Origin of the sequence: Vibrio alginolyticus NBRC 15630 = ATCC 17749 (genome assembly GCF_000354175.2) — a bacterium.
Taxonomy (GTDB): domain Bacteria; phylum Pseudomonadota; class Gammaproteobacteria; order Enterobacterales; family Vibrionaceae; genus Vibrio; species Vibrio alginolyticus.
Map to the genome: position 1 here is coordinate 1,557,132 of NC_022349.1, position 57,671 is coordinate 1,614,802.

A 57,671-nucleotide genomic window follows, 5' to 3' on the forward strand; every position below is an offset into this window, starting at 1 on the left:
TGGTACTTGCGGCTTCGGTTGCGTTGCTTGCTGCGTGTTCAGCCCCTCAACAACCTCAGCTGAACCTGATGCCAGAAAGCACATTGAGCACCAATCCAATTGTTCAAGGCAAGACTTACAGTTTGACCAGCAAAGATGTACGTGCAGCGCAGTACGTGGCGTTGGTGGATAACGGCCGTTCGAACATTCTTCCTCTTCATGCTAAACAGAATTTACGTATTGCGTTAGAAGAAGCATTAGAGAAGCAATTCTCATCTCAAGGTTTCCATGCGGATCTAAACAGCAACAACGCGATTGAATTGAGCGTTCAAGAAGCGTTGGTCAACGTGAAGCATTCGGTGATGGAAAATGAGATGGATGCTAAAGTTGTGCTGGAAATCACAGCAGAGACACCTGAGGGCAAGCTAGTCAAAACTTATACAGGTACAGCAAAGCGATCTGGCACATTGAGTGCTTCTGATGCCGATATTGAAGAGACATTGAATGATGTGGTGACATTGACGCTTAAAGAGATTGCCAATGACCCTGAGCTTCGTCAATACATGCAGGAGCGTTTCTAATGTTACGCAAAGCGATTCTGTCCTTAGCACTACTCAGCTGCAGCGTTTGGGCTGGACCAAAAGTAGCGTTTGAAACGACACTTGGTTCATTTACGGTTGAGTTAAACGAAGAGAAAGCACCTATCACTGTCGCTAATTTTCTAAAATATGTAGAAGATGGGAGCTACGAGGGTACTATATTTCATCGTATTATCCCAGGCTTCATGGCACAAGGTGGCGGCTTTAACCAAGATATGCAGATGGTGAAAACATACGCGCCAATCAAAAACGAAGGAAATAATGGTCTAAACAATGACCGTGCTACCATCGCCATGGCACGAACCAATGCACCAAACTCTGCAACTCGTCAGTTTTTCGTCAACTTAGTCGACAATGACTTTCTCAACTATGGCGCTCGACCACCAGGTTATGCTGTATTTGGTGAGGTTACTGAGGGGTTCGACGTTATCCAGAAAATGGCTCAGCAGCCGACCACGACGGTAGGCCGAATGCGTGATGTACCAGAGACGCAAATCGTCATCACCAAAGCTACACTACTTAAATAGCCAAAACGATAAGCCCTTTGAATAATCGAAGGGCTTTCTCTTTCAACGGCTTCATTTTATTGGATTGATTTATGTCTTCATTACCTTCCATCACTTGGTTGGAAACGGTAAAAAGTTACCTCGATAAACGACTCATGTGGGTTTTCATGCTGGGCTGCTCTAGCGGCTTTCCGTGGGTTCTTATCGGTTCAAACATGTCAGGTTGGCTAAAAGATGCCGGCTTGACCCTCTCCGCAATTGGCTATTTTGGTAGCGTTTTTGCGGTCTATGCGATCAACTTTCTGTGGGCACCTCTGGTTGACCGCGTGAAGCTGCCAGTCCTCTTTAGACTGCTGGGGCAAAGACGTAGCTGGATTTTCTTTTGTCAAAGTATCGTACTCGTCGCTACCCTATTTATTGCCGGTGTTAATCCAGCGGAAAACTTGGTGTTTGCGTCACTACTCGCCTTGTGTATTGCAACGGCTTCAGCGACACAAGACATCGCAATTGATGCTTTTCGTATTGATACTTTCCCAAAGTCAGAAGAGTCTAAACTGCCTCAAGCTTCTGCAATGGCGGTCATTGGCTGGTGGACAGGTTATTCACTACCGGGTTATTTAGCGTTTGTTAATGCTGACAGTGTCGGTTGGAATGGTGTGTATTACGGGATGGCGGTGATAGTCGGCATTCTAATGGTCTTTACGATTTTAGTCGGTGAACCTAAGACTCAACGCGAACAACTTCAGTCTGCCGCTGAACAACGCCACAAAGAAGTGGTTGGTTCGAAAGTCGTAGCTTGGTTTACCGTGACTGTTGTGGAACCTTTCCTTGATTTCTTTAATCGCAATGGTGTCCGTGTCGCGATTACTCTGTTGCTGTTCGTTTTCCTATTTAAAATTGGCGAAGCGTTTTTGGGCAGGATGTCGATCGCGTTCTACAAAGATATTGGTTTTAGCAATGAACAAATTGGCTATTACTCCAAACTGATTGGTTGGGGAGCCACCATCTTCTTTACTTTTGTCGGAAGCATGTTCAACGTTAGGTTTGGTATTGTACGTGGATTAATGATCGGTGGTATTGCTATGTCTGCCAGTAACTTGATGTTTGCTTGGATTGCTTCGGTAGGCCCAAACGAGCACTTGTACTTAGCCACGATTATTGTCGATAACTTTACGACTGCTTTCTCAACTGTCGCTTTTGTTTCATTTTTGACGATTCTAACCGGACAAGCATTTTCGGCAACTCAGTATGCGTTGCTTGCTTCTCTAGGAAACTTCGGACGGACGACTCTTGCTTCTTTCAGTGGCGAGCTAGTGGATTATCTTAATGATTGGAGCACATTCTTCGTGCTTACCGCTGTCATGGTCGTGCCAAGCTTGATTATGTTGTACTCGCTACGACATTACTTTGATGCTCTATTGGAAAAAGCACGTCACAAGCATTAACGAAACATATAAAAAACCACCGAATTCGGTGGTTTTTGTTTTGCGAGATATAAGATAAGAGGTCTATGGGTATAACCCTTTACCAAACATATTAAATATACGTGCCACGCCTTGAGTAAAGATCATCGGCTCAGTCAATACGGTTAAACACAAGCAGTCTTCTCCGGCCTTAGTGTAAGGGCTGTGCTTCACTGATGCGTCTCTAATCATCAAATCGCCCTGTTCATATTGGCCATCCTCGTCACTAAATCCGCCATGCAGGATCAATGTAGACTCCAGGCCTTTGTGCGTATGTTGAGGAATTTGCACATCTTCCCCGATGTACATTAAGCTGACACGAGCGTCTTCCCCTAGGTCAATCTGAGCACTAAAAACCTTGCCTCCGTAACTTCTCCATGACCCTACGAGGTCAGAGAAACGCGCTAGAGTTTTAGGAAGAGCGAAACTTTTTCCTGCGACATTAACAGCAGCAGAGTCGCGGATCACGATATTATCAGTCGCTGGCTCCGCATTGATGATGTCATTAAACATGTCGTCAAATTCAGAAACATACTCAGAAGGTATGTCACTTACGATGTTCGCTTGACTTGCTTCGACTTGGTTCACATAAGCTCGGCACTTGGTGCATGTTTCTAAATGGGTTGCGACCACAAGACCAGAAACCGCATCAATGCTTCCCGAAGCGTATGCTTCTAACAAGCTGTTATCTGGGTGTTTGTTCATAGTTGCTCCGTATGCATTGAATGCCTTAGCTTTTCTACTGCAAGCCTCAGCCTGGATTTTACAGTACCGAGGGGTATATCAAATAATTCCGCGACCTGTTGATGAGGTAGCTCTTCAAGATATACCGCTTGTAAAACATCTCTCTGGTTTTTCGGTAATATATCTAAAAACTTAACCACCTGTTCTTTCAACATATCTTGTTCTGGTGAATAGTGATCAACAAGATCAGGTGGATAATACTCTGACGGCCAAATGTCATCAGAATGAATGTGTAATTCCTTACCTTTCTGTTTTCTCAGCAAATCAAAACAAAGGTTTCGGATTATGGTATATATCCAAGTCGATAACGCGCTCTTTTCACCATCATAGAGGTGCGCTTTCTGCCAAACTGTCGCCATGGTCTCTTGCACCATCTCCATAGCAACTTGCTCATTACCAACATGTTTGTAAGCGAATTGCTTCAGCTTGGGTGCGTAAAAACGGAATACAAAAGCGAACGCATCTTTGTCTCGAGCCTTCACTTTATCCATGTAATCGTTCCAATCACTGCGCCCCAGTTTTTTCGGGCTATCACTCATCATAATCGGCCTTAATTTGTGGGAGGAGTCTCCTCCTCCCATTCGTCCTAATCGGTCACGTCATCGACCAACAAGTTGAAACCACCGTTGTTCCCATCATCAATGGCAACGACTTGGTACACAACACCGTTCATTACATTGACTGGTGCTGAGTCAACCGCAACAATACTTGGGTTACCAGCCACTGTTACCGTTACATAATATGTACCTTCAGCGACATATAATCCTTGTACGCTATTTTTATACGCAAAATTAGCAATAGTTGGATCACTTCCATCTATTCCTGCACTCGTAGTGAGGTAAATATCCACCATTTCCGCTATAGGATTAGCCGCAGCGTGTGTCACATTCAATGTCGCGCTAGTCGCCACAGCGCGTCTCATATCTTCAACAACCAGAGCTTCGATATCAATCGCTGGGCTAACAACACCGACTGCATAAACACTGTAATCCATTCCACCTGCAACCATTAACCCGTCAACATCTATGATCGGATTGGTTGTTGTGCCATCCACGTAAAAGTCAATATCGTAAGCGCCAGCAGCAAGATCCAAATAACCACGAATCTCTTTGAACGCTAAGTCGGCAAGAGGAGCGAAGGCCGCCCCGTTAACGTTAACATCGACGACTGGCGCTCCATCGACAAGGTGTCCGACTCTTACTTCAGCTTGGCTGCCCATATCTTCAATTATAGAAGAGCCCGAACCGTCCAACACCAAGAGTTTGACAGGTGACGTGCTATTCGAATCTCCTGTGCCGATAGCGGCAATCGTCAAGTTGGAATTAGCCGCAAGAGGTACTGTGCCGGAGTCAAAAGCAACGCTGTCTCCTACGGCAAGTCGAACTTGATACTCACCAGCTGGGATGTTCAATACGTCGGTAGAAGCTTTGTAAGCAAGGTTAGTTATTGGAGTCGCGCTAGCAAGAGCAACACCTGGCTCAGTGACATAAAGATCAACAGCAGGAACGCCTGAAGCTGCATGAACAACTTGAACATCTAGACTATTGGCATCAGCCATTGAATCGGCGCTGCGAGTCACAACTAAAGGCTCAACTGGGTTTGGCGAACCATCGGCATCGCCAACAACGAACACGTTATAATTGAGGTCGGAATCAAGATCTAGTTCTGTTTTGGGTATTACGGTCGCGGTTTCATTACCTGGGAGCTGAACATCGACCTGAATCGAATTCATCCCCTCTCGCAATTTAACGTAGCCAGATCCCACACCATAATCAACATTCGTTAATGATGGTTTATCGTTGATCCACACATTTGCAAGCGGCGCATCAGAAGACGCGTGCACTGCTTGTAAATTGGAATACTCGATAGTGTCACTGTCGGAGCCACACGCCGCCAGTCCTAATGCCGCCACCATAGTTAGCGCAGCTCTGCCAAATCCTTTCATATCCTTGCCTCTTTGTTAGTCGGGGCTTCTATGGCTTCTGTCAGAAATTGCAACGCAGGAATGCAGTTCTCTGCGCCAACGAGCTGTTCGAACAGATTGCAGTCTAAAGGAAGTAATTCAAGCCAGCGCTGGGTCACCCAAGCTGAGTCATCGTAAAAACGATGCTGGTAGAGGTTTCCAAGTTGAGGAAACTCTTCATAAACATGGGATAACTGCTGGCTTAAATAGAAGAAATCTGGTGAGTTGTCTGGATGTTGCCAATTGTCTAACCATTCGACCTCTGCATGGCGTAAGCCGTCCGCATCTGCACGAACTCGTTTGACAACAAAGCGTTTCTCACCAGCGACTGTAATACCAAGAAGACCATCACTGAGTGTTTCAAAATCAACAATCCTGACCAAAGTTCCGATAGATGAAACGTTACCCACGTCTTTAGGGTCACCTTCACTTCCTACTAGGCAAACTCCAAAACCCACATTTTGTAGGCTGCATTCCTTTACCATTCGCTTATATCGTGGCTCAAAAATGCGCAGATTCATTTTACCTTCAGGGAGTACAACTGAAGTGAGTGGGAATAACATGACTTCTTTCATTCAAACGTCCTCTTTGATTCACGGATACATACGAATCCCTTATCACTCCGATCACTAACGATTTATGTTGGTTAATCGACTGGCTTAAAAAGTCATAAAATCGCTCACGCAAACGATCCAAATCACACATTTATTGCAATAAAATGCAACAAACAAAAAGTTCCGTAAATAAAGATAATTTCGTGATGCAACTCACCAAAAACGTTTCATTTTGCACCCTTTATCACTTTCATTTGGGATTTTTATCGCTATTATTCCCGCCAATTGGAAAGCGCAGCACAGATTGCGTGTTCTGAATCATTACAAACATAGAGAGTCCCCTTATGCGTAAATCACTTTTAGCTCTTAGCCTTCTAGCGGCTACTTCAGCTCCAGTTATGGCGGCAGATTACTCTGACGGCGATATTCACAAAAACGATTACAAGTGGATGCAATTTAACCTAATGGGTGCATTTGACGAACTTCCAGGTGAGTCTTCACACGACTACCTAGAAATGGAATTCGGCGGCCGCTCTGGTATCTTCGACCTTTACGGCTACGTTGATGTATTCAACCTAACTTCTGATCCAGGTAGCGACAAAGCTGGCGCAGAGAAGATCTTTATGAAATTCGCTCCACGTATGTCTCTAGATGCGGTAACTGGTAAAGACCTATCTTTCGGTCCAGTTCAAGAGCTATACGTTGCAACTCTAATCGAGTGGGGTGGTAACTCTGGTGTTAACTCTCAAAAAATCGGTCTAGGTTCTGACGTAATGGTTCCTTGGTTTGGTAAAGTTGGTGTTAACCTATACGGCACTTACGACGGCAACAAAAAGGATTGGAACGGTTTCCAAATCTCGACTAACTGGTTCAAACCATTCTACTTCTTCGAGAACGGTTCATTCATTTCTTACCAAGGCTACATCGATTACCAATTCGGTATGGATGATGATGCTGGTAACAAGTTTGGTTCAACCGCGTCAAACGGTGGTGCAATGTTCAACGGTATCTACTGGCACTCAGACCGCTTCGCAGTGGGTTACGGTCTAAAAGGTTACAAAGACGTGTACGGTATCAAAGATACTGATGGGTTCAAGTCAACTGGCTTTGGCCACTACCTTGCTGTAACTTACAAGTTCTAATTGAACCACTAAGTTTGCTCAAAAATGGCGCCTTTCGGCGCCATTTTTATTTGCTTTCCTTTTTTCCCTCATTATCCTTGCAGCAAACCTTTTTAATGAGAGCGTTTGGTGAATATCCTTATCCTCGGTCCAGGTGCGGTGGGCTCACTCTGGGCAACAAAATTTAAGCTTGCCGGGCACAATGTTTCATTGTGGGGAAGAAGTTCTGAAAGCCAACAATCACTTCAGTTGGATGACACACCCGCAATCGTATTCAGTAATCAAGATATTTCCTCCGTAAATAAAGCAGATCTCATTTTGATCACGGTAAAAGCTTGGCAAGTGGAAGACGCCATTCAGCCTTTGCTCCCTCATATCAATACAGACACGATTATCATGCTGATGCACAATGGTATGGGTACTGCCTCTGCCTTGGAGAAGGTTGTGCCAAACAATCCGATAGTGCTCGCAACAACGACGCACGGCGCATACAAACCAGATAACCAACACGTATTGCATACCGGTCACGGAACAACGCAAGCGGGTGGTTATAATGACAAAGGAATGCAGTGCGCTTTTCTGCAAGATGTTATGCATCATGCTCTTCCAGAGGTCATTTGGAATCCACACATCCAATCTGCGTTATGGACTAAGTTAGCAATTAACTGCGCGATTAACCCACTGACTGCGATTCACCAGTGTAAGAATGGTGAGCTTGCGCAGCCCGAGTTTAAGATACAACTCGAAAGCATCACTCAAGAACTGGTTGAAGTAATGAGTAAAGAAGGTATTGCTATCGAGTTTCGCTCTCTTTTCGATACGGTAATGCAAGTGGTGAACGCCACAGCTGAGAACTATTCTTCAATGAGGCAAGACGTATTCCATCAACGTCGAACGGAAATTGATTTTATAACCGGATACTTGTTAAAGGCTGCCGAGAAACATCGTATCAATACGCCTGAGAATTTAAAACTTTACCAACGCATCAAACAAATAGAACAAAGCTGGACAGAACAATGAGTAAGAAAATCTTAGTGCCAATAGCTCCAGGCACCGAAGAAATGGAAGCCGTCACCGTTATCGACATGATGGTTCGCGCGGGTTATGACGTTACAGTAGCGAGTGCTGCTTTTGATGGCTCATTGACGATGAAAGCTTCTCGCGGAGTCACACTAACTGCCGATTGTAAGCTAGTCGATATCGCTGATGATGAGTTTGACGCCATAGCGCTTTCTGGTGGTGTTGGTGGTGCAGAAATTTTTCGTGATAGCACGGTGATGATAGAAATCCTTAAGCAGCACATCTACGAGGGAAAATTGGTCGCTGCTATCTGCGCAGCACCGGCGTTGGTATTGCAACACCATGATCTTTTCCCACAATCACTGATGACCTGTCACCCGAGCTTTCAGTCACATATCCCGGAAGAGAAGTGGCGCAGCAAACGCGTGACCTTTGATATCAACCACAACCTGATCACCAGTCAAGGTCCGGGTACAGCTTTAGAGTTCGCGATGGAAGTAATCATTCAACTCTCAGGTAAAAAACACGCATGGTCAGTTGCTGAACCAATGATCCCTCTGCCTACTCTGCACTACCACAAGCTTGGTGAAGAATAATGTTTGACGTAAATGCTGTACGCGAGCAATTTCCTGCTCTAAACCAATCCGTCAACGATACGCCCTTAGTGTATCTAGATAGCGCAGCGACAACGCAAAAACCGCAATGTGTGATTAATGTCATCAGTCATTACTACAGTGCGCAAAATGCCAATGTTCACCGTGGCAGCCATAGTTTAACGGCTAATGCCACCAGCCAATTTGAAGCGGCACGAGAACGAGTGGCAAGCTTTATTGGTGCAAACAGCTCTAAAGAGATCATTTGGACACGGGGCGCAACCGAAGCACTGAACTTAATTGCTCAAACCTACGCCCGTAGCACGTTACAACCAGGTGATGAGATCTTGATTAGCGAGATGGAGCACCACGCCAACATCGTGCCCTGGCAAATCGTGGCAGAGCAAACGGGTGCTAAAGTCATTAAAGTTCCGATGACATCAGATTGCCAGTTCGACATCAGTGCATTTGAGGCGCTTCTGTCTGACCGCTGTAAAATTGTTGCTTGCGCGCAAATAACCAACGTAACAGGCACACGCCAACCTATCGAAAAAATCACTGAACTGGCGCACAACGTTGGCGCGGTTATTGTAGTTGATGGCGCGCAAGGCATCGTACATGAGCAACTTGATTTATCGGCATCAGATATCGATTTCTACGTTTTCTCAGGTCACAAACTTTATGCACCAGCAGGCATTGGGGTTTTATACGGCAAGCTTAAACTTTTGGAAGCCATGCCACCATGGCACGGCGGCGGTAAAATGGTTGAACGTGTTTCTTTCGAGAAAACGACGTTTTCTGCACTTCCTGGTAAATTTGAAGCGGGCACACCAAACGTTGCGGGCGCGATTGCTCTAGCGAAAGCCATTGAGTGGTACCAAGGTTTTAACCATCACGAAGTAGAGGATCATCTCCATGTGCTTCAGGATAAGGCCTACCAAGCACTAAGCGCTTTGGATGACATCCATATTCTAGGCTATCAACCGAATGCCTCTGTACTGACGTTCGTCATGGACGGCGTTCATCACCAAGACATGGCGACGCTGCTCGATCAACAAGGCATTGCGGTACGAGCAGGACACCACTGCGCTCACCCATTGATGGATGCGCTAAACGTTAAAGGCACGGTACGCGTTTCTTTTGGTATTTATAACACGGCTGAAGATGTGGATAGACTCATCGCCGCCGTAGAAAAAGCCGTCGACATGCTATAACGCCAACGGTTTGATTTGGAGTAACCAACAAGGTTACTCCATCTGCCTATCCAGAGTCGCCACGCAATTTCTGCCATTTCTTTTCGCAGCATAAAGCGCTTTATCTGCATGCGCATACAAACGTTTGGTGGTTTCATTTCTGCCTATTTCCACCACGCCTACACTCACCGTGACCGGAATTTCAATCTTTTCAAATTCGAACTGACAATTTTGAATGTGGGAACGTACTTCCTCTCCTACCTCTTTCGCCGCCGACAGAGAAGTTTCTGGCAAAATAATCGCAAACTCCTCCCCTCCGACTCTTGCAAAAATTTCGTCTTTGACGAGTAAGTGAGAAACCAAATCAGCTAAGCTCTCTAAGACATAATCCCCCGCATCATGACCACGTTTATCATTGATGACTTTAAAAAAGTCCAAATCAAACAATAACAACGCGGAGTGATAATCTGGAGCTTGGGATTTAATAACTTCTTCTGTGAGCTTTTCGAAAAAAACACGTCGGTTGTAGATATTGGTGAGAGCATCTATTTGGCTTTGATGGCGAAGAAGGGTTTCAACTCGGTGGCGATTGGAGATGTTGCGTGTAAGAATAAGGACAACGCGACGACCTCGGTATTTTATAGCGAGTGGGCAGATCTTGCCTTCGTAGTATAGGTCGCCTCTTGGTCCACTGTTGGCATCTATTCCCTGAATGCTGTCGGCGCACATCTTGTACTCGATCGTCACAATACTGTCTTGTTTCAGTGATCGACTGATCTGCTCGATAAACCAGTCGGCTTTATCTTTTTCAAGTACGCTGTGAAGTGTCTTACCTATCAAATTGCTTCCATCGTGATAGGCTTTTTTATCTGTTCCTCCAAAAACATCAATATAGATACCATCTTCACTCAGAATAAAAGTGGGGTCTGGCATTCCGGATAATACGTCTTGCGCATGTTCCAAGGTGAATTGCATATAGGGAGGTTCCTAGCGTTTGTACCTAAATATCCCAATCGCCTCCAAATGCGTGTCAGCATTGGGGAACAGGAGCGAATGAGGCATATGTCTACTATCTAATATAGACAAATTTTAAATACAATTGAGTTTATAAAAACCAAGTGGGCAATATAATGAACCAGGATCAATAGAAAGGTTAATTAACACTAAAATAGTCGACTATTTGCATACTTTTTATCCATATGCAAAAAATGTCTCAACTCAGATACAAAAAAGCGCCAAACAGCTAGGTTATTCGGCGTTTTTAAGAATTGGGAAAATGACTCGTTACACGGCGGTTTGCTTAATCTGCTCTACAATAGCTTTCAAGCCATTACCACGTGACGGGCTTAAATGGGAGACAAGCCCCAGTTGATCAAAATAAGCATCAATATCAAATACTTGAATTTGATCGGCCGTTTTTCCGTCATAAGCCGCCATCACCAAGGCAATCAATCCACGGACGATACGCGCATCGGAGTCCGCACAAAAATGCCAAACGCCATCTTGCTCTTGGCTCACTAACCACACCAAGCTTTCACAACCCGAAACGGTAACTTGTTCTGATTTCAGCTCTTCTGGCATTTGTGGCAGCTTTTTACCCCACTGAATAACCTGACGGTAACGATCTTCCCAGCCTTGAAGTTGCTGCATAGTCGCTACAATGTCTTCGCTGGTGATATCTGTACCAAATGGAGAAACGGGAAAATCTGTCATGATGCGCTCTTCTTCTAGTTTACTTCTTATATTTTGAAATCAACTTCTCAACGATTCGCGATACCGCGACAAAGCCAAACGTTGCAGTTACAACAGTCGCCGCACCAAAACCGCTAGCACAATCCATACGTTTTGGGCCTTCCGCTGTCGACTTCACACCACACACTGAACCGTCTGCTTGAGGATACTTCAGCTGCTCGGTTGAAAACACGCAATCAATACCAAACTTACGAGCCGGATTCTTAGGGAAGTTATGATGACGACGCAAGGTGTCTTTGATTTTCTTCGCTAGAGGATCTTGGATCGTTTTCGTTAAATCAGCGACCATGATCTGCGTTGGGTCAACCTGACCACCAGCGCCCCCCGTAGTGATCACTTTGATCTTGTTGCTGCGGCAATACGCCAACAAAGACGCCTTCGCTTTTACGCTGTCAATCGCATCTAGCACGTAATCAAACTCTTTGCTTAAGTACTCATGTTGATTGTCTGGCGTGATGAAATCATCAATCAGGTTGACTTTACACTCTGGGTTGATCAATTTGACACGCTCGGCCATCACTTCAATTTTGCTTTGGCCAACGGTGCCCGTCATCGCATGAATTTGGCGGTTAATATTCGTGACACAAACATCGTCCATATCAATCAGAGTCAGCTCACCGATCCCGGTACGGGCCAGCGCTTCGACCGCCCATGAACCCACGCCACCAATACCAATAACACAAACGTGTGCAGCGCGAAGAATGTCCACTTCACTGTTGCCATAAAGACGACGAGTGCCGCCAAAGCGTTGATTGTAGCTGTCAGATGCTGGGGTATCGAGTTCACGCATATTGAAGTCCAGATGATCGATAGAAAAACAAAGAGTGCGATTTATACGCACTCTTTGATGAAATGTCTAGATAAGAGGCGGTTCCTCTTTCTTGGGTCGCTATTGTAGCTTTTCTGGCGGTAAAGCCCAAGGCGCTTGAGTTGGTGAGTTTTCCAGCCCAAGTTTCCACACTCGACCAAAATGCTTGTAGTGCCCTGCTTCCGTTCCCGCTCTCGCACCAATACCATGATACAGATCCAAATGGTTCTGTTTTACCGCACCACCAGTGTCTAAAACGATCAGCATTCGCAGTTGATGAGCACCGCTCCACGTACCATCCGCATTCAGCAATGGTACTTCCGCCAAGATTGGCGTACCCATTGGTAAGATAGAACGGTCACCCGCGACCGCGGCCATTGGCAACAAAGGAATACCAGCCGACCCCGTTACTGGCGCTTCCGCTTTTGGCGCAAAGAAGACGTAAGAAGGGTTTTGCTCCAACAACTCGCGTACTGTTGCGTCGTCGTTGTCCATTACCCACTCTTTAATCGCTTTGAGAGACATTTTTTCACGCGGCACTTCACCACGTTCAATCAAAATGCGGCCAATACTAACGTAAGCTTTATTATTTTTCCCTGCGTACGCGAAGTACTCCAACGTATCATCATCTTCAAAATGCACATAGCCACTGCCCTGCACTTCCATCATAAACGGGTCAATACGGTTAGGCGCATAACCTAGCACTAAACCTTGGCCATCTAATGCCCCGTTGTAGATCTCCGCACGAGTCGGACAATCTGATGAGCAGTTTGGCTTGCCATAAACTGGGTACTTAAAAATGTCGTTTGGTGTATGACGCAGCTCCATCACGGGAGAAAAGTATCCGGTAAACAGCACATTACCTTTTTTATCACCACCACCCAATTGCGCGGCTTGAATGCCAAACGCACTCAACGCACTGGTATCTCCGCTCTGTTGCGCCCACTCACTTAATCGTTGATATAGCGGTTGGTATATCTTCGCCATGGATGGTGACTTTATCACCACTTGCTCAGCTTGCTTGTTAAATTCAGTAAAATCGCGTGGTTTGTTAGACTCAACCACATCCACTTGATTGAGGATCTGAGGAAACTCACCATCAAGATATTGCTGAGCACGATCATTTTGTTGAGCACAGCCAAAGAGTAGGCTCAAAGAGATAATAGGAAGGAGTTTTTTTAACACGTGTCTTTTCCGTAAAAGAGAATAGCAAAAGGATGGCAAACAAACGCATACGGTGCAATTGAAAAGCAACGACAAAATGTTTCAACGCTAAGCCAATCCGTTTACTCGTTGTGAATTCATTCAGTTAATACAACATGATAGCAGCGGAAGAATTACGGAATTGTCCGGATTATGTTTGAAAGTAAGATTTACTGATTGAGAGATGAAATTGTGATCATCCATGTGACTCACAGACGCAAGAGATCTCTGCTTAACAGACAAAGATAAAAACGACTATCTTACCGCAATCCTTGCACGCCCCTCTAAACGGAATACAGGTAGATAATGTGCATTGGCATCCAGCTTCATTTCTGCATGCTGCTTACCCACAAAATTGAAGTGCCGCTCATTTGAACCCACTCGATACGAAAACGAATCCCCATCGAATTCAAAACTGGTCGCCACTGTAGAACCATTTACGGTAACACCGCGCTCACTCAACACAAATTCTTCACGAGCATAAGGCGCAACATCTTGCTCAACCCAGCGACCATAAATTGTCGATTTGGGAATGGGCGGATTAATGGTTCGAGTAATCAAATCACTATACAGCATGCACACGACAACGGTTCCAACTATCGCTATAAGCATGAGAGAACGCTCTAGCCACTTACGAAGCATTGATTTAGATGACGTTTTTGACAGATTTGAAGCAGTGATCGCAGCATTCTTATTAACAGCAGAAGACATGAGGTTCACGTATTGAGGAAAGACGCCACCATTGTAACCTTCCCTCTTAACGGGACCAAGAACCTACCTCAATATGTTTGTGCTTTATTCCAAAATTTCACCTTGCCACCAAGTGAATAAAAAGGCATTATTTTAACATAATTAAACAAAGGAATGGCTGTAGTGAAAATTCGTAGTACTGCTCTCGTAAAAGGATTCCGTCAATCAACACCTTATGTCAATGCTCACCGCGGAAAAACCATGGTGATCATGCTGGGCGGAGAAGCCGTCGCACACAAAAATTTTGGCAATATTATTAATGATATCGCCCTCATGCACAGCCTCGGAATCAAAGTCGTGGTGGTGTATGGTGCACGTCCTCAAATTAATCAGCAGCTAGAAAAACAAGACCTCACTACGCCTTACCACAAAAATATCCGCATTACGGATGAATCGGCTTTATCTGTTGTTATGCAAGCTGCCGGACAACTTCAACTTGCGATTACTGCGCGCCTATCAATGAGCCTCAACAACACTCCGATGGCAGGCACCCAGCTCAATGTCGTTAGCGGAAACTACATCATTGCTCAGCCACTCGGCGTTGATGATGGTGTGGACTATTGCCATAGTGGACGCATTCGCCGCATTGACACCGATGCTATCAACCGCACTCTTGATCAAGGTTCAATTGTTCTGCTAGGTCCCATTGCTAGCTCTGTGACTGGCGAGTGCTTTAACTTACTTTCTGAAGAAGTCGCCACCCAACTAGCGATAAAGCTGGGTGCGGATAAGCTGATTGGTTTTTGCTCCGAACAAGGTGTCATTGATGACAACGGCAATGCTGTCGCCGAGTTACTGCCAATTGAGGCGGAGCATGTCATCAAAACGCTCTCTGAAAATACGTCTCCTGATCTAGATTACAACACAGGAACACTGCGCTTTCTTAAAGGATCTATTGCAGCTTGCCGTGCCGGAGTACCTCGTAGCCACTTGATCAGTTATAAAGTAGATGGCGCCTTAATTCAGGAGTTGTTCTCTTTCGACGGTATCGGAACCCAAGTCGTTATGGCGAGCGCTGAACAAGTGAGGCAAGCTAATATTGACGATATTGGCGGTATCTTAGACCTCATTCGTCCTTTAGAAGAACAAGGTGTACTCGTTAGGCGCTCTCGAGAGCAGCTAGAGCAAGAGATTGGAAAATTTACCATCATCGAAAAAGACGGTTTGATTATTGGCTGTGCTGCCCTTTATCCATACCCAGAAGAGCGTAAAGCTGAGATGGCTTGCGTAGCGATTCACCCTGACTATCGTGATGGAAACCGAGGTTTGTTGCTGCTCAACTACATGAAACATCGTTCTAAATCCGAAACCATTGATCAAATTTTTGTCCTCACGACACACAGTTTGCATTGGTTTAGAGAGCAAGGATTCTACGAAGTTGGAGTCGATTACTTGCCAGGAGCCAAACAAGGGCTGTACAACTTTCAGCGTAAGTCCAAAATCTTAGCGTTAGACTTATAAACAAACTCAACATCATTAACAGATGCGTTCTGAATCCTCAATCCGAGGTTTGGAACGCCATGCTCCGACTCTCTCAATAATAAATCCATGAATCATAAGCAGTAATACCATTAATTTAGATATGCAAAGCATTACATTGATTTTAGTTCCATTTTTACCTTTTCAATATACACACTGTTGGCTATACTCTGCGCGCTAGTGATTGGTTTTTAACCAATGCAAATGGATCTAGGTGATGATACGTAGCCTTCACCCTAAAATGCTGGGCAGTCGATAACTAGTTAGCCCGCATTGCACACCAAGGACAGTTGTTAATCTGACTTTCAATAAGCCGAGACGAGCACTGTTATGAGAACAATCATTTGTAATTCGCTTCAAAGTTTCTGGGATATGGCTGACAATCAGTTTTTAGAAGGCCTAGATGTTCACTGTGTTTTTCCGGTGAATGACGCCATTCGAGACTTTATCCTTACTTACCAACAGCAATACAAAATACGCAGCGTGTCGTTTACCGATGCCTTTGCACAACGTACATAAAAGAAGACCGAGCCATAAGCTCGGTCTTCTTGTTTTAGTTAGTAAGCCGCTGTACTAGCCCACTCGCACGAGTCGTTTTCACCTTAATGCCTCGCTTCAGAACATTGAGCTCGGCATAAAGAGCTAAGCGCTTTTTCGCGCGGGTAATGCCTGTGTAAATCAACTCACGGGTTAATATCGGGCTAAAGTCTGGTGGCAAAATCATAAGGGTGTAATCAAATTCACTGCCTTGCGATTTATGGATGGTCATGGCGTAAGCCGTTTCATGTTCAGGTACTCGACTTGGCAAGACCGATTTCACACTGCCGTCAGGTAACTCGAAAAAGACTTTCAAACGAGGTTCTTCTTCAGTGTCATCTCGCATACAAATACCGATATCACCGTTATACAAACCTAAACCGTGATCATTACGCGTAACCATGACGGGTCTGCCGTGATACCAAATTTCATCCTGAACTTGAATGAACTTGCGCGCCGCGAGCGCTTTCTCGATGCGTTGGTTTAGCCCAGCCACACCAAAGTCACCTTCACGGATCGCGCACAGTAGCCGGCATTGGTTGAAAGTCTCTAACACTGCTTTGGCTTTGTGCGTTAGCGACTCTGGCTCTCCGGTTTTAGGATCAGTTTCCTGTTGTCCAATGCGTTTGAGGTAACGACCGTATTCCTGCACCAACGTCTGCATCATTTGGTTGTAATGTTGACTACTTAGGGCGAAATGTTCGATATCGGAAAAGTCACGCGCCCAGACGTTATCTACGCTCGCAGCAGAACCTGAGTTAACCGCTTTTGCCAACTGACCAATGCCTGAGCGAGCGTCAAATCGGTAGCTCTTTTGCAGCATACATAAACTATCAGCAATGCTAGATGCACTGTTACCTGTATGGGCTAAAGTATCGAAACCCGTCAGTTTTGCGATGGCTGACGCCTGCTCTTTGCCATAACCCAATGCATGGAACGAACAGATATCACCCAACACTGCCCCTGCTTCAACTGAGGCAAGTTGGTCTTTATCACCTAGCAAAATCAGCCGCGCATGTTTCGGTAAGGCATCGACCACTTTGTACATCATTGGCAAATCGACCATCGACGCTTCGTCGATAACCAAAATATCCAAATGCAGTGGATTTTGTTTGTTGTGACGAAATTCTGCGCTATTAGGAATCGCGCCCAGCAATCGATGCAAGGTGCTCGATTCAGTCGGAATTTTGGCTTTTAGCTCCGGAGAAACTGGCAGTTCTTGCACTGCTTTACCAATGGACTCGGTTAATCGCGCCGCCGCTTTCCCCGTCGGGGCCACCAGCTTGATGGTTAGATTTTTCTCGTGCGTCGCCTGTTCAATCAAAGCAGCAAGCAATTTGGTTACTGTCGTCGTTTTACCCGTACCAGGGCCACCAGAAATCACAGCAAATCGACGAGTTAACGCAACCGCCGCCGCGACTTTTTGCCAGTTCACACAAGCTGAAAGTGGCACCAGCTCATCCAGTTGCTGCAAATCCTGAACCTTGCGCGCATTGCTAAGCACGGAATCAATGGCGTGCCAATCCAACGATTCGCTTGCGACCACATCAAGGTGATCACACAACAATTGTTGACGCAACACTTGGTTGCTGCTTCCCGCTTCTACTGCTTTGCCCAACGCGTTAAACAGAAAATGGTATTGGCGTGCGAACAGATGGTTGAGCAACTCCGATAATCGCGCAAACTCTTGTGGTTGCAAGTTAACTGCGGCGCCCAACTGATTGAGCTTTTCCGCCAGTGTCACTTCATAATGCCAATAGCGGTGCAGATACAGACGCTCGCCATCGAACATCAGCGGCAAGGCTTCTCCTTGCGCGCCGACCACGGTGGAATTTTTTAATACTTGAATCCAGTCTATGCCTTGCAACTGTGTGTTGAGCGCCAATGCCGACTCACCAAACAGCCCTAGCTTACTGGCTAAATCCGTAGATTGCCCTTGTGCATCGAACAGAGACAGACAGATATGTCCTTTGCCAAGCTCACTACTGACAACACCCGCGATAAACGCCAATGCTTGACTGTCCGACTGTTCATCATGCGTTTGAGAATCAATAAAACAGGCGAATTGGTAGTCGAGCTGACGAATAGCACCTTTGTGCGCCAAGCGTTCCAGCACTACCAATAAACTATCTTGGCCAGAATGAAGATTGTGATTTGTCGTCATTAAAGTAGCTCCATCTGCCCGGCTTGAGTTGAGCGCGTTTCAAGTACTTGACCATCAATCAAACGATCCATCTCTTGTAAGAAGTCTAAGGTTGGTTTCGCAGCAAAAATGCCGTGGTCACTCTGCCCATCCATGCCGCGTAAGAACAAGTAATACACACCACCGAAGTGCTGCTCGTATTGATAATTCGCCAATCGGCTGCGTAGGAAACGATGCAGTGCTAACGCATAAATCTGGTACTGCAAATCGTAGCGGTGATCCGCCATGGCCGATTTCAGAGCCTCACCATGGTAGCTCGTTACATCGTCGCCAAGATGATTCGATTTCCAGTCAAGCACGTAGTATTTACCTTGATGTTCAAACACCAAGTCGATAAAACCTTTGAGCATGCCTTGCACGGTTTGGAAACCTAAATCCCCCGCTTTCGCCGACAACGGATCGTGACGTTGAATGACTCGGTTTAACGCCGGTGCAGACAAAACTTCAATCGGCAACAAAAATTCCATCTCCACCAAACGTTGCGACGGTGCTTTTTGATTCAGCAGCAAAGACTTACCATCCAACGGCGTTGCGAGTACGGTATCAATCAATTGCTGTAAAATGGGCAACCACTCTTCATCGAGCTGTTCGCTTTCCATCAAGCCAAGGATGATTTGTGTATTCTCTTCCGTCGTGGCTGGCTGAGTAAATTCAATTTCCTCAAACAGGCTGTGCAGGAACGTACCCGGACGCGCACCACGAGGGAAGGTAAAAATAGAGCGCTCTGGCTCCACCAAATCCGCTTCGTCTTGCTCTTCAGATGAGTCGATATCAAAACCCGTAATCTCAATCGTGGCATCATGCTCGGCGTGATGAGAGCCTTGCTTGACCAAGCCAGAATAACTGGTGATGCGCCAGTTTCTGTCGATAGGGTTTTGCAGCTCTTTCGCGCTAAGATCGTGTATTTCTTCTTGTGGTGCTACGTACTTCTCTTCGAGTTGCGGCGGCGGATCGGCCACAACGACACAATCAAGCTCGTCTTGTTGCTTTGTTAAACTTTGGTACAAATCGTTGATGCCACCTTCTTGACCATTTTGAATCAAATAGCCAATCGCACTGCGGTGTACGCCGGTTGGCTCTTTGGTCGAACGGCCATTGCGTAAAGGCGAGGCTCCAATAAAACACGCATACACAGCACGCGTTAGTGCCACGTATATCAAGCGTAAGTCTTCCGCCAAACGCTCTTTATCCGCTTGCTTCATGGACGCATCGTTGCCAGTGATATCCAGTACCGTGCGGTCATTGGCTGCATCGTAATATTTGGCTTCGCTGGCTTCTCGATAGCTGAACACAAACGGCAGAAATACGAGGTCATACTCCAAGCCTTTTGATTTGTGAATAGTTACGATCTGCACTAAGTTACGTTCCGATTCTAAACGTTGGATTTGGTCATCACTGCCACCCAAACCGTTTTCCGCATCACTGATGGACTGAGCGAGCCAACGCAGCAGACCGTGGTCGCTGTCCAGTTCATTACTGGCTTGTTGAAGCAGTTCACCGATGTGCATTAAATCGGTAAGTACTCGCTCACCATTTTCACCCTGTGAACTCGCACCTTCTTCTAGTAATCGCTCGGCAATATGGCGTTTGCTGATCACCGCGCGCAACATCGGCAGCACACCACGTTGAACCCAAAGTTTGCGATATTCTTTGAATTCGTTTACGGCGTTTTCCCACACAATTTCATCGTTATTAAGTGCATCCAAACTTGCTGCGTCGAGGGCAAACAGCTCAGAAGCAAGACTTGCACGCAGCGCACGGTCATTTTCTGGAGTCAGCACCGCTTGCAGCAAACGCTGTAAATCCTGCGCCACCGAACTGGTAAACACACTGTCTCGGTTAGACAGGTACACGCTGGCAATGCCTTTATCAGCCAACGCTTGTTTGATCATTCGACCTTCGCTACCTGTTCGAACCAATACCGCGATATCGCCCGCTTGAACCGCTTTCTGTTTTTCGCCATTCACCAGACACGCTTGCCCCTGTTGAGCCTGCGTCAAAATAGTTTGGATTTGGCTTGCGGTCGCCTCTGCCATTCGAGTCAAATACTCGCCTTTTGGTAGCGGTTTATCGTCCGCTTCTTGCAACCAATAAGTCAGCGCCGGTTGCTTTTGGCCACCCATAGTCCAAATGCGTTTTTCGGCATTGGGACTGTACTTAACGGGTAAGAACGGGATGTCCGAATCGTAGATAAATGGACTGTCTGGCAAAGCAAATACTTGGTTTACCGCCTGCACCATATCTGCGCTAGAACGCCAGTTGGTTCCCAACGTGTAGTGGGCACTTACTTGGTTACGCGCTTTGATATAGGTGAAAATGTCTGCGCCACGAAAGCCATAAATCGCCTGCTTGGGGTCACCGATCATAAACAAACCACATTCCGGGTTGTTCAGATAAATACGGCTGAAAATACTGTATTGAAGCGGGTCGGTATCTTGAAACTCGTCAATCATTGCGACAGGATACAAAGTACGAATACGCGCCGCTAAAAGCTCGCTTTCGTCCGTATCGATAGAAGCAGAAAGTTGCGTCAGCAAATCATCGAAAGAGAGCCACTGTTTTTGATTTTTCGCGTTGGCCAGCATCACACGACAATGCTCAATCGCATGAGCAAGCAGTGGCGCTTTTAAGCTGATTGGATTGGCAAGAAATGTTTCAATGGCTTCAAATACCGCATGCTGCGGCGCACTGCCTTTCGATGTTTTTTCCAACAAGACGTTTTGCGCGAATTTCTCCAGCTTGTCTGGATAATCGTAACCTGTGGTTTCCGTTGCTGCCCAAGCGTTTACCGCCTCCAACCACGTCGGCAGAGACTTTTTGGTGTAGCTGCGTTTGTTAATATCTGAATCTGAAATCAGCGTGAAGAAGTCATCTTGGCTTTCTCGCCACTGTGCTTTTAATTCATCAATTTTTTTCAGATTTTCAGTATGAAGATCTGCCAAACTGCCTTTCATTGCAGGAACAGAAAGGCTTAACGGCGCACCGGTTAAGTAATTGCTGATGTCAGACAACAACGCAGATGGAGAGCTCCATAGCTGGCGAATTTCCCCAGCCAAGGTAAATGGTAACGGGTAGAAATTGCGACGCCAGTAATCGGCTACAACTTGCGCTTTTAGGTGACTTTCATCGGTCACAAACTCGTTGTTAAATCGGCTGCCAGATTCAAACGCATTTTGCGTTAGCATACGTTGGCAAAAACCGTGAATGGTGTAGACCGCCGCCTCGTCCATCTGACGCTCTGCCTGCAATAAAATTTCTGCGGCTTGCTTGTGATCGTCAAACTCATTAAGCAAAGGTTGGATCACCGGATCGGAACTCTGTCCACGCGCAAACGCGATTCGCGCGTCATGGATCCTTGCCCTGATACGATCGCGTAATTCCGCAGTTGCCGCTTCGGTAAAGGTTACGACCAGAATTTGGTCGACTGTAAGCGGTACGCGATGTCGAGTTTCCTCGCAGCCGTGACCAAGCAAAAGGCGCAGATATAAACCTGCAATAGTGAAGGTTTTACCTGTACCTGCTGATGCCTCGATTAACCTCGCGCCATGCAGAGGAAACGTCATCGGTTCTAGTGGCGTTGGTTGAGGTTGCTCTGTGCGGTCTAACGTATGTAGAGGACACTCTGCACCTGACATTTGATCCATAACGCTGAATCTCTCCGGATTATTTACTAGGACGTATCACCTAATAAATGTGATCTATAGTTAAAAATTCTATTAATATGTTTAACAAGTTGGATCATTTAGAGCTTTGTGAGATCTTTCTCACGGTTATCCATAAGACGTACCGTTAGTATGCGCCCCACGAGATAAGCCAAACCTTTTTGGCGGCACAACTCAAATGAATTAAACAAAAGTATCATGGTCCCTCTGACCTTGTGGCCGTACAGCGAACGCCCTACAAAAAATAATGATTTTCTGGCGGCCACCCTACTCTTCCTTCTCTTTATCCAACTTTCTTTATCACGCTTTTACATCATCAGCGTCTTGAACCGCTAAGCGCGCACCTTGCAAAACTAATGCTGTCAGCAAACGAACTTCTGAGGCCAACTCATCATTCCAAGCAGGCCAAATTCGAGAGATGTACGCATTATTGCCTTCGCCCGGGCTCATGAAGCCATTATTGAATGCGTCAGCCATTTTCTTCAAAGATTTCTCTTCGTCATCGACCCACTGACCGCGGCTAAAGCCCGCTTCAACACAAGCCAACGCCGTTTTCGGGAAATAAGGCAAAGGCTTAGTCATGCCTTCGAAGAACAAGCGAACTAATTCAGTCAGTAGCTGTTTGGCATACTGCGCATCGGCAATTTCTGGGTAGATCAAATGCAGCGCGCCTTCTTTACGATCGTAACCAATGATGTGGGTTTTCTTAGCATGACCCGACGCCGACATGGCAAGGTGATCGATCCACGCAGCAAGGTAATCCTGAGCTCGAATCTTACCGCTTCGGTAGCGAATCAACCCAGATTGGTAACACTGGGTTAGCCAACCTGTCAGACGAACGTTTTTCTCTTCGCCTTCATTTCGCTCAAACAAGGAATCAAACGTCAGGTCGATTTCCAAATCGTCTTGAGGCGCACCAGATAAAAACGCCAGTTTATCCACCAGCTCTTCCGCCTGAACTCGGTTGGTTTCAAATTCGATATCACCAAACGCCCCCACCGGCAGTTTGCCTTGCGCGCGCTGTTGACTCATAAAGTGTTTAAGCACCTCTGCTTTTTTCTCTGGCTGCGTCAATGTCGTTTCAAGCAAGGTTTCTAACAGCTCATCACGCATTTGATAGCTTTCCAAACCACCTAAAACAAAGGGTTCGTCGTCTTCCATCACCGGCAGTGGCGGTTCAAAGATTACTTTTAAGCGACGATTGAAAAAATACTGCACCGGTAAGCGCCAGAAACGTTGCAACTCGACTAAGTCGAGCTCAAGTGGGAACGTCGCTCCTAACAGATAGTCGTCTAATGCCCGATTAAAATCACGACGAACATAGCCTTGCGATTGACTACTTTGAGTCAATGCCGCTGGAATCCACTCTTTCGCGTAGCTGGCGTGCATGCCTTGGAACGCACTTGGGCTAAACGGCACCATGGCGTGGGCATTCACCAACGCATTTAATAAGTTGTCGCCAGACTCATCAACGGGCAACGCTTCATCACCACTTAAACAATAGTTTTGGTGGCAGTATTCCATCAGCTCAGAAACCAGAACCGAAGGTACTCGCTCGGTGTTGTCTTGGATTGAACGGCCAACATAACTGATGTAGAGCGTTTGCTGTGCAGACAACATCGCTTCGAGGAATAGGTAACGGTCATCATCTCGGCGCGAACGGTCGCCCGGCTTGGTTCTTCCCGTCATCAAGTCAAAGCCTTCTGGCGGCATGGAGCGTGGGTACACGCCGTCATTCATCCCCAGTAGACAAACGGTTCTAAACGGAATAGAGCGCATCGGCATCAGGGTACAAAAGTTCACTTGACCAGCCAGGAAGCGCTGGCTGACTCGTGTGCCAGATAATTTGTTTTGAAGGTATTGGCTGATGATCGACGGCGACAACGCATCATCAAATGCGGCATCAGCTAATTGCTCTTTGAGTTGACTGAGCGTATCGCGAATGGATTTGAGCGCCATTTCGCCTTCTAACTCAACTGAGAAAAAGTCATCCAGCAGTGAAACCAAAGTCTCTCGCCAACCATCAATAGTCTGAACATGAGAAAGTTTGCTTCGATAAGTGCTAATTTGTTGGATAAAGTGTGCCAACTTGCCCGCAAGCTCTGCACCCATGCCTTGCACTTCGTTGTACGGAGATAAACTACCTTGCTCGGTTTCAAACAAGCCTGCGGATTCTGGCATCGCATAGCCGAGCAACATGCGTTGAATACCAAATTGCCACGTGTTTTGACGTGTTTCCGGCAGTTCAAATTCGCGTCCGGTATTGGCATCCAATCCCCAGCGAATCCCCGATTCCTCAACCCATTGTTTGGCTTGTAAGAAATCATCTTCGCTGAGTTCAAAACGCTTTAATATCGCCGGAGTTTCCAGAAGTTCGAGTAGTTCTGATGCCAAACAGCGCGTATTGGGTAAGTTCACCAACTGCATAAATGCGGCGAGAATTGGGCTCTCTTGATCGGCGGTTCGGTCAGAAATCGAATAGGGAATAAAACGCTCACCCGGTGCGTTACCAAAGACCGCCTGAATCGCAGGGCTGTAAGCGTTGATGTCCGCGACCATCACGATAATATCGCGCGGTTTTAACGTTGGGTCAGCATCGAACATCGCCAATAGTTGATCATGCAGCACTTCCACTTCACGCATCGGGCTGTGACAAGCGTGTAGGCTCAGTGATTTATCACCCAAGCTAACCACTTGTTTGTGACGACTGTTTTCAATCTGTTGGTCATCTTGATGTTCTTCAAGATTGAGAATATCCGCTTGCAATTGATGGAGCAGACTGTCGCGCTCAACATCAACAAACGCTTCAATTTCATGAGACTCCAGCTGAGACAACAGATACATATTGTCACGCCCGAGTTTACCCATGGACGCCAACAGGCTGTTGCCGACCACATCGGTGTGCAGCTCATCGATCACATTATCTTCCAATGAGCCTTTCAGTTGCTCAGTTTCACCTTGCACTTCCGAGTGATCGTCCTGCCACACAACGTGCTGACGATGTTTCGCCGCCAAACGAGCCAGATACTTGCGATCTCGAACTTCACCCCAGTAATAACGACACGGGTTGGTGAACATCAGATGCACATCGATATGCTCACCAATTGCTTTTAGCGCATCCATATAGCGAGGCGGTAACGAAGAAATGCCAAAAACAAACAAACGCTTGGGTAAATGGTCAAAATTGCCGTTAAAACTCGCTAACGTGTCGATAAAGTGCTCATAAAGGTTGGCACGGTGATAAGGAGACTGCCCTAATGACACTGTGTGATCGTACAACGCTTGCCATAAGATCGGCTGCCACGGATGCTCATCTTCCAGCTCTGGCACACTCTGCCCAGCTTCCCAACTTGCGATCCATTCCGGACGATACACCAAGTAACCATCGAAAATATCGGCAATTTTCTCAGCCAGTTGATACAGCTTAGAGTGGTCACTGTCATCTTTGAGGTACTGCGCTAACGGCGAAAACACCTCTTGGTTGAGAAGCCCCGGCAGCAGATGCATCAACTTCCACGTCATCGCTTCTTTGTTAAACGCACTGCGTTTTGGCACGTCTGGCAACACCTGCGTAAACATTTCCCAAATGAAGGTAGCAGGGAGCGGAAAATCAATGTTCGCGGCAACACCAAACTCTTTGGCCAATTCCATTTTTAGCCACTGGGACATGCCCGGACTTTGAACCAGAATTTGTTCTTTTTCGAACGGGTTTTCCAGCGGACTGATTCGAATCAGTTCGACAAGGAGTGATTTAAGAACGTCAACTTGGTTGGAGTGATAAACAGTAAACAAATTGGGAATACCGAGCGCCGATTGAAACTGTTAGCTAGCTTAGCACAGCCCTATTTAAACCCGCAGTGATCTCGTGTTCTGAAAAAAGTAAAAGGTTACATATCGCTCAAAATGGACAGAAAACATCACCTTTTCAAGGCGTAAGCAAAATCTTACACAGCCATACAAAATGTGACACTACTCGCAACTATTCCATAATAAAAACACTGTTTTATACTCCTCTACCCATAATTTATAAACAAACAAAAAGTATGTTTCGCAAACTGTCTTCCAACAGCGCTTGGCTGATTGCTTTTTTTGCTTGCTTTGCAGTGTACCTGTCGATCGCTTGTTATCCTTTTGTGTTGTCTAACAATCAAAATGAACCGCTAACCTTGTTGCAAGGTTACTATTTGGTTTCGACTCAATATGGCTGGCTGGGCTTGATCGCTCTTCCATTTATGTTGTTGAGTTTATTGCTCTCTTTTCTACCGACTCGAGCATTCAAAGGTATCGTGATCGCTATCGCGATCTGTCTATTGATCATGTTTAAAGTCGATATCCTCGTTTTTCAGCAATACAAACTTCACATCAACGCCCTATTAATCCGTATGTTTTTCGAAGGTGGCGGTGATGTCTTCGATATTTCGTGGATGAGTTGGCTAATCTTCATCAGTGAAATTGCCATTCTGGTGATCGGGCTCGCTTGTACCGTTTGGGTAAGTAATCAACTGTCAGAAAGCCGAGCTAAGTTCGTTTTGATCAGCGTTTGGTTTGCTGTATTGCTTAGCACGCAGATGATTCATGCGTACAAAAACGCCCTTTACGACGATGAAGTCAGTCAGTTTTCGAATAACTGGCCACTTTACTACCCGCTGACGGCTCGTAAATTTATTTACAAACACGACCTAGTGGATGAGAACATTGCATCTAAGAACCGCGTAGAGTTAACCAACATTGAACGTAGCTCACTCAACTACCCGCTTGCGCCGATTCAAGTGCAAAGCAAAGAGAAACAGCCCAATGTCTTGTTTATCTTGGTTGATGCGTGGCGCTACAGTGATGCGACGCCGGAAGTCATGCCAAATGTCATTAAGTTCGCTGAAAAGACAGTGAATTTCACACAACATATGAGCGGCGGCAACTCAACTCAAGCGGGTATTTTCAGCCTGTTTTACAGCTTGCCCGCAACCTACTGGGAAAGCTTTTACGCAAGCCAACGCTCTCCTGTGTTTATGGATACGCTGCAAGCAGAAGGCTACCGCATGGGCATTTTTGGCTCGGCACCGCTCACCAGCCCGCCACTTTCTCGCACGGTATTCAAAAAAGTGTCGGACTTGACCCTGAAACAAACTGGGGAAACAGCAGTCGAGCGCGATCAGCAGATAACAGACAAGTTCATCGAGTTCCAAAAGCAGGACAGCGACAAACCGTACTTTGGTTTTCTGTTCTACGATGCCGCCCACGGTACGGTGTTTCCCGAGCCTGAATTTGCGAAATTCAAACCATACTGGGAACGCGTTGACCACATTTTGCTCAACAACGATTTTGACGCTTCGCTTTACCACAATCGATACAAGAACTCGTTGTACTACATCGATAGCTTGATTGGTGATGTGCTGAAAAACGTCGACTTAGACAACACCATTGTGGTGATTTCATCTGATCATGGTGAAGAGTTTAACGACCATAAGATGAACTATTGGGGCCACACGGGTAACTACAGTGACGTTCAAGTACATGTGCCTCTTTACGTGTACATGCCAAATCGTCAGCCAGAGCAAGTTGATTACCGCACGACCCATTTTGACGTCGTGCCAACCATGATGAATACGCTGTTTGACGTTCAAGGCACAACGAGTTCATACAGCGTTGGTCATAACTTGTTTGATAGCTCTGCCTCTCGCGATTGGTATATTGCAGGCAGCTACTACAACTATGCATTGGTCGGCAAAGAACTGATGCTTGTGGTCAATCCTGGCGGGCACTCTCAGCAACTGAATCGCCAGTTAAAAGTCGAGAAAGAACAGAAAGTTCCTGTCGATATCATTCGTCATTCTCTGGATGAGATGTCGCGATTTTACAAAAAAGGCTAGTGTCCAACATCGACGCCGATTGAAATAAAAAAGCCTCTTGGTTGTAAGACCAAGAGGCTTTTTCCTATCTGCTATTTAAGCGTGATGAGCGTGCATCAAGCGTGGTTGAATCAACAAGTTGTTGATGTATTGTAAGGCCACATAAGAGACAACAAATGTTGCCACAATCAACTCAAGACCAGCTAAGCCGCGCACTTGTTGAACATAGTGCGCAGCCAATCCTTGCAACTCCATCCAATTCGCCATTTTAAACAGAGCCGTCGCACCGATCACCATCGGGAAGGTAAACGCTGCATAGCCAGGGCTGAATGGCAGTCTAAGCAATTTAAAGAACGCGAGATATATGATGGCTGTCATCAATACCGCGATACCAAATAGCATAGCGATGATCACTGGTGATGGTGTCGCAGTGACCGTTAAGTACCCTGCCAATGATAGACTTGCTGGCGCTGCCATGATTGCCATTGTTGGTTTCGCTGCATCCGGAATTTCATGGGTGAACATGAAACGGTAAATCATCATCGGCAACATGATCGCGTACGCCACCATACCAAACATCAATGCACCTTGTGCCACTGGTGCTAGCATCGGGTTGCCAGAGAAAGACACATCCGCAACGATGATACCCACAGGCGGTACAAACCAACTAGGAACCATGTGGTGCAATTCAAAATCTTTGGCGCGATGGTAAACAAAGCTCACCAAGAATACGATGTGCAAAACCACCGCAATCAGCCAAAGCGCATCGCCAGCTAATGGGTAAAAATGGCCGAGAGAGTTCGATACCACCATAGTGCCCATCGCAAATGTCGGAACCACGCTGCCCACAACCGGATGAGCAAGATCTTGTCTCAATAGATGATTATGTAGCAAAAACTTGGTTGCCAATATAGCCAACAATATGCTCGCGATACCCGCACTAATCCACTGTCCGTAGCCATGTAATTCGGCGAAGTTTTCCCAACTCCAGCCCAAGCTTGCAATACCAAGAGCCAAACCCGCCATTGGAGTTGGTGCTCCCATTACTTTTGCTTTTGTTCTTTGAATCATGATGACCTCAACCAGACTCACTCTTTATGGAGCGTATAATACGCTTGCACTTCGTTCCGATATATCTAATTATTTAAAACAAACGTTCAAAATTACTTAACGGTGGGGTATGGCAAGTCACATTTCTCTTAAACAACTGAAAGTGTTTACGACGATCACGCAGCACAAAACGCTCACAGCAGCTTCTGATAGTCTCTTTTTATCAAAAGCCGCTGTGAGCATGGCACTCTCAGAATTAGAAAAGCAGATCGGCCATCACTTGTTTGATCGTGTTAATAACCGACTGATTTTGAACCAAGAAGGTCAAAAGCTACTGCCACTGGCGGATGAATTACTCAACCGAGCCAAGGACATCGAGAGCATTTTCGATGGTGACCAAGCGCTATCGGGCCAACTTCGCATTGGTGCCAGCGACACCATTGGCAACCAAGTCGCGCCCTATTTGCTTAGCGAATTTCGTCAGCAAACGAACCATCGTTCTCAAAGCCTGTTCATTTCTAACTCCGCACAAATCTGCGACATGCTGACCGATTACGAGTTAGACATAGCCCTCATTGAAGGCAAAACACTTCACCCTGAATTGCAGTCTACCCAGTTTAGCGAAGATGAAATGTGCGTGATTTGCGCGACCAATTCCCCAGCCGCGCACGAAGGGCCAGTAAACTTAACCGAGCTAGAAAACAGTGAATGGATATTGCGAGAGGCAGGCTCTGGTTCACGCGAATTTTTTATGCGCGTTGTCGCGCCGCGCTTGGAACATTGGCATGAAGCTTTTCAGCTCAATACCACCGAAGCGCTGATCAACTCAGTATCGGCAGGGTTAGGCTTAGGTTGCTTGTCACGTTTGTCTGCAGAACCTGCTATTCGTGACGGCCGCGTAAAACTGCTCGACATGCCTTTAGATATGAAACGTCGCTTCTGGTTACTGGTTCATAAAGAGAAATATCAAAGCCCATTGCTCAAAACGTTTATCGAATTTTGCCAAGATTGGGAGCGACCAACAAACCTTCCTTTGGCGGACAAATCCGCAAAGTGAAACCAAGATAGTTTAAATGCTAGTCAGTTAGTTGTACGTGTCTCTCATTCTGAGGCTTGTCGCTAGACTTGATTGGTCAAAAACTGTATAAAAAGCCAGTATCAATACACCAAATTAGGGGACCAACCATGGCTGTAATCGTCAAGTACGTGGTAGAACGCAATGGAGAAGAGAAAATGACTTTTACCTCTAAAGCGGAAGCTGACGCATACGACAAAATGCTGGATATGGCAGACGAGTTATTCTCACTGCTGGGTAAAAGTGAACTTCTAGAAGACGAAGGTAAGCAAGAAGATCTTGCAATGTTCCTTGCGCAAAACAAAGAAGAAGTGCTTTACGCTCTTGGTGCAAAACGTAAACCTGCACCAAAAAAAGCAAAGAAGCTTGAAGCTGTTGAAGAAGATAGCGAGCAAGAAGACGCTGCATAAGCCTCTTATTTGTTTAGAAAAAACGTCGCATTATGCGGCGTTTTTTTATTCCTTCCGTTTATCTCCATATATCTCTGAGAATATAAAGAACCGATTTAATATCCCAAATTGCTCTAAATTTCATGTTGCGGATTAGTGTGACTTAGATCTAGTCTAAATGGGTCCGGTGATGGGGTGCCACCGGAATCGAAAGATTCGAACCGCTGTTAAAGCTAATGACTCCTACAGAAACGAAAACAGGTCAGCCCTGTTGGAAGTGCTTTCGCTTATGTTGTGAAAGCGAGAGTTCTGTAGTGAGCAATTCAACTCTTCTCCAACCCCGCTCCTGTTTTCTCAAAAATTAAAAAGATATCCAAAATAGTTGTTAACTCAACAAGGCGACAAACGCATGAACCTCCTGAACATAGTTTTCTATTTGATGGAGCGAATAAGAGCAGTCAACGCCGTTGAGACTGACAAATAGGCTGGATATCGTACACTGGGAAAACATTATGCAATATTCACACGAAATCCAATCAATGTGCCCGATTCAACGCGGCGAGCTTCATGCATCTGCACCGATCCCTGTTGAAGGCGCAATGATCAATCCAAAAGACGTTATCGCGATTTCTGGTCTTAGCCACGGAGTTGGCGCTTGTGCTCCTCAACAAGGCGCAGCAAAACTGACCCTTAACGTCAAAAACGGCATCATCGAAGAAGCTTTGATCGAAACGATCGGCTGTTCAGGCATGACTCAATCAGCAGCGATGGCCGCAGAAATCCTAACAGGCAAAACCATTCTTGAAGCACTGAATACCGACTTGGTATGTGATGCTATTAACGTCGCGATGCGCGAAATCTTCCTTCAATTTGTTTACGGTCGTACGCAATCTGCTTTCTCTGAAGGCGGCTTAGAAATTGGTGCGGCATTGGAAGATCTTGGTCAAACTCAACGCAGCCAAGTGGGTACTAGCTACTCAACCAAAGCAAAAGGCGTGCGTTACATGGAGTTGGCTGAAGGCTATGTAACAAAACTCGCGCTAGACGAAAACAAAGAAGTGATTGGTTACCAATATCTCAACCTCGGCAAGATGATGAAAGCCATCAACGAAGGCGTATCTGCTGCAGAAGCCGCAGACAAAGCGACGGGGACTTACGGTCGTTTTGACGAAGCCGTAACTACCATCAACCCACGCCAACAATAATTGCCACCAAGAGGAAAGAGATTATGAACACTCCAATTACTGAATCTGTACGTCGCACATTAGACGAAATGCAACTTTCTTCTCTGGAAGAGGCTTACCAATACTGTATGGATCGTGGTATCGACCCTAAAGCACTAGTGATGGACACTCAACCTATCGCGTTTGAAAGCGCTGCCGATGCCTACACGCTAGGCACTGCTTTGGCGATTTTCCGCGTAGCAAAAACAGCTGAAGAAGCTGCAAACATCATCGGTGAAGGCCTTCAAGCCTGCACAAAACCAGGCAGCGTCGCAGAACAACGCCGAGTGGGTATCGGTCACGGTGCATTGGCGGCTCGTCTATTGAATGAAGAAAGTGGCTGTTTCGCTTTCCTTGCGGGCCATGAGTCATTCGCAGCGGCAGAAGGCGCTATCAAAATCGCATTGAACGTGAACAAGTCACGAAAAAATCCGTTGAAAGTTATCCTAAATGGCTTGGGTAAAGACGCCGCTTACCTAATCTCACGCATCAATGGTTTCACTTACGTACGCACTCAGTACAACTACCAAACTGGTGAGTTAGTGGAAGTAGAACGTCGCCGTTTCTCCCAAGGTCCACGTGGTGAGATCCTTTGCTACGGTGCAGACGATGTACGTGAAGGCGTGGCTATTATGCATAAAGAACAAGTGGACGTGAGTATCACTGGTAACTCGACTAACCCGACTCGCTTCCAGCACCCAGTTGCCGGTATCTACAAAGCAGAGCGTAACCGTGAAGGCATGCCTTACTTCTCTGTGGCATCAGGCGGTGGTACTGGTCGTACTCTACACCCAGATAACGTGGCGGCAGGCCCTGCCTCTTACGGCATGACAGACACTATGGGTCGCATGCACGCCGATGCGCAATTCGCGGGTAGCTCTTCAGTACCAGCACACGTAGCGATGATGGGCTTTATCGGTATGGGCAACAATCCAATGGTAGGTGCAACTGTTGCACTTGCTGTGGAGGTCGGTGAGCTAAGCCTCTAAGTCGATTTATCGCTTTACTATCCAAAGCCAGTAAATCCAACAAACCCAGTGTAGGGGGAGTGACTTCGGTCCTCCCCTTATTTTTTGCTATGCCCCCTTCTCCAACTTCACTTTGTCTTTACCCCAAACCGGTCTGAGAAGGCTTTTGCGACACATTTCTCATCAGACAAACATATCTCTAAAAAGACAAAAGGTATCCATCTACGGACTTTCTCCATTTCCCCTCTTTAAACTCCCGAACACTCTCTTTATGATGACTGACAACTTAATTATTTCTTGTCAGTGAACAGACGAGACACAAGACTCAACACATGGAGATCAACTATGGCTTTCTTCTCTCTAGCCTTTGGTACGGCAACTAAAAACCGCGACGGCAAAATCATCGAAGCGTTTTTCCCAAACCCAGTTCTTAACCCAAGCGAAGCGCTTGTTAACGCACTAGCAGCAGTAGCAGGTTACGAGCAAGGCAACCAAGCTATCGAGATCTCTGCGGCACAAAGTGCAGAACTTGCGGCAGCATTCGAAGCAAACGGCGATGCAGCAAACGCATCTTTCGCAGCAAAAGCAGCAGAATCAGCACAACCACTTGTACTGGTTATCCTTGCAACTGACGAACAGCCACAAAGCGTTGCTGAAGGCTTCCTAAAGCTTCAACTTATCTCTAACCGACTAGTTCAACCACACGGCACGGTACTAGACGGTATCTTCGGTCTACTACACAACATCGCATGGACTAACGAAGGTCCAATCGACCTACCTGAACTAGCAGAGCGTCAAATCGAAGCTCGCCTAGCGGGTCGTGCACTAAGCGTTGATTGCGTAGACAAGTTCCCTAAAATGGTGGACTACGTGGTACCAACTGGCGTTCGTATCGCTGACACTTCTCGCGTACGTCTTGGCGCACACGTTGGCGAAGGCACAACGGTAATGCACGAAGGCTTCATCAACTTCAACGCGGGTACAACAGGCGTGAGCATGGTTGAAGGTCGTATCTCTGCTGGCGTAGTGGTTGGTAATGGCTCTGACATCGGCGGCGGCGCATCTATCATGGGCACACTATCTGGCGGCGGTAAAGTTGTGGTTTCTATCGGTGAAAACTCTCTACTAGGCGCGAACGCAGGTCTTGGCTTCCCAATGGGTGACCGTTGTACTATCGAATCAGGTCTGTACGTAACTGCTGGTTCTAAAGTACGCATGCTAGATTCTGACGGTCAAGAAGTCGAAGTGGTGAAAGCACGCGATCTTGCTGGTGTTTCTGACCTACTGTTCCGTCGTAACTCTATAACAGGTCAAATCGAGTGTCTTGCAAACAAGAGCGCGGTTGAACTGAACAGCGAACTGCATAAAAACAACTAATAAATAGTTAAGAAAAATCCCCCAGCAGGAAACTGTTGGGGGACTTTTTAGCTTAAAGCAAAATGCGTGAGTGCTGATTACTGATTTAAAAAGCTGACCGCTTTATCTGGGAAATCAGTAAACAAACCATCCACTTTTACTTGGTTGTAGTACACATCCATCATGCCTTCAAAGCTGTCAGTGTACGCTGGAATGCGTCCTGGATCGGCGCGGAACGTGTATGGATGCACTTGCAAGCCAGCGTCTTTTGCAGCCTTCATCAACGGCTTGATGATGATATTGTCTTTGGTTGACTTATCATCTACCAGCATCGGCTTCCAAGGTCCAATTCCTTCCGCGTAACTCGCTACTTTCTTCATTCCGTCGGCTTCGAACATCCAGTCATAACTGTATGGTGTTGCCTTGTCGCCTTTGTACACCATAGTTTCGTTCCAGTCCGTGTAAGCCATAAGCTGAACGAGCTTTAAGTCCATGTCCATTGTAGGCATGAGTTCACTGTTGATGCGTTGAAGTTCATTCGCATCAAAACACTGAAGGTAGACTTTGTCGTCTTGAGAGCCGTAACCGTACTGCTTCAAGACTTTAAGTACTGCTTTAGAAATGTCCTTACCTTCATGACGATGGAACCAAGGCGCTTTAATTTCTGGGTAAATACCGATGTCATAACCCAGCGTTTTGTTTAAGCCTTGGATCAGCTCAATCTCTTCAGCAAACGTCGGCACGGTGAAATCAGATTTCCACATAGGGAATCGGGTTGGATAGCCCGCTACTTTGTTGCCTTTCTCATCGATGTTGAACCCTTCGGTAACTCGCAAGGATTTGATTTCCGCCAGAGTGAAATCAATCGCGTAATAACGACCATCTTTACGTGCACGATCAGGAAAACGCTCCGCAACATCCGTTACGCGATCGAGATAATGGTCATGCAACACGACCAACTGGTCGTCTTTCGTCATTACCACATCTTGCTCTATGTAGTCAGGTTTCATTGCGTAAGCAAGTGCTTTGGCTTCTAGCGTGTGCTCAGGCAAGTAGCCCGATGCGCCACGGTGCGCAATGACAAGCGGCTTCGCAATCGCACCAGCAGAGAGGCTAAGTGCTAAAAAAGTAAGACATACTGACTTTGTTTTCATTGTTATTTCCTTGATAAAGCGAAGAGGCAGTATTCCACTGCCTCTTTAAATAAATATTACGCTAGCGCTTCCTTCTCGCGCTCTTTTTGCTCGTGGTGCGCACGTTCACCTAAGAAGGCGTACATCAAACACACGATAGAAGTAATACAAGAACCCACTAAGATGATAAAGCCACCATCCCAGCCAAAGTGGTCTACGGTGTAGCCCAAAATCGCGTTTGCGGCAACTGCCCCACCCAGGTATCCAAACAAACCAGTAAGACCAGCGGCAGTACCTGCGGCTTTCTTCGGAGCGAGTTCAAGTGCGTACAAACCGATCAGCATAACCGGACCATAGATTAGGAAGCCAATTGCAATAAGCGCCATCATATCTACTGTTGGGTTGCCTGCAGGGTTAAACCAATAAACCATCACTGCAACTGTCACTAACACCATAAATAAGATACCAGCAGGTGCACGACGACCTTTGAACAATTTGTCAGAGATCCAACCACACAATAGTGTTCCTGGAATGCCAGCCCATTCGTATAAGAAATAAGCCCATGACGATTTATCTACCGAGAAATCCTTCGCTTCTTTTAGGTAAACAGGTGCCCAGTCCAGTACGCCGTAACGAATTAGGTAAACAAATGCGTTTGCAATTGCAATCGACCAAAGAAGTTTGTTGTTGAAGACGTATTTGAAGAAGATTTCCTTCGCTGTCATTTCTTGTTCATGGGACTTGTCATAGTCATCTGGGTAATCGTCTTTGTATTCTTCAATAGGAGGCAGACCACAAGACTGAGGGGTATCGCGAACCGTCATCCAAACAAACACAGCAACTAACGTGGCGAAAAATGCAGGAACATAAAATGCAGTGCGCCAATCATCATTAAATGCCCACAGGCCAAGAATAAATAGTGGACCAATCAAACCGCCACCCACGTTGTGCGCCACGTTCCAAACCGAAACGATCTCACCACGCTCTTTACGTGACCACCAGTGCACCATGGTTCGGCCACAAGCAGGCCACCCCATCCCTTGGAACCAACCGTTTAAGAAAAGCAAAATGAACATCGCAGTGACGCTACCAGTCGCCCATGGCATAAAGCCAAAGCAAAACATCACTAATGCAGACATCAATAGGCCGCCACTAAGGAAATAGCGAGGGTTGGAGCGGTCTGAAACGCTGCCCATTAGAAACTTAGAGAGACCATATGCAATGGAAACAGCTGCCAAGGCGACACCTAAGTCTCCGCGGCTAAAGCCTTGCTCGATAAGATAAGGCATCGCCAAACTGAAGTTTTTACGAACTAGATAGTAACCGGCGTAGCCAACAAAGATACCGATAAAGAGTTGCCAACGGAGGCGAGAGTAGGTGCTATCGATGCTGCCAGGGGACAGACGATCAATGTGCGCCTTAGGTTTGAATATTCCAAACATAGGAACCTCATTATTTTGTATGCGATGGTAAAAACACAAAAGGAGCGAACGAAACAAAATAAATCTTCGTTCGAAAGTTCATGAATTGTATGGAGTTAGGATTTTATTTCTGTGACAAATGTTGCACATGGATTAAATATAAGTAAATACAGTAAATTATATGAGCATTAATTAGATCATCGTTCAACTTTACTCAAGATTCGTTAATATTAAACTGATGTTCAAACCTCTCACTTGAGCATTCCAATTCGAAACCTTTGAAACAAAGGCTCGAATTAGAACATAAACTAACCGTAAAAAGGGCGATTTACGCCTGCCCTACTCGCTCCGAACCAACTAATAACTAAAAAGCTGAAAAACGATCACGTTTAGCATCAAACGAAATAAAAAAAACAATTTTTATTTGAATACAAGCCGAAGCAATGATTCACAAACACAAGACATTAACAGCGTTTATTCTCTTATCAACTCATCCTATTGGTACCAATGGGATGACGATTTTTTCTAAAAGTCCAAACATGACAGCGTATTTTTTATATCACTGCTATCCCTTGATACATTTGACATTCCGCTACTCCTTTAGGGTTAATTGCTACACAAGTTCTGTGCAATAAGTCTCCAAGCACGTAGCAGCTTCACAAAACTCCTCTTACCAGTTGTGCATTCTTTTTCACATCGGTAATTTGAGCGCTCTCATCACTGGCCTCGTGACAAATAAATTATTTTCGTTGTGTTCTTTTCCGGTTAAAAGATGCGCCATTTAACAAAAACGAAGACTTTGATTAACAAATTTATGCTCAAACGCTCATTTTTAACGCTCGTTTGTTTTCGCAAACGTTTATATATGCACAATAGTATCGTGCTAGACAGGCAAAAATGATCAAAGGACTTTTAACATGACAACGAACAAACACCCCTCTCTGCTCGGAGAATGTTTGGCCGAGTTTATCGGTACAGGACTACTTATTTTCTTCGGCGTAGGCTGTGTTGCAGCCTTAGTTCTAACAGGCGCATCATTTGGACAATGGGAAATCAGTATTGTATGGGGCTTCGGTGTCGCCATCGCTATTTACTGTACGGCTGGCGTCTCTGGTGCACACATCAACCCTGCCGTTACCATCGCACTTGCTATGTTCCATGGTTTTGATAAGGCGAAAGTGGTGCCATACATTATCGCTCAAATGCTTGGGGCATTCTGTTCTGCTGCATTGGTATACAGCTTATACAGCAACCTTTTCACCGACTACGAAATCGCTCATAACTTCGTTCGCAGCAGCCAAGATGCACTAGCAACTGCTGGTATCTTCTCAACCTATCCGCATGCCTCCCTCTCTTTCTTTGGTGCTTTTGCTGTGGAATTCGTTATCACTGCTGTGCTGATGTTTGCGATTCTGGCTCTGGGCGATGAAAATAACGGCGCGGCACGTGGCGCAATGAACCCTCTATTAATCGGTATTTTGATTGCCGTCATCGGTGGTTCACTTGGTCCACTAACAGGCTTTGCGATGAACCCTGCTCGTGACTTTGGACCAAAGCTGTTCGCTTACTTCGCAGGTTGGGATTACGCTCTGACAGGTGCTAAAGACATTCCTTACTTTATCGTGCCTTTACTTGCTCCGATTGCAGGTGCGTGTTTTGGTGGTTGGTTGTATCCAAAAGCGATTGCCGCTTACCTTCCACAACAAGGCCACGGTTGTACGATTCCAAACCAATGTGAGACGGAAGAAGAAACAGAAGAAGCTAGAGCTTAAAACTGACGTAACTCGAACATTTACTAAAATATAAATAACGAAACAAAAGGATTCTTACCATGACTGAGCAAAAATACATTGTTGCCCTAGACCAAGGTACAACAAGCTCTCGCGCAGTGATTCTTGATCATGATGCGAACATCGTAAGCGTCGCGCAACGCGAATTTACTCAGATTTATCCAGAAGCTGGTTGGGTTGAACATGATCCAATGGAGATCTGGGCAACACAAAGCTCTACCTTAGTAGAAGCTCTAGCTAAGTCTGGCATCCGTAGCGACCAATTAGCGGCTATCGGTATTACTAACCAGCGTGAAACGACCATCGTCTGGAATAAAGAAACAGGTAAACCCGTTTACAATGCGATCGTATGGCAATGTCGCCGTACTGCTGATATCTGTGAAGATTTAAAAGCACGCGGTCTCGAAAACTATGTACGTGACAACACTGGTTTGGTGCTTGACCCTTACTTCTCCGGTACCAAAGTTAAATGGATTCTGGACAATGTTGAAGGCGCACGAGAAGACGCAGAAGCAGGCAAGCTTTTGTTTGGTACTGTCGATACTTGGTTAGTTTGGAAGATGACTCAAGGTCGCGTTCACGTAACCGACTACACTAACGCATCGCGTACCATGCTGTTTAACATCAACGATCTATGTTGGGATCAAAAAATGTTAGATGAGCTTGGCATCCCAGCATCTATGATGCCAGAAGTGAAGCGCTCATCGGAAATTTACGGTAAAACCAACATCGGTGGTAAAGGCGGTACTCGTATTCCTATTTCTGGAATCGCAGGTGACCAACAAGCGGCGCTTTACGGCCAAATGTGTGTTGAAGCGGGTCAAGCGAAAAACACTTACGGTACGGGTTGTTTCTTGCTAATGAATACTGGCCAAGAAAAAGTCACTTCGACACATGGCCTTCTAACTACTTTGGCTTGTGGTCCTGCAGGCGAACCAGCTTATGCACTTGAAGGCGCCGTATTCATGGGTGGAGCTTCTATCCAATGGCTACGCGATGAATTAAAAATCCTAAACGGTGCAGAAGACTCTGAATACTTCGCGACAAAAGTGGATACATCAAACGGCGTTTATGTCGTGCCTGCATTTACTGGTTTAGGCGCACCATACTGGGATGCCTACGCACGTGGCACGATTGTCGGCCTTACTCGCGGCGTGAATTCAAACCATATCATCCGTGCAACATTGGAAGGCATCGCTTATCAAACTCGTGACGTACTGGATGCGATGCAAGCTGACTCAGGCATTAAGCTTGCGAACCTTCGCGTCGATGGTGGTGCAGTAGCGAACAACTTCCTCATGCAATTCCAATCCGATGTATTGAACACAGAAGTACACCGCCCTCAAGTAACTGAGGTTACCGCTCTTGGTGCAGCCTACCTTGCCGGCCTTGCCGTTGGTTACTGGGATAGCATTGATGAGTTGCAGAATAAAGCGGTACTTGATCGCACCTTTGAGCCACACGATGATGAAGAAAAACGCAATCGTCGTTACAAGGGCTGGAAACGTGCAGTGAAATGTGCACAAACCTGGTCTGAACTTCACGACGAAGAAGATTAATCTCATCTCCATAAGAAAAAAAGAGCGCCATTTGTGCGCTCTTTTTGCGCTTTATCCCCGATTCCTGAACTCGCTTACTTCTCACAACGAGCAAATTCGAGCACAATAGAGCTTCGAATTTGAAGCATTGGCCGTTACCAATGCACAAGGGAGTGGTAAGTGAAGCAAATACCTCGACACCAGCAGATTGTTGAGCTGGTGAAAAAACAAGGCTATGTCAGCACGGATGAGTTGGTAGAAAGATTCAATGTCAGCCCACAAACCATCCGACGCGATCTCAATGAACTCGCCGATGACAACAAAATTCGTCGTTATCACGGTGGAGCCACTATTCCTCTCAGTTCTGAAAACACATCTTACAACACGCGTAAAGCGCTCAACTTCAATGAAAAAGATGTCATTGCAGACGAGGTAGTCAAACACATTCCAGATGGTGCCACACTATTCATCGATATTGGCACTACACCAGAAGCAGTTGCGCGAGCGCTCAATAAAAACCATAAACAGTTGCGTGTTGTCACCAACAACATCAATGTTGCGACCATTCTTTTCCCTAACCCTGAAATCAAAGTCATCTTAGCGGGTGGAGAAGTCCGCAGCAGAGACGGCGGTATTGTTGGCGAGGCTACCCTCGATTTCGTTAAACAGTTCCGTCTCGACTTTGGTATTCTCGGCATTAGCGGTATCGACTTCGATGGCTCGCTATTAGACTTTGATTACCACGAAGTCCGGGTCAAACAAGCGATCATTGACAATAGCCGTAGTGTATTTCTTGCCGTAGACCACACCAAGTTCGGGCGCAATGCTATGGTGAAACTAGGCAATATTGCACAGCTCAACATGATCTTTACCAATAAGCAGCCACCAGAAGAAATCTTGTCAATTTTGAAGGAAGCTTCTATCCCACTTGAAGTGGTTGAAGCTAACGAATCAAACTCCGAAAACGAGTAACGTCAATCGTATAACTCCCCCTCAAATGACCTCTGTCTTAATTAGACAGAGGTTTTTTTTGTGTCTAAATCACACAAAACGCTCACAAACGAAAATAATAGATGATCACAAACGAAACCTGAGCTAGGATTACATTATGTTCTAAAATGCTCGTTCGCTCACCAAGAGGTCAAATTTATGAGTATACAAAATAATGCTTCCACTACTAGCTCATCCACTACCTTAGACTTGATCGTAATCGGTGGCGGCATTAACGGAGCTGGTATTGCAGCAGACGCAGCTGGCCGAGGTTTGAGTGTTGGCTTATATGAAGCACATGACTTCGCATCTGCGACTTCTTCAGCAAGTTCTAAACTGATACACGGCGGTTTACGCTACCTTGAACACTACGAGTTTCGTTTAGTTTCGGAAGCGCTCGCAGAGCGTGAGGTTATTCTTCGTAAAGCACCACACGTCGCATTACCAATGCGTTTCCGTTTACCGCATCGCCCATTCCTACGCCCAGCTTGGATGATTCGTTGTGGCCTTTTCCTTTACGATAACTTGGGTAAACGTACGACGCTGCAAGGCAGTAAAACCGTCAACCTTGCGAAATCTGGCTTGCTAAAACCAGAGATGAAAACGGGTTTCGAATACTCTGACTGTTGGGTTGATGATGCACGTTTAGTATTACTGAACGTTCTTGCGGCTCGCGAAAACCATGCTGAAGTGCGTAACTACTGCCGCGTGGAAAAAGCACACCGTGAAGGTGGTATCTGGCATGTTACTATTCACGATGTGATGACAGACCAACGTTTCGAACGTAAAGCGAAAGCGTTAGTCAATGCTGCGGGGCCTTGGGTAAAACAGTTCTTTGATGATGGATTAGAGCAAGCCTCTCCTCGTAACATTCGCTTAATCAAAGGCTCGCACATCGTTGTTCCTCGTATCCACAACGAACCGCAAGCCTACATTCTTCAAAACAAAGACAATCGCATCGTATTTATGATTCCTTACTTAGATAAGTTCTCAATCATTGGTACAACAGATGTGGAATACAAAGGTGACCCACGTGAAGTGTCGATCTCAGATGACGAAGTCGATTACCTCATTGATATCGTAAACCAACACTTTGTCCACCAGTTGACTCGCGAAGATGTAGTTTGGACATACAGCGGTGTTCGTCCTTTATGTGACGATGAATCTGACTCTCCGCAAGCAATCACACGAGACTACACGCTAGAGCTCGATGCGGAATACGACCATGCACCTCTGCTTTCTGTTTTTGGTGGTAAGTTAACGACCTACCGTAAGTTAGGTGAAGCAGCAATGAAGAAACTTGCTCCGTTCCTACCTGAAATGGGTAAAGACTGGACGGCCAACCAAACCCTTCCTGGTGGTAACTTCAGCTGTAGTCGTGAACAATTAGCGAAACAAATTCATGCTAAATACACTTGGGCGCCAGAAGCATTGATTCTTCGTTATGTCACTCAGTTTGGTACCCAAACGTGGAACTTAATGGAAGGTACAACAAGTGAAGCTGACTTAGGACAAACGTTCTCGACACAAGCCGGTGGTGTTTACCAACGTGAGATCGATTACTTAATGAACCATGAAATGGCAATGACCGATGAAGACATTTTATGGCGCCGTACTAAGCTTGGTCTTTACATGAACGAGGAAGAAAAACAGGCCTTAACGGACTATTTAAAGAAAAAGCTACAACAGAAAGTGGTTAATCTTTCTCAAGTTGGCTAACAGCTCCCCTCCCTCCCCCCACAATAAAGCCTGCTTAGTTGCAGGCTTTTTGTTTTGTTGTTTAAGCACAACACCTTGGTGCGCTCCACTCGATTGCAAATAAGAACAACTATTCATAGACATTTGGCATTAAATACAATCATACTCATTTGAAAAATAATGCATCAATGACTTCAGAGTACCGTACTCAGAGCATTGCCTCTGTATGGCAATGCAATTCTCGCGAAAGAAGTATCTTGAGGTTATTTTGGTATCGGCTCAAACAAGGAAAAGAAAATGGGTTTTATGATTGAACATTGGGACTTCTCAACCCCAGAAGCAACTCAACAATCCACCACGGCAGAGCAAATTCAAGCTAAGCATTGGTACCATTGCGAACGGCTGCATCCTGATATTCGTGGTTGGCTGGAGCAAAACCAAGTACCTCGAGCTACGGTTGATCATCTATTAGCCGACGAAAGTCGACCATCTTTCCATCCTTTGGATGACGAGAACTTCATGTTGATTTTACGAGGCGTCAATATGAACGGCAATGCATCACCAGAAGATATGCTTAGTATTCGAATTCTCTACTTTCAAGGCGCACTCATTTCAACTCGTAAAATTCCATCACGCGCGATCATGGAGATTCGCCAAGCATTAGCGGAACACAAAGGCCCAAAAAGTCTTGCCAGTTTACTTCATCAGATCATTGAAGGATTAAACAGTAAAATAGACATTTACCTTGATACGATTGAAGAAACACTAAACCAGTTCGACGTGAATGATGAGTCGACGTACAAACATATGGCGACTCAAAAAGCACTGATTTCTATCAAGCGTTTTATTCGCCCTCAGCAGTACGCTATCCGTGATCTTGTGGAGTCAGAATCAGAATTGATTGCTTTGAGACCTCATCAATATCGCTTCGCACACAATAATATTACGCGCATAAATGAAACACTTGAGTTTTATCTTGGAGAAGTGGCGCTTTTCCAAGAAGAGATCAAACATCATCGTGATGAGAAAACCAATAAAAACAGTTACCTGTTTACTTTGGTAGCAACGATTTTTCTACCAACCAGCTTCTTAACAGGTTTACTCGGTATCAATGTTGGTGGAATGCCAGGCGTGGAATCCACCATGGCATTCACCTGGTTCTGCATCGCCTTAATTGTCATTTTTGGTCTAGAGTGGTGGCTATTTAAACGCTTGGGGCTCACGAATAAAGCGGACGACGAAGACGAGTAAACACTAAACCTATAAAGAATAAAAGTAAATTACCACCTTCTAAAGAAGGTGGCTTTGTGTGAGCCCCCTAAAAGGGGGCCTTTGTTTAGTCCAGCGCCAATTGCTGCTGCTCTACTCGCTCTTGCTTCTCTTGATGTCTTACATATCGGCGTATTATTTCTTCATTGATTCCAACACTATCGACAAAATAGCCTCTTTGCCAAAAGTGATTACCCCAAAGCCTGTTCTTCCTAAGGTGAGGAAACTTGCTAAATAGCTTTAAGGCTATTTTGCCTTTCAATACCCCCATCAACTTGGATATCGAAAGCTTTGGTGGGACCTTTACAACTAAATGTACGTGGTCAACTTGTACGTTTAGCTCTACGACTTCACATCCAAGTTGATTACAGTAAACATAAATACATCGATAAACTTCTTTACCTATATTGTTCTTCAAGATCCTAAATCGATACTTTGGCGTCCACACTATATGGTATTGACAACGCCAAAATACGTGGGAAGCTTGATTGTATCTACTCATGTTATTTGTCCTCTTTGACTTCTGGAAAAATCAAAGACGCATTTAGCATGAGTAGTTTTACAGGCAAAGCCGAAACGGATGATAACCACCTACTGAAGTAGGTGGTTTAGGGCTGAAAACCAAAAGAGGAGCACGCGGCTCCTCTTTTCTCTACTCACATTAGAATCTTATCCGGGGTGACCATCCACACGAGGGGTCACAAGCATCACACCAAAGCGCCACACAAATAGCCCAAACGCAACAATCCATAATCCGCCGCTGATATCAATCCACAGCATCATGTTCGCTGGGTCAAAGATCACGGCGAAACTGCGAACCAAAGCTGCCGCGGTAATCGCTGCAAACGCAAGGCTCATGTTTGGTCCTTTGTAGATCATGCGACCAGTATGTCCCATCGTCACCCGTGCAATCATCGCTAAAATCAAACCGCCTAACGCACCTATCGCAAACAGGTGAATGAGGTTATGGCTGGCAAATGCATCTCCCCAGACGCCTCGCAAAATTAAGCTTAGTGGTAAACACAAATACGCAGCATGCAGCGACCACACTAAAGGCTCGCTCAGGGTTAACCAAGGTTTCCAGCGAACAAAACGCACCAACTGAGCAACACCTGCAAACAACATCAAAGGACTACCTAGTTCTGCAAACGTCACAGGGAAAAAGCTCAGCACAAATAGCATTACCAACGGCAAATTCGCGAGCCACTCTAACCAAGCCAATGGTTGCGCTTTTTCGAAATTAAATCGACGCGCAGTAAAAAATGGAATCACACGTCCGCCCATCACTGACAACAGCAAGGTAAACCACCACAGCATTGCTTGCCACACCGCTGAAGAGCTAAAGGGCGGCATACCTTTTATCGTTGCGTAGCTTGCAAAGTTCGCAAAGATGGCCAAAAGAAACAGTGGAACGAAAAACAAATTACGCCAACCTTTGGCTCGATACACACGAATGCCCACCTCATAGGCGACAAACAGTAAAAATACCGCTTCGATACTGCTGGTTAACCATAACGGTGCTGGTGTCCAAAGCAATATGCGGGGCACTAACCACAAGCCAAATAAAGCCAGAAGCATGTAATGCTTGGTACCATTAATGCCAGTCCAGTTTTGTACCGCGGTCAGTACAAAGCCAACTACAATGGCCATTGAAAAACCGAACAACATTTCATGTACGTGCCACCACAATGCAGGCACGGCCAATGCGCTTGGCGGCCCACTTTGGAACATCCACACCCATAACGCAATCGCAACAATGGCGTAAATCGACCCAAACAGAAAAAACGGCCGAAAGCCTAATCGCAGCCATGCGGGGATTTTTTCTTCTACTTTTTTATCGGTGATATTCAGCATTATCTTGCCCTCAAGCGTCTCTCGATGCTGGTTAACTCAACTACATATTGATGCTACCATAAACATGTATAGAAAATACATGTTTATAATTAAGATTATACTTAAGAGGTAAAGTTGTGCTTCAGATGCGGGTTAGGTATAAACATGAGAGGCACAACTATCAGTTAAGGGATGCAACGACAATGTACATATTTGGCTATGGCAGTTTGATTAATTCTGCGTCGCGTAAGTTAACCGGACAAACGGGAGAAGCCATTCCCGTCATAGCACATGGGTTGGTTCGCTACTGGGGGAAGATTGACGACAGCTACAGCCTCTCTCCATTAGTGGTGAACCAAGGCGATGGACAGGTTAATGGCGTTTTACTCGAAGTAAATGAAGAAGCGCTCGCAGAATTCGACCGCCGTGAGCGAGGTTATCATCGTATTCAACTTCAGCCAGATCAAATCGAAACAGATGCGAGTTTTAACCAAGAACATGACATTTGGGTTTACGTAAAAGACGAGCCACTACCACCATGCGCAAAGAGCCCAATCATGCAAAGTTATGTTGATACCGTGCTGGCAGGTTGCTTGGAAGTTTCCCACGCGTTTGCAGAGCATTTTGTGCGTCACACCATTGGCTGGCAACACGCGAAAGAAAATGACCGCCATCAACCCAAATATGGCAACCTTGCAGGCGTGCAAGAGCATCATTACGAGTTGATTGATAATCTAATAAAAAAAGGAGCCTAACGGCTCCTTTTTAGTATCTATGTTTTGCTTACGCGAGCTTAAAACTTGTAATCAACACCAACGTACAGGCTGTCAAAATCAAAATCTTCGCTGCCACCGTTTTCGGCATCAATACTTACCGAAGAAGCACGGTAGCCACCAGATACAACCAAACCTGAAGCGAACTCATAACCAGCCTCAACACCGTAGTTAAAGCCTACATCACGACCATCATCGGTAACAGTGCTAGATGATTTCACTTCATAAGAAACACTCATTACACCAAGGCCAGCAATCGCACCAACATAGAAGCCTGTACCTGCAAATTGGTATTTAGGCTTCGCATTGAAATTGAACGCAGAAGCATCAACACTAAATTTAACCGGCCACCCCATGTAAGAAAATGTTTCTTCAAAGTCGCCAAAGTATATGTACTCACCTTCAAAAGCTAGTTTGAAGTTTTCTGAATATTGAAGCTCTTTACCTACAGCAAGGCTAAGACCTGTCGCAGAAAGATCTTTTGACAAGCTTTTAACTTTAAGATCTGAATTTACCAAATCAGCACCAACATACCAGTTACCTTTTGCTTGAACTGATGCTGAAGCAACCACTGCACCTAAAGCCAATAATGGCAATACTTTTTTCATTATAATTTCCTAATTTTTCATACTGTTAGACAGCTTTTAAAAGCGCGGAGATTATAAATAGAGTTGAATACTTTCCTATTGATTTGTTTATAAAATGAGACACAAAACATAAACATGAACAATAAAACGTTTGCTTGATTAAACTCTAAACAGCTCGAGTCCTATTAAGTACTAGAGTTACCACAAGTAGCAAGTTTCCAAACCAGTCGCGTTTTTCAGTATTTTTACAGCAATATAATCCTTACGTTTACGGCTTTATTTATTACTCAATAGAGTCTATTTCATGAAAACAATTTGGCTTGATATGATGATTTAAAGTGTTTAGGACTGTCTTACTAAAGGTTTGTGCATATCTAAGTAGCTGTTTAAAATAGTCAGATTATTGAGCTCACACTTGGGCAGTGCCAACGGGAAATTTACATGGCAAAGCTAAAAGATATCGCCATTGAAGCAGGCGTCTCACTTGCAACCGTATCGCGGGTTTTGAACAACGACCCAACGTTGAGCGTTAAAGAAGAAACCAAATACCGCATTTTGGAAATTGCAGCAAAACTGGAGTACCGCACCAGTAGCTCGAAGAAAGGCATCAAAGAAGCTAAGCAAAAACATCACTTTTTAGCCTTATATAACTACAAACAAGAAACAGAGGTGAATGACCCTTACTACTTATCAATTCGTCATGGGATTGAAACGCAATGCGACAAATTAGGTATTACGCTAACCAATTGCTATAACAGTGAAATTGATGTTGAAACGAAAAAGATAACAGGTGTCCTTTTAGTCGGAAATGTCGACCAAAAGGTAGTAGATAAATTACCTAAACGTCTAGCCGATAGCATTTGCTACATAAACTTTTCAGATCCAACCTGCCCTTATGATTGCGTTGATGTCGACCTTATTCGAATCAGTAGGCAAGTAGTTGATTTCTTTGTACAACGAGGCCACCGCCGCATCGGTTATATTGGCGGTCAAGACAAGCACGACGCAGCTGACACTCGTGAAAATGTGTTTTTGGACTATGGCTATCTAAAAGGCGTGGTCGCAGAACATGATATACACTATTGTGCCTGCTCTAGTTTGTCCGGTTATAACTTAGCGAAAGAGATGCTAGCCAAAGGTGACTTCCCGAAAGCAGTATTCATTGATTCAGACTCCATCGCGATTGGCATAGTACGTGCAATCCATGAATTTGGCTTAAAGATACCAGAGGATATTACGCTGATTAGTATGAATGATATTCCTACTGCTCGCTTTACCTTTCCGCCGTTGTCTACAATTCGTATTCACTCTGAGTTGATGGGAACTCAGGGAGTGAACTTACTAGTGGAAAAATACCGAGATGGACGCTTACTCCCTCTTCATGTATACGTTCAAACAGAGCTTAAACTACGTGGTACAACTCAATGATACCTTTTCCATTAATCTCTTTTATGAATTAAATCTGGAACATCCCCCCCTAACCCAAGATATTCATTTTGCACAATCAGTACTGTTTCGGCGTAACGCCGATAACTCAGCGGGTAGTAAGAAGTTCAACAACAAATCACTCTAAGCACCATGAGTGCCCCAAATGTTTATCATTTAGAGGTGATGGTCGAAGAAACCAACTCGCGTAGCCAAATGCCTTTGTCTTCATTGTTTCGGCTGGAATGCCACAGCATGGCAATATCAAAATCCGCAACGGCGATCGGCGGCTTAACAGTAATGAGATCGTCCGAAAAGCCCTCCGCCAACGCCATTTTTTCTGGCACGATGGCAATGAGATCGCGCTTTTTCAATAGATGCCGAATAGTGAGAAAGTTGCGCGACGCCACGGTGACTTTGCGGCTCAAGCCATGTTCTGCGAGCTTTTGGTCTACTTGTGTCTTTAAGCTCCCATCGGGACTTACCAGAGCTTGCTCGATGTTCGCGAACGCTTCCAGAGACAGCTGTGTTTCCCCTTTCAACACCTGTTTATCACACATGCACACGTGTTTTTCGGTGTACAAGTACAAGCTCTCAAAGTTGTCATCCAACACCGGCATGCTGCCAATAATGACATCGAGCTTTTCGTGCTCAGTTAATGCCACGTAGTTGCTACGATTGACGTTAATAAAACTGATCTGCGCCTCTGGGGCGCGCTGGCGTATTTCGTCATAAAGCCGAGGAGCAAAGATAAACTCGGCATAATCCGTTAACCCGATGCGACATACACCCGCGTAATTTTCAGGTTGGAAGGCAGACTTAGTGAGCAAGTCTTTGGCGATAGAATCCAACAAGTGATGCACAGTTGGCGCGATGTGGTGAGCGTGCTCGGTGGGCTCCATATTGTGCCCTTTTCGCTCAAAAAGCGGGTCGTCAAACAACAACCTTAAACGAGACAAACTATGACTCATCGCCGACTGGCTAACGTAACTTTTCTCTGCCGCGACGCTAACGCTTCGATAGCGATACAAGTAGGAAAACGTCACCAATAAGTTCAAGTCAATGTTGCGCCACTGAATGTCCTCTTTCACTCCAACATCCTCATCCCATTTCATTCATAGATGAAATTAAAATCATCAATTTGAGTCATTTTAGAGCATTCGATAAATTAGCAACAATGCTTTTTAGATAAACAGGCTCGACATGTTCACCATATTCAAAACTTTTTTCTGGCTGGGTTGGTTCAGCTTCGGCGGCCCGGCGGCTCATATTGGTTATTTTCGCCAAACCTTTGTTGAGAAACTGAAATGGCTTGATGACAGCGAGTACGCGCAAATTGTCGCACTCAGTCAGTTTTTGCCGGGACCGGGCTCAAGCCAAGTTGGCTTTGCTTTAGGTTATAAACGCGGCGGTTTAGGTGGCGCATGCGCAGCATTTGTCGGATTCACTCTTCCTTCGGTGATCATCATGTTGGCGCTGGCGATGGTGAGCAGCCAAATCACCGACACCGCAGTGTTCCAAAACATCGTTCACGGCCTAAAACTGCTCGCAGTCGTCGTCGTGGCGGATGCGACTTGGGGCATGTACAAAAACTTCTGCCAAAGTAAACTGACCGCGGGTTTGTGCGTCGCGACTGCGATTGCGTTGCTGGTGGCACCAAGCATCATGACGCAAATGTTCGTGTTGATCGCAGCAGGTTTTGTCGGTACGCGATATCTGAAGAAAGACTCCGCGTCATCAGCCGAGCCGTTTAAACCGTCTATCGCGCCATTGGCTCTATTTGCGGTGCTTTTACTCGGCTTACCATTAGTGGCTCATACGTTACCTTTGCTTGGGCTGTTTAGTGATTTTTTCCAAGCTGGTAGTTTAGTGTTTGGTGGCGGTCATGTGGTGCTGCCGCTTCTGCAAAACATTGTTGGCGACCAGCTCAGCCAAGATGCATTTTTAACAGGCTACGCCGCTGCACAAGCTGTACCGGGGCCAATGTTCACCTTTGCGACTTTTATCGGTTATGAGCTTTCGGATACGCCAATTTTAGGCGCTCTGATCGCAACGCTTGGCGTATTCCTCCCAGGGTTTCTTTTACTGCTTGGCGTTCTTAAAAACTGGCAAGCACTGGCAGGCAAACCGCTGGTCTCCGGCGCCATCAACGGTGTAAATGCCTCGGTAGTAGGGTTGCTACTCGCGGCACTTTACCAGCCAGTATTTAGCAGCGCAGTTGTTGCTCCCATCGACATGGCGTTAGTGATTGCGGGTTTCTATCTACACAAAAAGCTCAACCTTTCGGTACTATGGATGATCGTGTTTTTTGTGGCAGCAGGCCTTGTCACGGGCATGATGTAGCCTGCTGATACGCCAACTATTGAATCTAGATAAACCACGGGCACTCAAATACGAGTGCCCTTGCTTAGATTAGATAGTGAAAACGGAACAGACCCCGATAAAAAGAGCATCACAAATTGTGACTTAACTTCTCTCGGTTAAGCCATTGTTCATTCTTACCAACTTAACCGCATCATGACGAGAATGGACATCGAGTTTTTTGTACAACTTGTATATATGGCTTTTCACTGTACTTTCAGATAAAAAAAGTCTTGAGGCAATTTGTTGATTTGAAATGCCGTACACAAGTAGCTCTAGAATCTGTTTTTCTCTGCATGTTAACTCATCATGCTGCTGTTCTTCGGACAAATTTGCATGCCGATAATTGAGGACTAACTTCTCTAGGTACATTCTTGGTAGCCACAACCCACCTTTCAGTACGTATTCCGCGCCATCACATATATGTGTCACTGATGCACTTCGGAGCAAAATTCCTTTTAACAACTTCCAATGCAGTAAGTCCGTTTGTACTTTTTCACAAGGGACGTTGTGAAGCATAAAGGACCACCCAAATAGATCAAAATCTGGTAACTTTCCTTGTACTTCAAGCTGACGCATAAAATCGTAATCAATAAACATCAAATCGATACTGAGTGAGTGACTTCTGAACACCACTTCATCTGGTTGCATTATCTTTACATCGACATCATGAATGGAAGACAGCTGTTTTTTTATTAAGTTACTTTGTAAATTACTCTCAGCTAGCAGTATCAAGTGCTTCTTTTCCATAGTCCCACCACATTAACTTACCTGTTTCACCAACCCCCGTTAGAAAATTAATTGGGGATAGCAAAGAGAATTTATCTTCATTTTAAGTAGAAAATATAGCACTTCAGAATGATATCGCATTGCTTTTCAGCACCGAAAAAGACTTAAAAAGTATGAACATGTTATATTTTTATCCATACTTTTCAACCTGTGTTAGCATAAGGATATGATTTATAATATTAAATAATAAAGATAATAATTGGATAAAATACCATTTATAAAAAATGGATGACTGCTCCGCTCAGTGCAATAGAACGAATTACTTCTTTATATTGGCTTCATTTCATACTTGATGAGTACTTAAAGTAAATACAAAAAATAACATTATGATTATGTTATTTTTTTCTTTAACACCTTAAAGAGACGCACCTAAATACTCCCTTCCAGCCTGAATCATTCTCAATAATGAGAACAGCTTTCACTGATCCTTTCTTATAATTTCATCGCTTCCCACAACATTTGAAGGAAGCAGCAAGAAGTTAAGTGCAGTCATTTTTAATCAGGAATAACAGGAAATGGAGTAATCGTTATGACTCTAAACAAAACAGGGCTTGCTTTAGCAATGTCAGCAATTTTATTTAGTGGCTCTCTAATCGCGAATGAGATCGATGATGGAGACGACAACATGCAATGGACTGACAGCGCTAATACCGATATCGGTTTATCTGGCAGCTTCAATGATAACAGTGACAATAGCGCATCTCTCGGTGTTGGTGATAGCTTCAACGACAACAGCGATAATAGTGCGTCACTAGGTATTGGTCATAGCTTCAACGACAACAGCGACACTGACAACAGTGCAACTCTTGGTGTTGATGACAGCTTTAATAACAACAGCGACAACTCAAACTCGAGCACTAACACAGCTCAAAGCCACAACGACAATAGTACGTCTAACGCTAACGACAACAGTACCAGTGCTGATCTTGATGTGAGCCTAAATAGTGATAGTAGTGATTCAAGTACTAACACAAATAGAAGCCACAACGACAACAGCGACTCTAGTACTACTGTAAGACGTAGCAACAACGACAACAGTGACTCTAGTATCAACAGTAGCTTTAACGATAACAGCGATAATCGTAATCAAAGCGACAACCGTAACCAGAGTGATAACCGTAGCTACGCTGATTCAAGCACAACAAACTCGAACAGCTTTAACGACAATAGTAACTATCAAAGTGACTCGAGCTCAACAAATGTTGATAGCTTCAATCAAGTCCATATGGATACAGATATGGTTGTTGCGAGCTCAAGCCTAATGGGTGGTGTTACAGGTGCATCAGTTATTTATGCAACTAACGCGGATGATACTCGAGTTCGAGTTGAAAACATGAACACCCTTGGTGGTCTTGGTGGTGCGGCTGGTATTACTACCGTTGGTCAGAATGCTGGTTCAAATTCACTTGTACAACAATCTGTTACAACTAATGCAAGTGTGTTTACTGGGGGTGAGTAACCGACTAGTAGGAGAAAGCGATGCGTTTGGCAATCTGTACTTTGAGTATGATAGTTGCCTGCACTGCACTCGCTGATGACATTGCATTATCTGGCGGAGAAGTTAGCTTGGATATCATGAATGAATCAAGAGGTGGACAAAATGTTGAACTCGACTTGGTTTATGCAGAATCAGATATCAATGGTATTTCGTCAGATAATGTCGCGTCAAACACCGTGAGTGGTAACAATATACTATCAAGTGGAGCGTTCGCAGACAGTTCGGGTATATCCAACGTAATTCAGAACAGCGGAAACAACGTTTTAATCCAGAACTCTACCGTCGTTAACCTGACACTCAAGTAAACAATATGAAAGTATTAAATAACTTAATTTGGCTGATGCTCGTTTATTCAGCATCAGCCATTTCATTAGAACTGCTACCTTACCGAGCACATTACTCTGTTCCTGTTAAAAGCTACAAAGAAATAGTGTTCGGTGATGTTTTTCGCCAACAGTATGACTTCAGCTGTGGCTCTGCCGCCCTGGCTTCTCTTCTCACTTTTCATTATGCAACAGAGTCATCTGAACAAGATATCTTCAAAAGCATGTTTGAAAAAGGTGATAAAGAAAAAATCAAAGAGAAAGGTTTTTCTTTGTTGGATATGAAGTTTTACTTGGATTCCATAGGGTTACGTTCTGACGGCTTTCAAGTAGGACTGGAGAAAATTAAAGAAGTCGGCGTCCCTGGGATTACTCTCGTTAATTTCGACGGGTATATGCATTTTGTTGTCATCAGAGGTATAAACAATCACTCAGTTATTCTAGGAGACCCTTCTAGAGGAACCATGATAATGAAACTGGATGAGTTTGAAAAATATTACCAAGGAATTGTGTTACTGGTCCGTAACGAAGCGGAAATGGGAAGGTCTAGCTTTATAACCAATGATAATTTCACCGTATATCAAAGATCACCATTAAAAACAGGAGTGTCTAGAGATTCCTTAGGGGTATTTAGCATTACTCTCCCAGTTTCCGGTGAAAATTAATATAACATTGTTTTAAATAACTTTAAGAAATTAACAACCTGAAAGGCCTACATTATGAACTACAATAAATTTTTGTTAGTGCTTTGTATGCTAATACCTCATTTTAATGTGAATGCTAAAGATGTTGGCCTGCAAGAACTTACTCCTCTTTCAAATTTATCTTTAGAAGAATATCGAGGTGGCTTCCAAATTACGGATGAGTATATTATTAATATTGGATTAAGCATTACTACGACTATAAATGGCGATGATATTTTGAACACAAACATTGCCAACTTAGTAATTGAAAATGGTAATTTAAAAAACATTAGCGCAAATAGTGAAAATCAAAGTGGAGATATTTTCAACCAGGGTATTGTTAACATCATACAATTTGGTGAAGGAAATATTATTGGAGATGATTCTATAGATTCACCCAAAATGCCTTCGTCTCAAAATCCTAATATAATAAGTTCAGACTTTATAAATTCAAGTATTATCAATATTATTCAAAACACGAAAGATAACAGTATTATTGGACTTAGCACGCTCGTAGACATTGATGCTCAAGTAAATGGGGTAATACGGGAAATCAAAGCAAACCAACAATTAGAAGACGCCTTATTGAACCACCTTCAATGAGCATTTCCATTTTTATCTGAAAAATTGTCACGTTAAGCTTCTTTGATATTAGAAACGACTGATATCTATGATTACATACCAAAAGAAAGGTAGATATATCAATAGGCCACCATCATTTTAAGAATATATACCTACTTTATCCAATATAATCCAATCAATTTATAATGCGAACACTAGGCGCTAACGATAAATTAGGCCCAAGACTCAAGGGCCTAATATCCATTTTACAAATTAAAAGGTACTCGTACTGTTAATTGAAAGTCGGGAGTATCTTCTGTAAGACCAGCTTGAGCACTAACATTGATAGATGAGCGTTCACTAAAGGCATAGTTTATACCAAAAGTTAATGCATCTAATTGAAGCAACTTAGCATCATCTGCCGATCTGCCATTTACTTTGCTTTTTAAAATAGTTTTATGGCTAAGTCCTAAAGAGAATGAAAGATCAGGATTCACCGCAAACCCCATTCCTCCTGAAAGAGAAATAGTGTCTCCAAGTTCAACATCAGCTTTTGTGTCGCCAACTGTAACAGTATCCTCTAAGTTATAAATATAACTTAGACTAGCGAACAAGACCGCAGGATCAACAGGGTGAATAAGAGATAAATTAGGCTCAAAACTCCAAAAACCCGAACCTGTAGGGACATCACTAAATGAGTTGCTTCCATCTTCAATAGAAACATCATAAGGCGATCGTCCTGTATCCGACTTTACTCTAAGGCCACCTACCCAGTATGGCGCAGACTCAAAGTTAAACTGGTGCCTCAATGCGAACTCTACATCACCAAGCCCTCCGCCATCCACCGTTGTGTTTACTACTTCACTGTTTGAACCATCTTGAATGGGGCGCGTAGAAACTTGGTCATTACGATACACATACGGCACTCTAACTTCTAACTCTGTGGCGTTTGTTAAACCGTACCGAGCAGTTAATCCAACGGTTACTGTAGTCCTATCCGAATCACTCACTTCAATTCGCCCAACAATCAGAGTTGGTAAGACTGTATACCCAACAACAGATACTTTGTTTGAAGAGTTTTGTGTATAGCTTAAAGACGAATCAAATGACCATTTACCTTTAGGTGTGAGAACGCCTGGGCGCTCAATAACATCACCAACCGTTTGGGCGCGCTGAGGAATATCATCTCCTTCAGCACCATATGCATTCCCCGCAATGAATAAACTACAAAGATAGGTACCCAGTAAAGTCTTCCGTAACATCACATCTTTCCTTTTGCTGATGATCGTACCCAAGTAATCTCAGGCAATAGCTTGAGGTGAAGCTCCTAACTTTCCAAAGTAAGATTAGTATAGCTACTTCAAAACCACGACATACCTTTAAGTTTGGCGCTTTGAAGAAATTAGGAGACATTTATACTTATCTTCAACACTAAGCCACTAGTTAATAAATAATTAGGATAGATTCTATGTTTTCGCAATATTATTAATAAAATAAATTGCTTACCTGTGCTCTTAGTATGAAGTCGATATGACATAACAGCTGAAAAGCCTGTTCTCTTTTGCGTAGCATCAATCACATTGCTTTTTTAGATCGAGTCGCTCCGACTTCAACCATAACTAACGCTATCTTCCCCACATATTTCATCAAAATGCATTCCCGTGTCGCGATTTAACATGCTAAAGTTAACAATGCGTTAACAATTATAAATACAATGAGAAGACATGGAGTCACTTAAAATGAATCAGCCGAATCTAAATAGCGCTGCTGGTTGCGCTCTCCCACCACCAAATGAAATGATCCTCAAATGGGCTCAAGAGCGTCCAAATGAGGTCTACCTAAAACAAATTATTAACCGACAATTTGTTGAGTACACATTCTCTGATGTTGCAGATCAAGCCTTAAAACTTGTCAGCGCACTACGCTCACTTGGTGTAAAGCCTGGCGACAAAGTCGCATTAGTATCTAAAAACTGTGCAGAATGGTTTATTTGCGATCTTGCTATGATGCTTGGTGACTATGTCAGTGTGCCAATCTTTCCTACCGCCGGTGCAGACACCATCGAATACTGTGTGACTCATAGTGAAAGTAAAGCGATCATTGGCGGAAAACTCGATGATCCCAAAGCAACTCAGCAAGTCATTGATGCTATGCCTGAACTCATTAGCATCGCTCTACCTTATGACACGGCACCAAAGTGTAAGCACGAATACCAAGCGCTCATTGCTGATGCAGTGCCAAGTAAAGAGCGTCCGCAGCATTACGATGACAAGCTAATGTCGTTGGTGTATACCTCAGGCACATCAGGGTTACCGAAAGGCGCGATGCTAACTTACGGCGCATTCAGTTGGTCTGTTCAGCAACTGATCAATCATATTGGTATCCAAGAAAACGACCGATTGTTCTCTTATTTACCGCTCGCTCATATTACAGAGCGTGTTTATATCTTCGGTTCATCGATTATGGGTGGCGTGCCAACAGCATTTCCAGAGTCACTGGACACTTTTATCGAAGATGTGAAGATGCACCGACCAACTCTGTTTATCTCCGTCCCACGATTATGGACGCTATTCCAGCAACGTATTCAAGACAAACTTCCACAGAAGAAGCTCAATATTCTGTTGAAAATCCCATTCGTCAATTCTTTGATCAAGAAAAAGCTAGCAGATGGTCTAGGTTTAGATCAGGCTCGAGTATTAGGCTGTGGCTCTGCACCTGTCTCGCCAGCGCTGTTGGAATGGTACCACTCAGTGGGCCTTGATATCACAGAGGCTTGGGGGATGACGGAATCATTTGCCTACTGCACGCTCAACTACCCATTTAGAGCTGACAAAATCGGTAGTGTCGGTAATGCAGGACCAGGCATTGAGTTAAAAATCGCAGCTGATGATGAAATCATGGTGCGTGGCAAAGGGCTATTTTCTGGCTACTACAAAAATGACATTGCCACCCAAGAGTCTTTT

The 57,671-nt window shown here is 45.0% G+C and carries 49 protein-coding genes and 1 riboswitch (2 of these 50 cut by a window edge); of the genes, 28 read left to right on the plus strand and 21 right to left on the minus strand.

Annotation, left to right across the window (positions count from 1 at the left end; translation table 11 throughout):
- From N646_RS07060 to N646_RS07070, 3 genes are all read left to right on the plus strand, one after another.
- Positions 1-560 carry the 3' portion of a YajG family lipoprotein gene (locus N646_RS07060; protein ID WP_005380259.1) on the plus strand. 10 nt of this gene lie to the left of the window's left edge, so 560 of the gene's 570 nt are visible here — the last part of the coding sequence; its start codon lies off the left edge, out of view; its stop codon occupies positions 558-560.
- Positions 560-1,105, plus strand: coding sequence for a peptidylprolyl isomerase (locus N646_RS07065; RefSeq protein ID WP_005380258.1), 546 nt, complete (start codon positions 560-562; stop codon positions 1,103-1,105). The genes N646_RS07060 and N646_RS07065 overlap by 1 nt, the downstream gene beginning before the upstream one ends.
- A 71-nt stretch (positions 1,106-1,176) precedes the next feature.
- Positions 1,177-2,529 carry an AmpG family muropeptide MFS transporter gene (locus N646_RS07070; RefSeq protein WP_005380257.1) on the plus strand — a complete coding sequence of 451 codons (1,353 nt, stop codon included), beginning with the start codon at positions 1,177-1,179 and terminating at the stop codon, positions 2,527-2,529.
- 63 nt (positions 2,530-2,592) lie between these two features.
- On the opposite strand, the gene N646_RS07075 is transcribed toward N646_RS07070, so the two are convergent.
- From N646_RS07075 to N646_RS07090, 4 genes are read right to left on the minus strand one after another with little or no spacing between them, the layout of a single operon-like run.
- A complete protein-coding gene (locus tag N646_RS07075) occupies positions 2,593-3,252 on the minus strand; it encodes a ChrR family anti-sigma-E factor (RefSeq protein WP_017820773.1) in 660 nt (219 codons plus the stop codon).
- The gene (locus N646_RS07080; RefSeq protein ID WP_005380255.1) at positions 3,249-3,833 is read right to left on the minus strand and encodes an RNA polymerase sigma factor; all 585 of its coding nucleotides are present in this window, start codon (positions 3,831-3,833) and stop codon (positions 3,249-3,251) included. The genes N646_RS07075 and N646_RS07080 overlap by 4 nt, the downstream gene beginning before the upstream one ends.
- 44 nt (positions 3,834-3,877) lie before the next feature.
- Positions 3,878-5,236 carry a DUF4397 domain-containing protein gene (locus N646_RS07085; protein ID WP_017820774.1) on the minus strand — a complete coding sequence of 453 codons (1,359 nt, stop codon included), beginning with the start codon at positions 5,234-5,236 and terminating at the stop codon, positions 3,878-3,880.
- Positions 5,233-5,829: an LON peptidase substrate-binding domain-containing protein gene (locus tag N646_RS07090; RefSeq protein WP_005380253.1), complete on the minus strand. Its 597-nt coding sequence runs from the start codon at positions 5,827-5,829 to the stop codon at positions 5,233-5,235. Before N646_RS07090 ends, N646_RS07085 begins: the two co-directional genes overlap by 4 nt.
- A 323-nt stretch (positions 5,830-6,152) precedes the next feature.
- Between N646_RS07090 and N646_RS07095 the strand changes: the two genes are divergently transcribed.
- The 4 genes from N646_RS07095 (at position 6,153) to csdA (ending at position 9,756) form a co-directional block, all read left to right on the plus strand.
- Positions 6,153-6,950 carry a nucleoside-specific channel-forming Tsx family protein gene (locus N646_RS07095; RefSeq protein WP_005385292.1) on the plus strand — a complete coding sequence of 266 codons (798 nt, stop codon included), beginning with the start codon at positions 6,153-6,155 and terminating at the stop codon, positions 6,948-6,950.
- 108 nt (positions 6,951-7,058) lie between these two features.
- Positions 7,059-7,949 carry a 2-dehydropantoate 2-reductase gene (gene panE / locus N646_RS07100; protein WP_017820775.1) on the plus strand — a complete coding sequence of 297 codons (891 nt, stop codon included), beginning with the start codon at positions 7,059-7,061 and terminating at the stop codon, positions 7,947-7,949.
- Positions 7,946-8,545, plus strand: a complete 600-nt coding sequence (locus tag N646_RS07105; protein WP_006742560.1) for a DJ-1 family glyoxalase III — start codon at positions 7,946-7,948, stop codon at positions 8,543-8,545. Before panE ends, N646_RS07105 begins: the two co-directional genes overlap by 4 nt.
- On the plus strand, positions 8,545-9,756 hold the full coding sequence (gene csdA / locus N646_RS07110; protein WP_017820776.1) for a cysteine desulfurase CsdA: 1,212 nt from the start codon (positions 8,545-8,547) through the stop codon (positions 9,754-9,756). The genes N646_RS07105 and csdA overlap by 1 nt, the downstream gene beginning before the upstream one ends.
- 33 nt (positions 9,757-9,789) lie before the next feature.
- Here csdA and N646_RS07115 read toward each other — a convergent pair whose 3' ends face one another.
- From N646_RS07115 to N646_RS07135, 5 genes are all read right to left on the minus strand, one after another.
- Complete coding sequence (locus N646_RS07115) at positions 9,790-10,710, minus strand: sensor domain-containing diguanylate cyclase (protein WP_017820777.1); 921 nt, start codon at positions 10,708-10,710, stop codon at positions 9,790-9,792.
- A gap of 309 nt (positions 10,711-11,019) precedes the next feature.
- On the minus strand, positions 11,020-11,448 hold the full coding sequence (gene csdE, locus N646_RS07120) for a cysteine desulfurase sulfur acceptor subunit CsdE (protein ID WP_017820778.1): 429 nt from the start codon (positions 11,446-11,448) through the stop codon (positions 11,020-11,022).
- Positions 11,449-11,467: 19 nt separating this feature from the next.
- A complete protein-coding gene (gene tcdA / locus N646_RS07125) occupies positions 11,468-12,277 on the minus strand; it encodes a tRNA cyclic N6-threonylcarbamoyladenosine(37) synthase TcdA (RefSeq protein ID WP_005380241.1) in 810 nt (269 codons plus the stop codon).
- 99 nt (positions 12,278-12,376) lie between these two features.
- Complete coding sequence (gene mltA, locus N646_RS07130; RefSeq protein WP_005391723.1) at positions 12,377-13,480, minus strand: murein transglycosylase A; 1,104 nt, start codon at positions 13,478-13,480, stop codon at positions 12,377-12,379.
- Positions 13,481-13,753: 273 nt separating this feature from the next.
- Positions 13,754-14,209: a DUF2850 domain-containing protein gene (locus N646_RS07135; protein WP_005380234.1), complete on the minus strand. Its 456-nt coding sequence runs from the start codon at positions 14,207-14,209 to the stop codon at positions 13,754-13,756.
- Between the two features lie 162 nt (positions 14,210-14,371).
- Here N646_RS07135 and argA point away from each other — a divergent pair, with 162 nt between their 5' ends.
- Together argA and N646_RS07145 are read left to right on the plus strand one after the other, a co-directional pair.
- Complete coding sequence (gene argA / locus N646_RS07140; protein WP_017820779.1) at positions 14,372-15,709, plus strand: amino-acid N-acetyltransferase; 1,338 nt, start codon at positions 14,372-14,374, stop codon at positions 15,707-15,709.
- A gap of 348 nt (positions 15,710-16,057) precedes the next feature.
- Positions 16,058-16,246: a hypothetical protein gene (locus N646_RS07145; protein ID WP_011106047.1), complete on the plus strand. Its 189-nt coding sequence runs from the start codon at positions 16,058-16,060 to the stop codon at positions 16,244-16,246.
- A gap of 34 nt (positions 16,247-16,280) precedes the next feature.
- Here N646_RS07145 and recD read toward each other — a convergent pair whose 3' ends face one another.
- From recD to recC, 3 genes are all read right to left on the minus strand, one after another.
- On the minus strand, positions 16,281-18,428 hold the full coding sequence (gene recD, locus N646_RS07150) for an exodeoxyribonuclease V subunit alpha (RefSeq protein ID WP_017820780.1): 2,148 nt from the start codon (positions 18,426-18,428) through the stop codon (positions 16,281-16,283).
- Positions 18,428-22,102, minus strand: coding sequence for an exodeoxyribonuclease V subunit beta (recB, locus tag N646_RS07155; protein ID WP_049812042.1), 3,675 nt, complete (start codon positions 22,100-22,102; stop codon positions 18,428-18,430). Before recB ends, recD begins: the two co-directional genes overlap by 1 nt.
- 327 nt (positions 22,103-22,429) lie before the next feature.
- Positions 22,430-25,921 (minus strand): exodeoxyribonuclease V subunit gamma, encoded by a 3,492-nt coding sequence (gene recC / locus N646_RS07165; RefSeq protein ID WP_017820782.1) that lies wholly within the window; start codon positions 25,919-25,921, stop codon positions 22,430-22,432.
- Between the two features lie 251 nt (positions 25,922-26,172).
- On the opposite strand from recC, the gene N646_RS07170 reads away from it, so the two are divergent.
- Positions 26,173-27,996, plus strand: coding sequence for a DUF3413 domain-containing protein (locus N646_RS07170; RefSeq protein ID WP_017820783.1), 1,824 nt, complete (start codon positions 26,173-26,175; stop codon positions 27,994-27,996).
- A 75-nt stretch (positions 27,997-28,071) separates the two neighbouring features.
- Here the strand turns inward: N646_RS07170 and N646_RS07175 are convergent, their stop codons facing one another.
- Positions 28,072-29,046 carry a TDT family transporter gene (locus tag N646_RS07175; RefSeq protein WP_017636010.1) on the minus strand — a complete coding sequence of 325 codons (975 nt, stop codon included), beginning with the start codon at positions 29,044-29,046 and terminating at the stop codon, positions 28,072-28,074.
- 109 nt (positions 29,047-29,155) lie between these two features.
- Between N646_RS07175 and N646_RS07180 the strand changes: the two genes are divergently transcribed.
- The 5 genes from N646_RS07180 to dapD all read left to right on the plus strand — a co-directional run bounded on the left by N646_RS07180 (position 29,156) and on the right by dapD (position 34,057).
- Positions 29,156-30,082 (plus strand): LysR substrate-binding domain-containing protein, encoded by a 927-nt coding sequence (locus N646_RS07180; protein WP_017820784.1) that lies wholly within the window; start codon positions 29,156-29,158, stop codon positions 30,080-30,082.
- A gap of 128 nt (positions 30,083-30,210) precedes the next feature.
- Positions 30,211-30,510 (plus strand): YebG family protein, encoded by a 300-nt coding sequence (locus tag N646_RS07185; RefSeq protein ID WP_005380208.1) that lies wholly within the window; start codon positions 30,211-30,213, stop codon positions 30,508-30,510.
- 156 nt (positions 30,511-30,666) lie between these two features.
- Positions 30,667-30,742, plus strand: a riboswitch (Fluoride riboswitch).
- 259 nt (positions 30,743-31,001) lie between these two features.
- On the plus strand, positions 31,002-31,694 hold the full coding sequence (locus tag N646_RS07190) for an iron-sulfur cluster assembly scaffold protein (RefSeq protein WP_005391710.1): 693 nt from the start codon (positions 31,002-31,004) through the stop codon (positions 31,692-31,694).
- A 23-nt stretch (positions 31,695-31,717) separates the two neighbouring features.
- The gene (locus N646_RS07195) at positions 31,718-32,701 is read left to right on the plus strand and encodes a GGGtGRT protein (protein WP_017820785.1); all 984 of its coding nucleotides are present in this window, start codon (positions 31,718-31,720) and stop codon (positions 32,699-32,701) included.
- Between the two features lie 324 nt (positions 32,702-33,025).
- On the plus strand, positions 33,026-34,057 hold the full coding sequence (gene dapD / locus N646_RS07200) for a 2,3,4,5-tetrahydropyridine-2,6-dicarboxylate N-succinyltransferase (protein ID WP_017820786.1): 1,032 nt from the start codon (positions 33,026-33,028) through the stop codon (positions 34,055-34,057).
- A 77-nt stretch (positions 34,058-34,134) separates the two neighbouring features.
- On the opposite strand, the gene glpQ is transcribed toward dapD, so the two are convergent.
- Together glpQ and glpT are read right to left on the minus strand one after the other, a co-directional pair.
- Positions 34,135-35,190: a glycerophosphodiester phosphodiesterase gene (glpQ, locus tag N646_RS07205; protein WP_017820787.1), complete on the minus strand. Its 1,056-nt coding sequence runs from the start codon at positions 35,188-35,190 to the stop codon at positions 34,135-34,137.
- Positions 35,191-35,246: 56 nt separating this feature from the next.
- Entirely contained in the window at positions 35,247-36,611 is a 1,365-nt protein-coding gene (glpT, locus tag N646_RS07210) for a glycerol-3-phosphate transporter (RefSeq protein ID WP_005380199.1), read from the minus strand.
- 896 nt (positions 36,612-37,507) lie between these two features.
- Between glpT and N646_RS07215 the strand changes: the two genes are divergently transcribed.
- From N646_RS07215 to N646_RS07235, 5 genes are all read left to right on the plus strand, one after another.
- A complete protein-coding gene (locus tag N646_RS07215) occupies positions 37,508-38,362 on the plus strand; it encodes an MIP/aquaporin family protein (RefSeq protein ID WP_005380195.1) in 855 nt (284 codons plus the stop codon).
- Between the two features lie 59 nt (positions 38,363-38,421).
- Positions 38,422-39,939: a glycerol kinase GlpK gene (glpK, locus tag N646_RS07220; protein ID WP_005380193.1), complete on the plus strand. Its 1,518-nt coding sequence runs from the start codon at positions 38,422-38,424 to the stop codon at positions 39,937-39,939.
- A gap of 159 nt (positions 39,940-40,098) precedes the next feature.
- Positions 40,099-40,890, plus strand: coding sequence for a DeoR/GlpR family transcriptional regulator (locus N646_RS07225; protein WP_005380192.1), 792 nt, complete (start codon positions 40,099-40,101; stop codon positions 40,888-40,890).
- Positions 40,891-41,067: 177 nt separating this feature from the next.
- Positions 41,068-42,627: a glycerol-3-phosphate dehydrogenase gene (glpD, locus tag N646_RS07230; protein ID WP_005391703.1), complete on the plus strand. Its 1,560-nt coding sequence runs from the start codon at positions 41,068-41,070 to the stop codon at positions 42,625-42,627.
- A 276-nt stretch (positions 42,628-42,903) separates the two neighbouring features.
- Positions 42,904-43,857: a CorA family divalent cation transporter gene (locus tag N646_RS07235; RefSeq protein ID WP_005391702.1), complete on the plus strand. Its 954-nt coding sequence runs from the start codon at positions 42,904-42,906 to the stop codon at positions 43,855-43,857.
- Positions 43,858-43,942: 85 nt separating this feature from the next.
- Here the strand turns inward: N646_RS07235 and tnpA are convergent, their stop codons facing one another.
- Together tnpA and N646_RS07245 are read right to left on the minus strand one after the other, a co-directional pair.
- Entirely contained in the window at positions 43,943-44,377 is a 435-nt protein-coding gene (tnpA, locus tag N646_RS07240) for an IS200/IS605 family transposase (protein ID WP_017633711.1), read from the minus strand.
- A gap of 167 nt (positions 44,378-44,544) precedes the next feature.
- Positions 44,545-45,729 (minus strand): NnrS family protein, encoded by a 1,185-nt coding sequence (locus tag N646_RS07245; RefSeq protein WP_017820437.1) that lies wholly within the window; start codon positions 45,727-45,729, stop codon positions 44,545-44,547.
- 182 nt (positions 45,730-45,911) lie between these two features.
- On the opposite strand from N646_RS07245, the gene N646_RS07250 reads away from it, so the two are divergent.
- A complete protein-coding gene (locus N646_RS07250) occupies positions 45,912-46,463 on the plus strand; it encodes a gamma-glutamylcyclotransferase family protein (RefSeq protein ID WP_005380184.1) in 552 nt (183 codons plus the stop codon).
- Between the two features lie 38 nt (positions 46,464-46,501).
- On the opposite strand, the gene N646_RS07255 is transcribed toward N646_RS07250, so the two are convergent.
- Complete coding sequence (locus N646_RS07255; protein WP_017820436.1) at positions 46,502-47,089, minus strand: outer membrane beta-barrel protein; 588 nt, start codon at positions 47,087-47,089, stop codon at positions 46,502-46,504.
- Between the two features lie 420 nt (positions 47,090-47,509).
- Here N646_RS07255 and ebgR point away from each other — a divergent pair, with 420 nt between their 5' ends.
- Positions 47,510-48,496 carry a transcriptional regulator EbgR gene (gene ebgR / locus N646_RS07260; protein ID WP_017820435.1) on the plus strand — a complete coding sequence of 329 codons (987 nt, stop codon included), beginning with the start codon at positions 47,510-47,512 and terminating at the stop codon, positions 48,494-48,496.
- 170 nt (positions 48,497-48,666) lie between these two features.
- Here ebgR and N646_RS07265 read toward each other — a convergent pair whose 3' ends face one another.
- The gene (locus N646_RS07265; RefSeq protein WP_021034022.1) at positions 48,667-49,584 is read right to left on the minus strand and encodes a LysR family transcriptional regulator; all 918 of its coding nucleotides are present in this window, start codon (positions 49,582-49,584) and stop codon (positions 48,667-48,669) included.
- Positions 49,585-49,696: 112 nt separating this feature from the next.
- On the opposite strand from N646_RS07265, the gene chrA reads away from it, so the two are divergent.
- The gene (chrA, locus tag N646_RS07270) at positions 49,697-50,836 is read left to right on the plus strand and encodes a chromate efflux transporter (RefSeq protein WP_017820434.1); all 1,140 of its coding nucleotides are present in this window, start codon (positions 49,697-49,699) and stop codon (positions 50,834-50,836) included.
- A 123-nt stretch (positions 50,837-50,959) separates the two neighbouring features.
- Here the strand turns inward: chrA and N646_RS07275 are convergent, their stop codons facing one another.
- Positions 50,960-51,604: a helix-turn-helix transcriptional regulator gene (locus N646_RS07275; RefSeq protein ID WP_005380169.1), complete on the minus strand. Its 645-nt coding sequence runs from the start codon at positions 51,602-51,604 to the stop codon at positions 50,960-50,962.
- Between the two features lie 568 nt (positions 51,605-52,172).
- On the opposite strand from N646_RS07275, the gene N646_RS07280 reads away from it, so the two are divergent.
- From N646_RS07280 to N646_RS07295, 4 genes are read left to right on the plus strand one after another with little or no spacing between them, the layout of a single operon-like run.
- The gene (locus N646_RS07280; RefSeq protein ID WP_005391691.1) at positions 52,173-53,102 is read left to right on the plus strand and encodes a hypothetical protein; all 930 of its coding nucleotides are present in this window, start codon (positions 52,173-52,175) and stop codon (positions 53,100-53,102) included.
- 20 nt (positions 53,103-53,122) lie between these two features.
- Complete coding sequence (locus N646_RS07285) at positions 53,123-53,446, plus strand: hypothetical protein (RefSeq protein ID WP_005380167.1); 324 nt, start codon at positions 53,123-53,125, stop codon at positions 53,444-53,446.
- Positions 53,447-53,451: 5 nt separating this feature from the next.
- Positions 53,452-54,129, plus strand: coding sequence for a C39 family peptidase (locus tag N646_RS07290; RefSeq protein WP_005380165.1), 678 nt, complete (start codon positions 53,452-53,454; stop codon positions 54,127-54,129).
- Positions 54,130-54,183: 54 nt separating this feature from the next.
- Positions 54,184-54,750, plus strand: a complete 567-nt coding sequence (locus tag N646_RS07295) for a hypothetical protein (protein WP_005380163.1) — start codon at positions 54,184-54,186, stop codon at positions 54,748-54,750.
- 224 nt (positions 54,751-54,974) lie between these two features.
- On the opposite strand, the gene N646_RS07300 is transcribed toward N646_RS07295, so the two are convergent.
- A complete protein-coding gene (locus N646_RS07300) occupies positions 54,975-55,970 on the minus strand; it encodes a transporter (protein WP_005380160.1) in 996 nt (331 codons plus the stop codon).
- A 477-nt stretch (positions 55,971-56,447) separates the two neighbouring features.
- Here N646_RS07300 and N646_RS07305 point away from each other — a divergent pair, with 477 nt between their 5' ends.
- A protein-coding gene (locus N646_RS07305) for an AMP-binding protein (protein WP_021034023.1) crosses the window boundary here: on the plus strand, positions 56,448-57,671 show its 5' portion. 468 nt of this gene lie beyond the right edge of the window; the window shows 1,224 of its 1,692 coding nt (coding positions 1-1,224); its start codon is at positions 56,448-56,450; its stop codon lies off the right edge, out of view.

Bases quoted from the DNA above. Each gene is read 5' to 3' on its own strand.
- N646_RS07065 (WP_005380258.1), top strand. From the start codon at position 560: ATGTTACGCAAAGCGATTCTGTCCTTAGCACTACTCAGCTGCAGCGTT.
- N646_RS07070 (WP_005380257.1), top strand. From the start codon at position 1,177: ATGTCTTCATTACCTTCCATCACTTGGTTGGAAACGGTAAAAAGTTAC.
- N646_RS07075 (WP_017820773.1), bottom strand. From the start codon at position 3,252: ATGAACAAACACCCAGATAACAGCTTGTTAGAAGCATACGCTTCGGGA.
- N646_RS07080 (WP_005380255.1), bottom strand. From the start codon at position 3,833: ATGATGAGTGATAGCCCGAAAAAACTGGGGCGCAGTGATTGGAACGAT.
- N646_RS07085 (WP_017820774.1), bottom strand. From the start codon at position 5,236: ATGAAAGGATTTGGCAGAGCTGCGCTAACTATGGTGGCGGCATTAGGA.
- N646_RS07090 (WP_005380253.1), bottom strand. From the start codon at position 5,829: ATGAAAGAAGTCATGTTATTCCCACTCACTTCAGTTGTACTCCCTGAA.
- N646_RS07095 (WP_005385292.1), top strand. From the start codon at position 6,153: ATGCGTAAATCACTTTTAGCTCTTAGCCTTCTAGCGGCTACTTCAGCT.
- N646_RS07105 (WP_006742560.1), top strand. From the start codon at position 7,946: ATGAGTAAGAAAATCTTAGTGCCAATAGCTCCAGGCACCGAAGAAATG.
- csdA (WP_017820776.1), top strand. From the start codon at position 8,545: ATGTTTGACGTAAATGCTGTACGCGAGCAATTTCCTGCTCTAAACCAA.
- N646_RS07115 (WP_017820777.1), bottom strand. From the start codon at position 10,710: ATGCAATTCACCTTGGAACATGCGCAAGACGTATTATCCGGAATGCCA.
- csdE (WP_017820778.1), bottom strand. From the start codon at position 11,448: ATGACAGATTTTCCCGTTTCTCCATTTGGTACAGATATCACCAGCGAA.
- tcdA (WP_005380241.1), bottom strand. From the start codon at position 12,277: ATGCGTGAACTCGATACCCCAGCATCTGACAGCTACAATCAACGCTTT.
- N646_RS07135 (WP_005380234.1), bottom strand. From the start codon at position 14,209: ATGTCTTCTGCTGTTAATAAGAATGCTGCGATCACTGCTTCAAATCTG.
- N646_RS07145 (WP_011106047.1), top strand. From the start codon at position 16,058: ATGAGAACAATCATTTGTAATTCGCTTCAAAGTTTCTGGGATATGGCT.
- recD (WP_017820780.1), bottom strand. From the start codon at position 18,428: ATGACGACAAATCACAATCTTCATTCTGGCCAAGATAGTTTATTGGTA.
- recB (WP_049812042.1), bottom strand. From the start codon at position 22,102: ATGTCAGGTGCAGAGTGTCCTCTACATACGTTAGACCGCACAGAGCAA.
- N646_RS07170 (WP_017820783.1), top strand. From the start codon at position 26,173: ATGTTTCGCAAACTGTCTTCCAACAGCGCTTGGCTGATTGCTTTTTTT.
- N646_RS07175 (WP_017636010.1), bottom strand. From the start codon at position 29,046: ATGATTCAAAGAACAAAAGCAAAAGTAATGGGAGCACCAACTCCAATG.
- N646_RS07180 (WP_017820784.1), top strand. From the start codon at position 29,156: ATGGCAAGTCACATTTCTCTTAAACAACTGAAAGTGTTTACGACGATC.
- N646_RS07185 (WP_005380208.1), top strand. From the start codon at position 30,211: ATGGCTGTAATCGTCAAGTACGTGGTAGAACGCAATGGAGAAGAGAAA.
- N646_RS07190 (WP_005391710.1), top strand. From the start codon at position 31,002: ATGCAATATTCACACGAAATCCAATCAATGTGCCCGATTCAACGCGGC.
- N646_RS07195 (WP_017820785.1), top strand. From the start codon at position 31,718: ATGAACACTCCAATTACTGAATCTGTACGTCGCACATTAGACGAAATG.
- dapD (WP_017820786.1), top strand. From the start codon at position 33,026: ATGGCTTTCTTCTCTCTAGCCTTTGGTACGGCAACTAAAAACCGCGAC.
- glpQ (WP_017820787.1), bottom strand. From the start codon at position 35,190: ATGAAAACAAAGTCAGTATGTCTTACTTTTTTAGCACTTAGCCTCTCT.
- glpT (WP_005380199.1), bottom strand. From the start codon at position 36,611: ATGTTTGGAATATTCAAACCTAAGGCGCACATTGATCGTCTGTCCCCT.
- N646_RS07215 (WP_005380195.1), top strand. From the start codon at position 37,508: ATGACAACGAACAAACACCCCTCTCTGCTCGGAGAATGTTTGGCCGAG.
- glpK (WP_005380193.1), top strand. From the start codon at position 38,422: ATGACTGAGCAAAAATACATTGTTGCCCTAGACCAAGGTACAACAAGC.
- glpD (WP_005391703.1), top strand. From the start codon at position 41,068: ATGAGTATACAAAATAATGCTTCCACTACTAGCTCATCCACTACCTTA.
- N646_RS07235 (WP_005391702.1), top strand. From the start codon at position 42,904: ATGGGTTTTATGATTGAACATTGGGACTTCTCAACCCCAGAAGCAACT.
- tnpA (WP_017633711.1), bottom strand. From the start codon at position 44,377: ATGAGTAGATACAATCAAGCTTCCCACGTATTTTGGCGTTGTCAATAC.
- N646_RS07245 (WP_017820437.1), bottom strand. From the start codon at position 45,729: ATGCTGAATATCACCGATAAAAAAGTAGAAGAAAAAATCCCCGCATGG.
- N646_RS07250 (WP_005380184.1), top strand. From the start codon at position 45,912: ATGTACATATTTGGCTATGGCAGTTTGATTAATTCTGCGTCGCGTAAG.
- N646_RS07255 (WP_017820436.1), bottom strand. From the start codon at position 47,089: ATGAAAAAAGTATTGCCATTATTGGCTTTAGGTGCAGTGGTTGCTTCA.
- ebgR (WP_017820435.1), top strand. From the start codon at position 47,510: ATGGCAAAGCTAAAAGATATCGCCATTGAAGCAGGCGTCTCACTTGCA.
- chrA (WP_017820434.1), top strand. From the start codon at position 49,697: ATGTTCACCATATTCAAAACTTTTTTCTGGCTGGGTTGGTTCAGCTTC.
- N646_RS07275 (WP_005380169.1), bottom strand. From the start codon at position 51,604: ATGGAAAAGAAGCACTTGATACTGCTAGCTGAGAGTAATTTACAAAGT.
- N646_RS07280 (WP_005391691.1), top strand. From the start codon at position 52,173: ATGACTCTAAACAAAACAGGGCTTGCTTTAGCAATGTCAGCAATTTTA.
- N646_RS07285 (WP_005380167.1), top strand. From the start codon at position 53,123: ATGCGTTTGGCAATCTGTACTTTGAGTATGATAGTTGCCTGCACTGCA.
- N646_RS07290 (WP_005380165.1), top strand. From the start codon at position 53,452: ATGAAAGTATTAAATAACTTAATTTGGCTGATGCTCGTTTATTCAGCA.
- N646_RS07295 (WP_005380163.1), top strand. From the start codon at position 54,184: ATGAACTACAATAAATTTTTGTTAGTGCTTTGTATGCTAATACCTCAT.
- N646_RS07300 (WP_005380160.1), bottom strand. From the start codon at position 55,970: ATGTTACGGAAGACTTTACTGGGTACCTATCTTTGTAGTTTATTCATT.